This is a genomic window from Sanguibacter inulinus, assembly GCF_013415325.1.
In the GTDB taxonomy this organism is placed as follows: Bacteria; Actinomycetota; Actinomycetes; order Actinomycetales; family Cellulomonadaceae; genus Sanguibacter; species Sanguibacter inulinus.
Map to the genome: position 1 here is coordinate 1 of NZ_JACBYE010000030.1, position 50,591 is coordinate 50,591.

41 protein-coding genes and 1 tRNA gene are annotated in these 50,591 nt (G+C 71.6%); 18 read left to right on the forward strand and 24 right to left on the reverse strand.

Features of this window, described 5'->3' with window-relative positions; translation table 11 throughout:
• Positions 1-71: 71 nt before the first annotated feature.
• From HZZ10_RS12180 to HZZ10_RS12195, 4 genes are all read left to right on the forward strand, one after another.
• A complete protein-coding gene (locus HZZ10_RS12180; RefSeq protein WP_179913719.1) occupies positions 72-2,741 on the forward strand; it encodes a helicase-associated domain-containing protein in 2,670 nt (889 codons plus the stop codon).
• A 100-nt stretch (positions 2,742-2,841) separates the two neighbouring features.
• The gene (locus tag HZZ10_RS12185) at positions 2,842-4,521 is read left to right on the forward strand and encodes a DNA repair helicase XPB (protein WP_056128201.1); all 1,680 of its coding nucleotides are present in this window, start codon (positions 2,842-2,844) and stop codon (positions 4,519-4,521) included.
• A gap of 166 nt (positions 4,522-4,687) precedes the next feature.
• Positions 4,688-6,745, forward strand: coding sequence for a TPM domain-containing protein (locus HZZ10_RS12190; protein ID WP_179913720.1), 2,058 nt, complete (start codon positions 4,688-4,690; stop codon positions 6,743-6,745).
• A 177-nt stretch (positions 6,746-6,922) separates the two neighbouring features.
• Positions 6,923-7,693, forward strand: a complete 771-nt coding sequence (locus HZZ10_RS12195) for a PspA/IM30 family protein (RefSeq protein ID WP_056128196.1) — start codon at positions 6,923-6,925, stop codon at positions 7,691-7,693.
• Between the two features lie 123 nt (positions 7,694-7,816).
• On the opposite strand, the gene HZZ10_RS12200 is transcribed toward HZZ10_RS12195, so the two are convergent.
• Positions 7,817-8,563, reverse strand: coding sequence for a type 1 glutamine amidotransferase (locus tag HZZ10_RS12200; protein WP_056128192.1), 747 nt, complete (start codon positions 8,561-8,563; stop codon positions 7,817-7,819).
• A gap of 339 nt (positions 8,564-8,902) precedes the next feature.
• Between HZZ10_RS12200 and HZZ10_RS12205 the strand changes: the two genes are divergently transcribed.
• From HZZ10_RS12205 to HZZ10_RS12220, 4 genes are all read left to right on the forward strand, one after another.
• Positions 8,903-9,481: an NYN domain-containing protein gene (locus tag HZZ10_RS12205; RefSeq protein WP_056128190.1), complete on the forward strand. Its 579-nt coding sequence runs from the start codon at positions 8,903-8,905 to the stop codon at positions 9,479-9,481.
• Between the two features lie 49 nt (positions 9,482-9,530).
• Positions 9,531-10,250, forward strand: coding sequence for a response regulator transcription factor (locus HZZ10_RS12210; protein WP_056128188.1), 720 nt, complete (start codon positions 9,531-9,533; stop codon positions 10,248-10,250).
• A 3-nt stretch (positions 10,251-10,253) separates the two neighbouring features.
• A complete protein-coding gene (locus tag HZZ10_RS12215) occupies positions 10,254-11,900 on the forward strand; it encodes a sensor histidine kinase (RefSeq protein ID WP_308507570.1) in 1,647 nt (548 codons plus the stop codon).
• A gap of 174 nt (positions 11,901-12,074) precedes the next feature.
• Positions 12,075-12,806: an HD domain-containing protein gene (locus tag HZZ10_RS12220; RefSeq protein WP_228087512.1), complete on the forward strand. Its 732-nt coding sequence runs from the start codon at positions 12,075-12,077 to the stop codon at positions 12,804-12,806.
• Here the strand turns inward: HZZ10_RS12220 and HZZ10_RS12225 are convergent.
• Genes HZZ10_RS12225 through HZZ10_RS12245 form a run of 5 tightly spaced genes read right to left on the reverse strand, consistent with a single transcriptional unit; the run spans position 12,803 to position 20,161 of the window.
• On the reverse strand, positions 12,803-14,626 hold the full coding sequence (locus HZZ10_RS12225; protein WP_179913721.1) for an alpha-glucosidase: 1,824 nt from the start codon (positions 14,624-14,626) through the stop codon (positions 12,803-12,805). The two genes, HZZ10_RS12220 and HZZ10_RS12225, sit on opposite strands and share 4 nt — an antisense overlap.
• The gene (locus HZZ10_RS12230; RefSeq protein ID WP_056128179.1) at positions 14,623-15,540 is read right to left on the reverse strand and encodes a carbohydrate ABC transporter permease; all 918 of its coding nucleotides are present in this window, start codon (positions 15,538-15,540) and stop codon (positions 14,623-14,625) included. The genes HZZ10_RS12225 and HZZ10_RS12230 overlap by 4 nt, the downstream gene beginning before the upstream one ends.
• Complete coding sequence (locus HZZ10_RS12235) at positions 15,540-16,481, reverse strand: carbohydrate ABC transporter permease (protein ID WP_179913722.1); 942 nt, start codon at positions 16,479-16,481, stop codon at positions 15,540-15,542. The genes HZZ10_RS12230 and HZZ10_RS12235 overlap by 1 nt, the downstream gene beginning before the upstream one ends.
• A gap of 10 nt (positions 16,482-16,491) precedes the next feature.
• Complete coding sequence (locus HZZ10_RS12240) at positions 16,492-17,991, reverse strand: ABC transporter substrate-binding protein (RefSeq protein WP_228087513.1); 1,500 nt, start codon at positions 17,989-17,991, stop codon at positions 16,492-16,494.
• A gap of 43 nt (positions 17,992-18,034) precedes the next feature.
• Entirely contained in the window at positions 18,035-20,161 is a 2,127-nt protein-coding gene (locus HZZ10_RS12245; protein ID WP_179913723.1) for an alpha-galactosidase, read from the reverse strand.
• 367 nt (positions 20,162-20,528) lie between these two features.
• Here HZZ10_RS12245 and HZZ10_RS12250 point away from each other — a divergent pair, with 367 nt between their 5' ends.
• Complete coding sequence (locus HZZ10_RS12250; protein WP_056128167.1) at positions 20,529-21,671, forward strand: ROK family transcriptional regulator; 1,143 nt, start codon at positions 20,529-20,531, stop codon at positions 21,669-21,671.
• 110 nt (positions 21,672-21,781) lie between these two features.
• Here HZZ10_RS12250 and groL read toward each other — a convergent pair whose 3' ends face one another.
• On the reverse strand, positions 21,782-23,416 hold the full coding sequence (gene groL / locus HZZ10_RS12255) for a chaperonin GroEL (protein WP_056128164.1): 1,635 nt from the start codon (positions 23,414-23,416) through the stop codon (positions 21,782-21,784).
• 292 nt (positions 23,417-23,708) lie between these two features.
• On the opposite strand from groL, the gene HZZ10_RS12260 reads away from it, so the two are divergent.
• A complete protein-coding gene (locus HZZ10_RS12260; RefSeq protein ID WP_179913724.1) occupies positions 23,709-25,100 on the forward strand; it encodes a glycoside hydrolase family 15 protein in 1,392 nt (463 codons plus the stop codon).
• 199 nt (positions 25,101-25,299) lie between these two features.
• Here HZZ10_RS12260 and HZZ10_RS12265 read toward each other — a convergent pair whose 3' ends face one another.
• Genes HZZ10_RS12265 through HZZ10_RS12275 form a run of 3 tightly spaced genes read right to left on the reverse strand, consistent with a single transcriptional unit; the run spans position 25,300 to position 27,767 of the window.
• A complete protein-coding gene (locus HZZ10_RS12265) occupies positions 25,300-26,787 on the reverse strand; it encodes a phytoene desaturase family protein (RefSeq protein ID WP_179913725.1) in 1,488 nt (495 codons plus the stop codon).
• 4 nt (positions 26,788-26,791) lie between these two features.
• On the reverse strand, positions 26,792-27,397 hold the full coding sequence (locus tag HZZ10_RS12270) for a LytR C-terminal domain-containing protein (RefSeq protein WP_179913726.1): 606 nt from the start codon (positions 27,395-27,397) through the stop codon (positions 26,792-26,794).
• 58 nt (positions 27,398-27,455) lie between these two features.
• The gene (locus HZZ10_RS12275; RefSeq protein ID WP_179913727.1) at positions 27,456-27,767 is read right to left on the reverse strand and encodes a DUF3263 domain-containing protein; all 312 of its coding nucleotides are present in this window, start codon (positions 27,765-27,767) and stop codon (positions 27,456-27,458) included.
• A gap of 227 nt (positions 27,768-27,994) precedes the next feature.
• Between HZZ10_RS12275 and HZZ10_RS12280 the strand changes: the two genes are divergently transcribed.
• Together HZZ10_RS12280 and HZZ10_RS12285 are read left to right on the forward strand one after the other, a co-directional pair.
• Entirely contained in the window at positions 27,995-28,720 is a 726-nt protein-coding gene (locus HZZ10_RS12280; protein ID WP_179913728.1) for a uracil-DNA glycosylase, read from the forward strand.
• 57 nt (positions 28,721-28,777) lie between these two features.
• Positions 28,778-29,638 (forward strand): SGNH/GDSL hydrolase family protein, encoded by an 861-nt coding sequence (locus tag HZZ10_RS12285; RefSeq protein WP_082543734.1) that lies wholly within the window; start codon positions 28,778-28,780, stop codon positions 29,636-29,638.
• 68 nt (positions 29,639-29,706) lie between these two features.
• On the opposite strand, the gene HZZ10_RS12290 is transcribed toward HZZ10_RS12285, so the two are convergent.
• From HZZ10_RS12290 to HZZ10_RS12305, 4 genes are all read right to left on the reverse strand, one after another.
• On the reverse strand, positions 29,707-30,537 hold the full coding sequence (locus HZZ10_RS12290; RefSeq protein ID WP_179913729.1) for a DsbA family protein: 831 nt from the start codon (positions 30,535-30,537) through the stop codon (positions 29,707-29,709).
• A 191-nt stretch (positions 30,538-30,728) separates the two neighbouring features.
• A tRNA-Thr gene (locus HZZ10_RS12295) sits at positions 30,729-30,801 on the reverse strand.
• Positions 30,802-30,910: 109 nt separating this feature from the next.
• Complete coding sequence (locus tag HZZ10_RS12300) at positions 30,911-31,744, reverse strand: DsbA family protein (protein WP_179913730.1); 834 nt, start codon at positions 31,742-31,744, stop codon at positions 30,911-30,913.
• Positions 31,745-31,808: 64 nt separating this feature from the next.
• Positions 31,809-33,680, reverse strand: a complete 1,872-nt coding sequence (locus HZZ10_RS12305) for a serine/threonine-protein kinase (protein ID WP_056128140.1) — start codon at positions 33,678-33,680, stop codon at positions 31,809-31,811.
• A 153-nt stretch (positions 33,681-33,833) separates the two neighbouring features.
• Here HZZ10_RS12305 and HZZ10_RS12310 point away from each other — a divergent pair, with 153 nt between their 5' ends.
• From HZZ10_RS12310 to HZZ10_RS12325, 4 genes are all read left to right on the forward strand, one after another.
• Entirely contained in the window at positions 33,834-35,279 is a 1,446-nt protein-coding gene (locus HZZ10_RS12310; protein WP_218928728.1) for an alpha,alpha-trehalose-phosphate synthase (UDP-forming), read from the forward strand.
• Between the two features lie 2 nt (positions 35,280-35,281).
• Positions 35,282-36,112, forward strand: a complete 831-nt coding sequence (otsB, locus tag HZZ10_RS12315; protein ID WP_179913732.1) for a trehalose-phosphatase — start codon at positions 35,282-35,284, stop codon at positions 36,110-36,112.
• A 201-nt stretch (positions 36,113-36,313) separates the two neighbouring features.
• On the forward strand, positions 36,314-37,444 hold the full coding sequence (locus HZZ10_RS12320) for an ABC transporter ATP-binding protein (RefSeq protein WP_179913733.1): 1,131 nt from the start codon (positions 36,314-36,316) through the stop codon (positions 37,442-37,444).
• A gap of 201 nt (positions 37,445-37,645) precedes the next feature.
• Positions 37,646-38,887: a DUF4032 domain-containing protein gene (locus HZZ10_RS12325; protein ID WP_056128123.1), complete on the forward strand. Its 1,242-nt coding sequence runs from the start codon at positions 37,646-37,648 to the stop codon at positions 38,885-38,887.
• A gap of 243 nt (positions 38,888-39,130) precedes the next feature.
• Here the strand turns inward: HZZ10_RS12325 and rlmB are convergent, their stop codons facing one another.
• The 4 genes from rlmB to HZZ10_RS12345 all read right to left on the reverse strand — a co-directional run bounded on the left by rlmB (position 39,131) and on the right by HZZ10_RS12345 (position 43,490).
• The gene (gene rlmB / locus HZZ10_RS12330) at positions 39,131-40,147 is read right to left on the reverse strand and encodes a 23S rRNA (guanosine(2251)-2'-O)-methyltransferase RlmB (RefSeq protein ID WP_056128118.1); all 1,017 of its coding nucleotides are present in this window, start codon (positions 40,145-40,147) and stop codon (positions 39,131-39,133) included.
• Positions 40,147-41,580, reverse strand: coding sequence for a cysteine--tRNA ligase (cysS, locus tag HZZ10_RS12335; protein ID WP_179913734.1), 1,434 nt, complete (start codon positions 41,578-41,580; stop codon positions 40,147-40,149). Before cysS ends, rlmB begins: the two co-directional genes overlap by 1 nt.
• A 102-nt stretch (positions 41,581-41,682) precedes the next feature.
• Complete coding sequence (locus HZZ10_RS12340; RefSeq protein ID WP_179913741.1) at positions 41,683-42,888, reverse strand: alanine racemase; 1,206 nt, start codon at positions 42,886-42,888, stop codon at positions 41,683-41,685.
• Positions 42,885-43,490 carry a TetR/AcrR family transcriptional regulator gene (locus HZZ10_RS12345; RefSeq protein WP_179913735.1) on the reverse strand — a complete coding sequence of 202 codons (606 nt, stop codon included), beginning with the start codon at positions 43,488-43,490 and terminating at the stop codon, positions 42,885-42,887. The genes HZZ10_RS12340 and HZZ10_RS12345 overlap by 4 nt, the downstream gene beginning before the upstream one ends.
• 129 nt (positions 43,491-43,619) lie before the next feature.
• Here HZZ10_RS12345 and HZZ10_RS12350 point away from each other — a divergent pair, with 129 nt between their 5' ends.
• Positions 43,620-45,092 carry a D-arabinono-1,4-lactone oxidase gene (locus tag HZZ10_RS12350; protein WP_218928726.1) on the forward strand — a complete coding sequence of 491 codons (1,473 nt, stop codon included), beginning with the start codon at positions 43,620-43,622 and terminating at the stop codon, positions 45,090-45,092.
• A gap of 103 nt (positions 45,093-45,195) precedes the next feature.
• Here HZZ10_RS12350 and HZZ10_RS12355 read toward each other — a convergent pair whose 3' ends face one another.
• The 4 genes from HZZ10_RS12355 to HZZ10_RS12370 all read right to left on the reverse strand — a co-directional run bounded on the left by HZZ10_RS12355 (position 45,196) and on the right by HZZ10_RS12370 (position 47,647).
• On the reverse strand, positions 45,196-45,669 hold the full coding sequence (locus HZZ10_RS12355) for a VOC family protein (protein WP_056128109.1): 474 nt from the start codon (positions 45,667-45,669) through the stop codon (positions 45,196-45,198).
• Between the two features lie 81 nt (positions 45,670-45,750).
• Entirely contained in the window at positions 45,751-46,254 is a 504-nt protein-coding gene (gene ispF / locus HZZ10_RS12360; protein ID WP_179913737.1) for a 2-C-methyl-D-erythritol 2,4-cyclodiphosphate synthase, read from the reverse strand.
• A 32-nt stretch (positions 46,255-46,286) separates the two neighbouring features.
• Complete coding sequence (gene ispD / locus HZZ10_RS12365; protein ID WP_179913738.1) at positions 46,287-47,132, reverse strand: 2-C-methyl-D-erythritol 4-phosphate cytidylyltransferase; 846 nt, start codon at positions 47,130-47,132, stop codon at positions 46,287-46,289.
• A 32-nt stretch (positions 47,133-47,164) separates the two neighbouring features.
• Positions 47,165-47,647 (reverse strand): CarD family transcriptional regulator, encoded by a 483-nt coding sequence (locus HZZ10_RS12370; RefSeq protein WP_012868146.1) that lies wholly within the window; start codon positions 47,645-47,647, stop codon positions 47,165-47,167.
• Between the two features lie 369 nt (positions 47,648-48,016).
• Here HZZ10_RS12370 and HZZ10_RS12375 point away from each other — a divergent pair, with 369 nt between their 5' ends.
• Complete coding sequence (locus tag HZZ10_RS12375) at positions 48,017-48,505, forward strand: hypothetical protein (protein WP_056128105.1); 489 nt, start codon at positions 48,017-48,019, stop codon at positions 48,503-48,505.
• A 186-nt stretch (positions 48,506-48,691) separates the two neighbouring features.
• Here HZZ10_RS12375 and pstB read toward each other — a convergent pair whose 3' ends face one another.
• Both pstB and pstA read right to left on the reverse strand, forming a co-directional pair.
• Positions 48,692-49,471, reverse strand: a complete 780-nt coding sequence (pstB, locus tag HZZ10_RS12380) for a phosphate ABC transporter ATP-binding protein PstB (RefSeq protein WP_056128102.1) — start codon at positions 49,469-49,471, stop codon at positions 48,692-48,694.
• A 37-nt stretch (positions 49,472-49,508) separates the two neighbouring features.
• Positions 49,509-50,588, reverse strand: a complete 1,080-nt coding sequence (gene pstA / locus HZZ10_RS12385) for a phosphate ABC transporter permease PstA (protein ID WP_179913742.1) — start codon at positions 50,586-50,588, stop codon at positions 49,509-49,511.
• Positions 50,589-50,591: the final 3 nt, after the last annotated feature.

Genomic DNA, 50,591 nt, shown 5'->3' on the forward strand with positions numbered 1-50,591 from the left:
GGGCTGGCGGGAGGACCGGGCGGGGTGGGCTGTGCGGACAGCGTGCGGGACTGGCGCGTAAAGTCGTGCGGATGGTCACCTTCAGCGACTCGGTGCGGGCGAGAGACGACGCCCGGCTCGTCGCGCTGCTGTCTCGGCGGCCCGACCTCGCGTCCCCCTCCCCCTCGACGCTGCTCTCGCTCGCCGCCCGTGCGATGAGCCGCGCGAGCGTCCACCGCGCCGTGGTGAGCCTGGACGTCGCGCACCTCGAGGTCCTCGAGGCTGTCCACGTGCTCGAGACGATCGGTGACGAGGCGACCGACGAGCGCATCCTCTCGGCAGTCCTCGGCAGCTCGCCCGAGCCTGACGACGCGGCGCGCCTCGCGCAGATCCTCGCCGACCTCGACGAGTCGGCGCTGCTCTGGCGCCCGACCCCGACGACGTACCGCGTGGCTCCGGGCGTCGACGAGGTGCAGGACACCTTTCCCGCCGGGCTCGGACCGTCGGCATCCGGTGCCCTGACAGCCTCCGGCAGCAGCTCCACCTCAGGCAGCAGCTCAGGCACCAGCACCAGCTCCGGCCGCGGCACCACCGCAGCCGCCGCCGCGAGCGCCAGCACCACCTCGAGCACCAGCCCAGGCCCCGCAGCGCAGACCGACTGGTCCCTCGCCGTCACCCCGGAGATGCACGAGGCCCTCGCCTCGGCGCCCGCCGGTGCCCGATCGATCCTCGCAGCCCTCACCTGGGGTCCGCCTGTGGGCCGGATGCCGAGCACAGCCGACGGCCCGACCGCCGCCCCGACCCGCTGGCTGCTCGAGCACGGCTTCGTCCGCAAGGCCGACGCGCACCACGTCCTGCTGCCGCGCGAGGTCGCCCTCGCCCTGCGCGAGGGACGCACTCACCGTGGTCTGAGCACACCTCCCCAGCTGCCGCCGGCCACCCTCGACCCGGCGACCGTCGAGGCCGAGTCGGCCCGCGCGGCGCAGGAGATCACACGCCTCGTCGCCGACCTCGTGGCCCTCTGGCAGGAGACACCCGCGGCGAGGCTGCGCTCGGGTGGTCTCGGCGTCCGCGACCTGCGCCGTCTCGGGCTGCGTCTCGAGGTCGACGAGCGCACGGCGGCCTTCGTGGTCGAGCTCGCCGCCATGGCCGGGCTCGTGGTCGACGACGGCGACGACCCCGCCTCCTACGCCCCGACCCTCGACGCCGACGACTGGCTCGCCGACGACCTCCCCCGCCGCTGGACCACCCTCGTGACGGCCTGGCACTCCTCGGCCCGCACCCCCTGGCTGGTCGGCAGCCGCGACGAGCGGGGAGCGTTGCGCAGCGCGCTCGAGCCCGAGCTCCACAGGGCGTGGGTCCCCAGGCTGCGCAGCGAGGTCCTCGGCGTCCTGCACGCCGCCCCGGGCACGCCGGTGACCGCCGACCAGATCACCTCCGTCCTGCGGTGGCGCGCCCCCCGCGCCGTGCCACCCCACGAGGCCGTCGACGCGCTCCTCGCCGAGTCCGCGCTGCTCGGCGTGACAGGTGCCGGGGCGCTCTCCGCAGCGGGCGCCGTCCTCGCCGGCGTCCCTGTCCTCACCGTCGCCGACGACGCGGCCCGCGCCGCGCTCGCCTCGGCGATGGGCGCGGCGCTGCCCGAGGCCGTCGACGACCTGCTGCTCCAGGGCGACCAGACGGGCATCGTCCCCGGTCGCCCGTCACCCGCCCTCGAGGCGCTGCTCGCCGACTCTGCCGTGGTGGAGTCGCGCGGCTCGGCGATCACCGTGCGCTTCACCCCCGAGTCGGTCACCCGGGCCCTCGACGCGGGCCGCACGGGCGAAGAGCTGCTCGCCGAGCTCGCCGTGCACTCCCGCTCAGGTGTTCCCCAGCCTCTCGAGTACCTCGTGCGGGACGCCGCCCGGCGGCACGGCCAGCTGCGGCTCGGGGCCGCGTCGGCCTACGTCAGGGTCGAAGACCCCGTGCTGCTCGCCGGGCTGGTCGAAGATCCCCGCCTGCGCGGCCTCGGGCTGTTCCGCATCGCGCCGACTGTCCTCGCCTCGTCGGCCGCGCCCTCCCAGCTGCTCGCGGCGCTGCGCGAGCGCGGTCTCGCCCCGGCGATGGAGGGCCCCGACGGCCAGGTCGTGCACGCCGACAGGCGCGCCCCTCGTGTCCGACTCGCCGGTCGGCGCGGCCGACGCCGGGCGCCCGGCGTTGACGGCTCGGTCCGCGCCGTGGCACCGGACCGTCCGGACCGCCTGCAGGCTCTCGTCGCCGTGCTGCGCCGCGGCGAGGAGCAGGCCCGCGCTGCGCAGGCCGCTGGGACCGCTGGGACCGCTGGGACCGCCCAGCCGAACCCGACAGCACCAGGCGCGGCGTCGGGAGGACGCGCGGCGACCACCTCGGCTCCAGGCCGGACCGCGAGCCCCGGCCGGACTGCTGGCGGCGGCGTCTCCGCAGGTCGCGGCCGCAGCGCTGACGGCTCGGCTGCCCCGTCTTCCGCGAGCGCGAGCACCGGCACCTCCTCGACCGCCGCGGGCCAGCCCGGTGAGGGAACAACAGAACCTGTCGTCGCGTTGGCACTGCTGCGTGAGGCGGCGGCCGACGGTCGTGAGGTGCTCGTCGACATCGTCGGCCCTTCAGGGGACCTGACCCGTCGTCGGCTCCGCCCGACGCGTCTGGACGCCGGTCGCCTGCGGGCTGTCGACGTCGCTCGCGAGTCCGAGCTCACCGTCGCCGTGCACCGCATCGCGAACGTCGAGCCCATCCCCGGCGCACCATGAGCCGTTCCTGACCCTCCGACTCCCCCGCACCTCGCCTCCGGGCGACCGGCGCGGGCACGCACCTCGCTCGACAGACCACCCACCCCAGGGAGAACGCTGCATGCCTGACGGCCCACTCATCGTCCAGAGCGACAAGTCCCTGCTGCTCGAGGTCGACCACCCGCAGTCCGACGCGGCGCGCCGCGCGATCGCGCCCTTCGCCGAGCTCGAGCGCGCCCCGGAGCACGTGCACACCTACCGCCTGACGCCGCTCGGGCTGTGGAACGCGCGCGCCGCGGGTCACGACGCCGAGCAGGTCGTCAACGTGCTGCTGGCCTTCAGCCGGTACGCGGTCCCGCACGCGCTGCTGGTCGACGTCGCGGAGACGATGTCGCGGTACGGGCGGCTCACGCTGTCCAAGCACCCGGTCCACGGCCTGGTGCTCGAGACCACGGACCGTGCCGTGCTCGCCGAGGTGATGAAGTCGAAGCGGACCGCCGGGCTGTTCGGCGACCGCATCGACGACGACACCGTGTCGGTCCACGCCTCTGAGCGCGGCCACCTCAAGCAGGTGCTGCTCAAGCTCGGCTGGCCCGCCGAGGACCTCGCGGGGTACGTCGACGGCGAGAAGCACCCGATCGACCTCAGCCCGACCGACCCCGGCCACGGCGACAAGCCCTGGGAGATGCGCCCCTACCAGCAGCAGGCCGTCGACGGGTTCTGGCACGGTGGCAGCGGTGTCGTGGTGCTGCCCTGCGGTGCGGGCAAGACGATCGTCGGCGCCGGAGCGATGGCCAGGTCCGGCACGACGACGCTCATCCTCGTGACCAACACCGTCTCGGCCCGGCAGTGGCGCGACGAGCTCGTGCGCCGCACGACGCTCACCGAGGACGAGATCGGCGAGTACTCAGGTGCCCGCAAGGAGATCCGCCCCGTCACCATCGCGACCTACCAGGTGCTGACGACCAAGCGGAAGGGCGTGTACACGCACCTCGAGCTGCTGGACGCCCGCGACTGGGGACTCGTGGTCTACGACGAGGTGCACCTGCTGCCGGCGCCGATCTTCCGCATGACGGCCGACCTCCAGGCCCGCCGCCGGCTCGGTCTGACGGCGACGCTCGTCCGTGAGGACGGCCGTGAGGACGAGGTCTTCTCGCTCATCGGCCCCAAGCGCTACGACGCCCCGTGGAAGGACATCGAGGCGCAGGGCTACATCGCCCCGGCCGACTGCGTCGAGGTGCGTCTGACGCTCCCCGAGCGCGACAGGATGCTCTACGCGACGGCCGAGCCCGAGGACAAGTACAGGCTCGCGGCCTGTGCACCGGGCAAGAACGCGATCGTGGAGAGGCTGGTCAAGCTGCACGAGGGCGACCCGACGCTCGTCATCGGCCAGTACATCGACCAGCTCGAAGAGCTCGGCGAGCACCTCGACGCACCTGTCATCACGGGGGCGACGTCGGTCAAGGAGCGTCAGCGGCTCTTCGACGCCTTCAGGACAGGTGAGATCACCAAGCTCGTGGTGAGCAAGGTCGCGAACTTCTCGATCGACCTGCCCGAGGCCTCGGTCGCGATCCAGGTGTCGGGGTCCTTCGGCTCCCGCCAGGAGGAGGCCCAGCGCCTCGGCCGGGTCATGCGCCCGAAGGCCGACGGGCGCACAGCGCACTTCTACGCGGTGGTCGCCCGCGACACCGTCGACCAGGAGTTCGCCGCGCACCGGCAGCGGTTCCTGGCCGAGCAGGGCTACGCGTACAGGATCGTGGACGCCGACGACATCGAGCAGGTCACGGACGAGCGCGCCTGACCCAGCAGGCAGGCCTGCCGCCCGCTCGACCGGCCAGGCTCGCCAGGCGCGTGCACCGCTCCCGCCGGTTCGGCTGCACGGTCCCCAGCACCGCCGGGGCCGTCGACGGGGTCGTCCCGTCGACGGCCCCGTTGCGGTCTTCTCGCAGGTAGCGCAGGATCGCAGGGTGGACCTTGCGCGTGCGTACCCGACTGTCCGGCACCCTGCTGCGCCCATGACCCACCTCGCCAGACCGGCGCTCGAGATCCGTGCCGCCCTCGCAGCGCTGCTCGCGGTCCTGGCCCTCGTGCTCCTCGCGCCGTCTGCCCGCGCGGACGAGCCGCTGAACCTGCCGACCGACGTCACCGACACCGCTGGCGTCCTCGACGAGGGTGCGGTCCGCTCGGCCCTCGACGCGCTCCGCGACGACACGGACCAGCAGCTGTTCGTCGCCTACGTCCCCACCTTCGACGGTGCCGACGGCCCGGCGTGGGCCGAGGAGACCTTCGCGCTGTCGGGCATGGGGACGAACGACGTGCTCCTCGCCGTCGCCGTGGACGACCGCCGGTACGCGCTCTACGTCGGTCCGGGCAACCCCCTCACCGACGACCAGCTCGACGCCGTCGAGGTCGCCGTCGAAGACCGTCTCGCGCAGGACGACTGGACAGGCGGGGCCGTCGCCGCCGCCGACACCCTGCGCTCAGAGCTCACCGGAGGCTCGGGACCAAGCGCGTTCACGGTCCTGCTGGTCGGAGGTCTCGTGGTGATCGCCCTGATCGCCCTCGTGGCCTGGGCCGCCGCGCGACGTCGCCGCAGCGCGGGCAACCCCGCCGAGGGTGGCCTCTCGACCCTGCCGACCGACGAGCTCGAGCGGCGCGCGAGCACCGCCCTCGTCGCCGTCGACGACGACCTCAAGACAGCCGAGCAAGAGCTCGGCTTCGCCCAGGCCCAGTTCGGCCCCGAGGCGACAGCCTCCTACGAGGCTGCGCTGGCCGCCGCCAAGGGCGCGGTCACCCGCGCCTTCACCCTGCGCCAGCAGCTCGACGACTCGACCCCCGAGACCGAGCCCCAGAAGCGGGTCATGCTCGCCGAGATCATCGGGCTGTGCGACCAGGTCACGGAGTCCCTCGACGCCGAGGGCGCCCAGCTGACCGAGCTCCGCAACCTGCAGGCCACGGTCCCCGAGGTGCTCGCCGAGACCCGTGAGCGGATCACGACGGCTCGCGCGCGGGTCGAGCCGGCCCGCGGGGCCCTCGCCTCCCTGGCCGTCACCTACCCGGCCTCGGCCCTCACCTCGGTGTCCGCCAACCCAGACCAGGCGGTCCGCCTCCTCGACGCCGCCGCCGACTCGGTGACCGCGGGTGAGGCGGCCGTGACGGGCGGCGACAGGGCGACGGCTGTCGGCCACTCCCGCGCCGCGTCGCAGGCCGTCGGTCAGGCCCTCGTGCTCCTCGACGCCGTGGACTCGGCCGGTGCAGACCTGGCGAGCGCCGGTCCGCGCCTCGACGCCGCCCTCACGTCGATCGCCTCCGACCTCGCCGACGCCGACAGGCTGGGTGCGGGTGACCCGGCTGTCTCGGCTGCGGCCGACCGCGCACGCAGCGTCGTCGCGCAGGCTCAGGCCGCGCGGTCCGGCGGCGACCCGCTCGCCGCGATCCGCGACGTCACCGAGGCCGAGGCCGCGCTCGACACGGCCCTCGCACCCCGACGCGAGGCCGACGAGCAGCGTGCCAGGGCTGCGGCTCTGCTCGCGGAGACCCTCGGCCGGGTCAGGTCGCAGATCACCGCGGTGTCCGACTTCATCACCACCCGCAAGGGGGCCGTCGGCCCGGAGGCCCGCACCCGGCTCTCGGAGGCCACCCGGCTCTTCGACGAGGCCCGGGCACTGGCGCCCTCCGACCCCGTGACGGCGCTCGACACCATCCGTCGGTGCGAGCAGCTCGTGCAGTCGGCGCAGCAGCTGGCGCAGGCCGACGTGCAGTCCTGGGAGAACCGTCAGGGGCCGGGCAGCGGCGGGTCGAACGTCGGGGGCATGATCCTCGGCGGCATCCTCATCGACTCGATCTTGCGCGGCGGCTCCGGCAGCCGCGGAGGCTACGGCGGCGGAGGAGGTTTCGGCGGAGGCGGCTTCGGTGGTGGCTTCGGGGGCGGCGGACGCAGCCGTGGCGGTGGCTTCGGGGGCGGCGGCGGCCGGAGCGGAGGCAGCCGCGGAGGCGGCGGTCGCAGCAGGGGCGGTCGCTTCTAGCCGGCCGCCGCGACGCAGGTCCGCCGCAGACGGGAGCACGTCAGACCACGCCGGCCCACGAGCAGAGCACGGCACGCGCCGTGCGCACCACACGTCCGGGCGGCGCAGCCCACCGCCGGGCACGCACCTCACACAGCACGTATCTCACACAGCACGCACGAGAGAGAAGGCACGCACATGGCACAGAAGCAGAGCATCTTCGGACGGGTCGCGCAGCTGGCGAAGGCCAACATCAACGCCCTCCTCGACGGCGCGGAGGACCCCCAGAAGATGCTGGACCAGCTGGTCCGCGACTACACGAACAACATCGCGGAGGCCGAGCAGGCCGTCGCCCTGACCATCGGCAACCTGCGTCTCGCCGAGCAGGACTACAACGAGGACGTCGCTGCCGTCCAGGAGTGGGGCAGCAAGGCCGTCGCCGCGTCGCAGCGCGCCGACCAGTACCGCGCGGCGGGCAACACCGCCGACGCGGACAAGTTCGACAACCTCGCCAAGATCGCCCTGCAGAAGCAGATCTCGTCCGAGACCGAGGTTCGGCAAGCCGAGCCGTCGATCACCGCGCAGCGCGAGACCGTCGAGAAGCTCAAGACCGGCCTCACGCAGATGAAGTCCAAGCTGGCCGACCTCAAGTCCCGTCGGGACTCGCTCGTCGCGCGGCAGAAGACGGCCGAGGCCCAGCAGACCGTGCAGGGAGCGCTCAGCTCGATCAACGTGCTCGACCCCACGAGCGAGATCTCGCGCTTCGAGGAGAAGGTCCGCCGCGAGGAGGCCAAGGCCATCGGTCAGGCCGAGGTCGCGGCGTCCTCGCTCGACGCGCAGTTCGAAGAGCTGGAGGCCTCGGGCGCGCAGATCGAGATCGAGGCACGGCTCGCCGCCCTCAAGTCGGGCAGCACGGCCGGCGCCCCGCAGATCAGCAGCACGCCGGTCACCCCGTCGATCGAGGGGTGACACCGGTCGAGGGCTGACACCGGTCGAGGGCTGACAGCCACGTCCGAGGGCCGGCGCGCACGGCCCGCTGCTCACCGCGCAGGAGCGCCGAGCAGCGGGCCGTCGCGCTGCCTCGCTGTCGGCTCAGACGAGCACGGACTCCGTGCTGGTCGTGAGGACCTGCTCGACGAAGGCCCGAGCGAGCTCCGCGCCGTTCGTCTCGGCCCGCTCGGCCGCCTGGGCGAGGCTCTCGAGGGCCTCGGCACGCTCGGCCGGCTCGGCGTCGGCGAGCCACTGCTCGAGCATCGCCGCGTCGGCCTCCGGGTGGAACTGGACCGCGAGGGCCGAACCGAGCCTGAAGGCCTGGAAGGGGTACATGTTCGACGAGGCGAGCCAGACGGCGTCGCGGGGCAGCTCGCTCACGGCGTCGGCGTGGTCGGTCGGGTAGACGCTCGCACGTCCACCCACCTCGGCCGCAGCGCGGGCCGTCGCGCCGACGACAGCATCGGTGCGCGCCTCGGGACGCCAGAAGATCCTGACCGCTCCGGACTCGCGCCCGGGAGGGGCTGCGACGGTCACCTGGCCGCCGCCGGCGACGGCGAGCAGCTGGGCACCCAGGCAGACGGCGAGCGTCGGGACGCCCGAGGTCGCGGCGTCGAGCAGGAGCGTGCGCAGACCCGGCAGCCACGGGGTCCGCTCGTCGTCGTAGGCAGTGCCGTCGCCGCCGAGCACCACGAGTCCGGCGCCGAGGTCGGCGAGGGCCGGGAGCGCCTCGCCCGCGTGCGGGCGGACAGTCCTCACGGTGAGTCCCGCCGCGGTCAGGTGCTGCTCGAAGGAGCCGAGCGGGGCGTCGGGGGCGTTCTCGATCACGGTCACGTGTGCTGCAGTCATCAGAATCATCCTCAGGGCTGGTGCACCACCGGGGCGGTGGCAGGAAGAGACGACGGTCAGCAGCGCTGGTGACCGCACTCGCTGGGGGCGAGCATCTGCCCACGGTACGGCTGCCCGCGGCGCCCTCCCAAACGCCGAGGTCAGATCGTTACCATCTCGCAGCCGATCCCGCACCCGGAAGGTTCGCGACGGGCCCTCCGACCGGGCCCGGACGGTGCTGACGCAGGGTCGGCGGGACGTGCGTGCGGGGGCTCGAAGACCTGCCCGACCCGCGTCCTGACGCCGTCCGCACCTGTGGACGATGCCGCTCGGAGCGGCCCTGCGACCTATAGTCGTCTCATGTCCGGCATCGAAACGCGCAGCGCGCGTCCCACGTACCTGCTCGTCGACGGCGAGAACATCGACGCCACCCTCGGCATGAACGTCCTGGGGCACCGCCCCGCCCCCGAGGAGCGCCCGCGCTGGGACCGCATCTCGGAGTTCGCGCTGTCCCTGTGGGGCCAGCCGGTCACCCCCCTGTTCTTCCTCAACGCCTCCTCCGGCCAGATGCCGATGCCCTTCGTGCAGGCGCTGCTCGCGATGGGCTACCGCCCGATCCCGCTGGCCGGCGCGAGCCACGAGAAGGTCGTGGACATGGGTATCCAGCGCACCCTCGAGGCCATCAAGGACGTCGACGGCGACGTCCTGCTCGCCAGCCACGACGGTGACTTCCTGCCGCAGGTCGAGGCCCTCCTCGACGGCGAGCGCCGTGTCGGGCTCATGTGCTTCCGCGAGTTCGTCAACGGCCGCCTCAACGAGCTGAGCGCCCGCGGGCTGCAGTTCTTCGACCTCGAAGAGACCGTCGGTGCCTTCACGACCCCGCTGCCGCGCGTGCGCATCATCCCGATCGAGGAGTTCGACCCGCTCCGCTACATCTGACCCAGGTGCCTCTCAGGCACCTCTCAGCGAACAGTCGCACACTGGTGGCATGACCGAACCCGAGGCACGTCTCGTCGTGGTCGACGACGAGCCGAACATCAGAGAGCTGCTCGCGACCTCGCTGCGCTTCGCAGGCTTCGAGGTCTTCGCGGCCGAGGACGGCATGAGCGCGCTCAAGCTCGTCCGCGACACCGAGCCCGACCTCGTCGTGCTCGACGTGATGCTGCCCGACATGGACGGCTTCACAGTCACCCGTCGCATGCGCGAGAAGGGCCAGCACATGCCCGTGCTGTTCCTCACCGCGCGCGACGACACCCAGGACAAGATCACCGGGCTGACGGTCGGCGGCGACGACTACGTCACCAAGCCCTTCAGCCTCGAAGAGGTCGTGGCGCGCATCCGTGCCGTGCTGCGACGCACCCACGCGACCCCCGTCGACGACGCCGTGCTGCGCTTCGCAGACCTCGAGCTCGACGACGACTCGCACGAGGTGCGCCGCGGCGGCCGCGTGATCGACCTCTCGCCGACAGAGTTCAAGCTGCTGCGCTACCTCATGCTCAACCCGGGCCGGGTGCTGTCCAAGGCGCAGATCTTGGACCACGTGTGGCAGTACGACTGGGGCGGCGACGCGAACATCGTCGAGTCGTACATCTCGTACCTGCGGCGCAAGATCGACAACGCCCCGCTGCCGGACGGCTCGATGCCGGAGCCGCTCATCGCGACCAAGCGCGGCGTCGGCTACCTGCTCCGCCAGCCGCCCAAGAGGTAGCGCGTGGCGCAGCACCACGAGCCGCCGGTCCCGCCGCCCCCGCCTGCCGACCAGCAGGCGGGTGGCGGCGCTGCCGTCGACCCCGCGCGCGGCTCCGGTGCCCCGGCCGACGAGACCCCCGCAGCGCCTGCGGGCCTGCAGGGCGAAGGCGAGTACGTCGGACCTGTCACGGCCTTCTGGGCCCGCACCCCGCTGCGCGCCCGGCTCATCGCGATCGTCACTGCGATGCTGCTCGCCGGTCTCGGCATCTCCGTGGCCCTCACCTCGACAGTGCTGTCCCGCTACCTCACGGACCAGCTCGACACGCAGCTCCAGGTGACGGCGAGCCAGGTGGTCCCCCAGGCGGTCTACGCCTACCGCGAGACGGGCCAGGCCTACCTGCCGAACGACTACTACATCCTCGCGTTCTTCCCCGAGCTCGGCAGCCGTCCGCTCGTCAGCGGGACCACGACGGAGAAGTACGGGATCCCGGCGATCACCGCGTACACCTTCGCCCAGGGCAGCATGCCCTCGGGCGTCTTCACCGTGGACGGGGTCCAGGACGGCAGCGGCGGGACGAGCGAGTGGCGCGCCCAGTCCTTCTCGTTCTCCTTCCAGGACGGCAGCCAGATCACCGGCTATGTCGCCCTCCCCCTAGCCCCCGTCCAGCAGACCGTCGCGCAGATCCAGCGCATCCTCATCGTCACGACGCTCGCGCTCACGGTCCTCGGCGCCACCATCGGCTACGTCGCGATCCGCAGGTCCCTGCGCCCGCTGCACACCATCGAGCGCACAGCCGCGCGCATCGCCGACGGCGACCTCAGCCAACGCGTCCCGCAGGCCCCTGTCACGACGGAGGTCGGCAGCCTCGCGCGCTCGCTCAACACGATGCTCGCCCAGATCGAGCAGTCCTTCGACGCCCAGGAGGCCTCCGAGGCCCGCATGCGCCGCTTCGTCTCGGACGCGAGCCACGAGCTGCGCACCCCGCTCGCGACGGTCCGCGGCTACGGCGAGCTGTACAGGATGGGCGCGCTGACCACCCCTGACGCGATGGACGACACCATGCGGCGGATCGAGGACTCGGCCACCCGCATGGGCACGCTGGTCAACGACCTGCTCGCGCTCGCCCGCCTCGACGAGGGCCGACCGATCCGGTCGGACCCCGTGGACCTCGTGACGCTCGCCCGCGACTCCGTCGACGACCTGCACGCCCTCGACCCGAGCCGGACCGTGCGCCTCACAGCGCTCGACGGCGTCTCACCGCCAGCCCCGGTCACGGTGACCGGCGACGAAGACCGGCTGCGCCAGGTGCTCACCAACCTCATCGGCAACGTCGCCCAGCACACCCCGGCGGGCACGGCCGCCGAGATCGCTGTCGGCCCGGGCGACGAGCCGGCGCAGGTGGTGCTCGAGGTCCGCGACCACGGCCCGGGCGTCCCGGCGGACCAGGCCGGCCGGGTCTTCGAGCGCTTCTACAGGGCCGACTCCTCGCGCAACCGCTCCTCGGGCGGCTCGGGGCTCGGCATGGCGATCGTCGCCGCGATCGTCGCCGCGCACCGCGGGACGGTCTCGGTCCACGAGACCGACGGCGGCGGGCTCACCGTCCGTGCCGTGCTGCCGGCCCAGAGCCGCTCCGACGACCTGCAGGAGCCTGGCGCACCGACCGCCTGAGGATCGGTCCCGGCCAGGCCGTCAGGCCAGCACCGGTCGGTCTCGGCGCTCCCCGCAGCGCCCGTGACCTGCGCCGGTGCGCCGTCGCGCCAGAACAGGGCTAGCATTGCCGGTCGTCCCGACATCAGCGTCTGGGACACCCGTGAAGACCGATACTCGTCGAAGGTTTGGTTCATGCTTCCTGGAAGCGTCGATGCACCGCAGTGGCTCATGTCGTCCTGGATCCGCAGCTGTCAGGCCGCCGGGGCGTCCGTCCCCGAGGCAGACCTCCGAGCGACAGGTCAGGCCCTGCTCGACCGCTGGAGCGAGCCGACGCGGTTCTACCACACGGTCAAGCACCTCGCCGACGTGCTCTCCCGCGTCGACGAGCTCGCCGAGGAGACCCACGAGCCCGACCTCGTCAGGCTCGCCGCCTGGTACCACGGCGCGATCTTCAACGCCGAGACCCGGGTCGCCTACGCCACGCAGGGCGGAGAGGACGAGGTCGCGAGCGCGGCCCTCGCCCGCACCGAGCTGGTCGGCATGGGGATCCGCGAGCAGTCGGCCGAGAGGGTATCGCAGCTCGTCACGGCGCTCGCCCGCCACAAGCCGGCCCCCGGCGACTTCGACTGCGCGGTGCTCTGCGACGCCGACATGGCGATCCTCGCGGCCGAGCCGCAGCGCTACACCTGCTACGTCCGTGACATCCGCAAGGAGTACGAGCACATCCCGGTCCGCGACTACCTGGCCGCGCGGCACCGCATCCTCACCAAGCTCGTCAACCGCAAGTCGCTGTTCTCGAGCCCGGTGGCCGCGTCCTGGGAGGATGCCGCACGCCAGAACCTGGCGGGCGAGCTCGCCCGGGTCGAGAAGGAGATCTCGAAGCTCCCGGCCGAGCCCGTCCCGTCAGACGTCGAGGCCGTCTAGGCCTGTCGCGCCCGGAGCACCCTGACCTCCCACGGCGCGAGGACCTGCCCCGCGGCGGCAGCGCGCTCAGGGTAGTTGGCGACGACCACCTCGGCCTCCGCCCACCCGCCCAGCAGCGGCACCTCGAGGTCGTCACCGGACACGTTGCCCACGACGAGCAGCTGGTCGTCGTCTCCGTCGCGGGTGAAGGCGTAGAGACGCTCGTGGTCGGGCTCGAGCATCGTGAAGCGCCCGAGCGCGACGGTGCTGTCCGTGTGCCGCAGCTCGATCAGCCGCTGGTAGAACGCGAAGACCGAGCGCTCCGACGCCCTGTCTGCCTCGACATTGACCTCGACAGCGTGCGGGCTCACAGGGATCCACGGGGTCCCTGTCGTGAAGCCGGCCGTGGGGGTGGCGTCCCACTGCACGGGTGTCCGGGCGTTGTCCCGGCTCATCGCCCGCAGACCGGCGAGCACCTCGTCGGCCGGTCGTCCGCCCTCGACGACAGCCTCCCGGTAGTAGTTCACCGACTCGATGTCACGGAAGTCGTCGGGCCTTGCGAAGGGCACGTTGGTCATGCCGATCTCTTCGCCCTGGTAGACGTACGGCGTGCCCCGGTGCAGGTGCAGGATCGCCGCCCAGAGCGTCGCGGACTCGTAGCGGTAGGTGCCGTCGTCGCCGAACCTCGAGACGTGCCGCGGCTGGTCGTGGTTGCCGAGGTACAGGCTGTTCCACCCGACGTCGGCGAGCCCCTCCTGCCACCGCCCCATCGAGCGCTTGAGCGCGACGAGGTCGAGCGGGCGCGGGTCGAACTTGTCGGTGCCCTGGTCGAGCGACACGTGCTCGAACTGGAAGACCATGTCGAGCTCGCGGCGCGACGGGTCGGTGAACAGGCGTGCGTCGTCGACGGTCACGCCCGGCATCTCGCCGACGGTGATGAGGTCTGCCTCGCGCCCCGCGAAGACAGCCTCGTGCATCTCCTGCAGGAACTCGTGCAGACGGGGTCCCATCTGGAAGCCGATCCCTGAGGCCTGCGCTCCCCCGTCCACCTGCTCGAGGTTCTTCGAGATGAGGTTGATGACGTCCATGCGGAAGCCGTCGACCCCGCGGTCGAGCCAGCGGTTCATCATCGCGTAGACCGCGGCGCGGACCTCGGGGTTCTCCCAGTTGAGGTCGGGCTGCTGCGGGGCGAAGAGATGCAGGTAGAACTGCCCGGTCGTCTCGTCGAAGGTCCACGCGGGTCCGCTGAAGGCGGACCGCCAGTCGTTCGGCTCGACGGGTGCGACGGGCAGCTCCGCGGCTGTCGGGGCCTCCCGCGACGCTCCCTCTGCGGGCTCGACCGGCAGGTCCGACGCGGCGACGGCCCGCGGGTCGCGCCACCAGTACCAGTCGCGCTTGGCGTTGGTGAGCGACGAGCGGGACTCCTGGAACCACGGGTGCTCGTCGCTCGTGTGGTTGACCACGAGGTCCATGACGAGCTTCATCCCGCGTGCGTGCACGGCCTCGAGCAGCGCGTCGAAGTCGTCGAGCGTCCCGAAGAGCGGGTCGATGCCCTCGTAGTCGGAGATGTCGTAGCCGTTGTCGTGCTGGGGCGAGGGGTAGACCGGCGAGAGCCAGACGACGTCGACGCCGAGGTCGGCCAGGTGGTCGAGGCGCGAGAGGATCCCCCGGAGGTCGCCGACCCCGTCGCCGTCGGAGTCCGCAAAGCTCCGCGGGTAGACCTGGTAGACGACCGCCCGGGTCCACCAGGCGGGCGTGCCGGGAGTGCGCTCCTCGTCGTCTGGACCTGTCGTGCTCCGCACTGTCGCGGACCGGACGGGTGCTGACTCGTGGACTGTCATTTGATCGACCCTCTCATCACGCCGGAGATCACCCATCGCTGGGCGAAGAGATAGACGAGCAGCAACGGTGCCATCGCCATGAGGTACGACGCGAACGCCGCTGTGTAGTTCGTGTTGAACTGACCCTGGAACACGTAGTTGGCCAGCGGCAACGTCTGCGCCGCAGGGTCGGAGAGCACCACGAGCGGGAGCAGGAAGTCGTTCCAGGCCCACACGCAGGTGAGGATCCCGACAGTCGCGAGCATCGGGGAGAGCAGCGGGAAGACGATCTTGGTGAAGACCGTCCACGTCGACGCACCGTCGAGCAGGGCCGCCTCTTCGAGCTCGACCGGGATGGACCGGATGAAGGCCGTGAAGAACAGGGTGTTCGTCGAGAGCCCGAAGACTGTGTAGAGCAGGATCAGCCCGCCCTGGTTGTCGAGCCCGAGCAGCGACGTCTGCTTGACGACGGGCAGCATGATGATGGGGAACGGCACGAAGATCGCCGACACCAGGTAGAAGTAGATCCCCTTGAAGAGCCTGCGGTGCATGTTGCGTGCGATGGCGTAGGCGACCATCGCGTTGGTCGCGAGGGTGAGCAGCACCGCTCCGACGGTGATGAGCGCTGTGTTCATGAGCGCCCGAGGGAAGTTCGTGAGGTTCCACGCGTCCGCGAAGTTCTGCAGGTGGACCGAGGTGGGGAGCTCAAAACCGGAGCCACCGAGCTGGTCGGGGGTCTTGAGCGCTGTCACCACCGTGAAGTAGAGCGGGACGAGGACGGTGAGGGCGCACACCGCGAGCAGCGCGGTGAGCCACCAGTTGACCTGGCGCCCCTCCTCGTCGCGGCCACGGCGACGTCGCCGGACGGGGGTCGCCGGGACCGTGGCCGATCCAGGGGCAGTGGACGATGCTGGGGAAAGGGTTGGTGATGTCATCAGAACGACGCCTCCCGACGCTGGAGCACACGCAGCTGCAACACGGAGATGAGGACGATCACGACGAGGAAGATCACCGCGTTGGCGGTCTGGTAGGCGTACTCGCCGCCCTGGAACCCGCCTCTGTAGATGAGCAGGGACACCGACTGCGTCGACGTTCCCGGTCCGCCGGCCGTGAGGGCCATGATGTGGTCGAAGACCTGGAGGAAGTTCTTCAGCGAGAGCACCATGTTGATGGTGAAGAACGGCCCGATGAGCGGGAAGGTGATCGACGTGAACTTCCGCCACGTGCTCGCGCCGTCGAGGGACGCCCCCTCGTAGAGCTCGCCCGGGATCGTCTGGAGCCCGGCGAGGTAGATGATGATGTTGAAGGCCGCGGCCTGCCACACCGCGAGGATCACGATCCCCACCCACGCGAGGTCGGGGTTCGCCAGGATCGAGGTCGAGAGGGCGTCGATGCCCAGCCTCGAGGCGATCTCGGGGAGCGAGTTCGAGAACAGGTAGTTGAACACGTAGCCGATGACGAGGATCGACAAGATGTTCGGGATGAAGAAGATGCCGCGCAGGCCCGTCCGGAACTTGATGCGGGAGTTGAGGCCGATGGCGATCGCGAGGGCGATGACGTTGACGAGGACCGTCGAGACGAGCGCGAAGCCGAAGGTGAAGGCGTAGGCGTTGAGGACCTGGTCGTCCTTGAACAGGTTCACGTAGTTGGTGAACCAGGTAAAGTCCCACTCGCCGTAGCCGGCATAGTTCGTCATCGAGAAGAACACCCCGTTGAGCACGGGGATCGTGTGCAGCACGAAGAACAGCAGGACGGCCGGGAGCACCATCCAGTAGAAGGTCCGGGAGATCCGGCTCGTGCCGGGTCGGCGGCGTGCCGCGGCCCGGGAGGTCGTGGCACGCGGTGCACGCGCCGGGGCTGTCGAGGACGTGGTCATGGTCGGTGCCTCATCGCTGGTTGGAGCGGGCTGCGACCTTGCGCCACTCGCTGTCGAGGTGGGTGAGGAAGGTGTCGACGTCTCCGTCGATGATCAGCTGCTGGAGCATCGGCTGGAGCGGGACGGCCGCCGGGATCTGGTGGTCGACGTAGCCGATGATCCGGCCCTGCTCGACGTAGTCGTCCAGCCCCGCGAGGTACGGGTTGGTCGACGGGGCTGCGTCGACGAGCGGGGAGAAGGTCGACTGTGCTGCGCCGTAGGCGTCGACGTTCTCGGGCCGCATCATGTACTCGACGAACTTCTCGACCTCCGCGCGGTGCGGGGTGTCCCGGCCGATCGCGAGGACCACGTCGACGCCCGTGACGAGCACGGTGTCCTCGGGGTCGTCGGTCACCGGGTACGGGAAGGTGCCGAGGTCGAGGTCAGGGTTGTTCTCGAGGATGGGCGCGATCGCGTACGTGCCCTGGAGGTACATCGCGGACTCGCCGTCGGCGAAGGCCTTGTTCCCGGCGTTGTAGTCGCGGCTGTCCCGGTTCGGCTGGTTGTAGGAGAAGAGCGTGACGAGCTTCTCCGTCGCCTCCCTGTAGTCCGTCGAGAATGACGGCTCCGAACCTGGTCCCGCGTCGGTGCCGAGCGCCCGCAGGTCGTCGAAGAACCCGTCGGGCTGGAGCGCGCCGGCGAGGTTGTTGAAGGACGGCAGCACAGTCCACTGGTCCTTGAGCGTGCCGTAGAAGGGCGTGACGCCCGCGGCCTGGAAGGTGTCCGCGGCGGCGAGGAGCTCGTCCCAGGTCTGCGGCACCTCGACGTCGTGCTCGGCGAAGATCGTCTTGTTGTAGATGATGCTCGAGGCCGCGAGCGCGAAGGGCACACCGCTGATCTCGTCGTCGTGCTGGCCGAGGTCGGTGACGATCTTCACCGGGGCGTCGGCGACGGTGCTCATCACCGGCAGGTCCGTGACGTCCGCGAAGACCCCGGCGCGCGCGAGCTCACCGAAGGTCGCACCCGCGTTGAGGGTCATGACGTCGGGGATCTTGTCCTTGACCAGCGGGGTGCGCAGCGCCGTGTCCGCGTTCGGCACGTGGTTCTGCACCACCTCGATCCCCGGGTTCTCCGCCTCGAAGCCCTCGATGATCTCGTCGAACTGTGCGACGGCCTCAGGCTTGAACTGGAAGAAGTTGAGAGTCACGGTCCCGTCGTCGTCCGGGCCGCAGGCCGCGAGGGTCCCGACGGCGAGCGCCACGGCGACGAGGCTCGCGGCGGTCCGGGTCGCCCGTCCTGGCCTGGTGGCGGGGAGCGGTCGCCCGGACCGCGCGGGCCGGGTCCGGCTCCCGGCGGCGCTGGGACCAGAGCGCTGCTCTGTTCCAGACCCGGGTCCGGGTCCAGGTCCAGGCCCAGGCCCGGGGTCGAGCGGGTCCTCGTGCCCGGCTCCGGGCGAGCGACCGCTCCGGGCCCTCGGCACCCTGTGGGACTCGTCCCGGGTGCTGTGCGGTGTCACGTCGTCGTGCGTCATGCTGCGCCTCCTTGCGCGTGCGGCTGATGTGGGGGGGCTGACCTCAGCCGATGAGGATCGCCTCGAGGAGCACGAGCTCCTCGGGGAAGAGCACCGGGGCCTGGATCCCTGTCGTGGCGAGCGCGCGACCTGTCGTCCGGGTCCCGTCGAGCGCCCAGAGCAGCGGTGACTGCCCTGCTCCGCCGAGCGAGGTGGTCGGGGCGGCGAGCCGCACCCTGTAGCTGGCGTCGGGGTCGAGGCCGGGCAGGTGGACCCGGCCCGCGGGGTAGGTCGAGCTCGTCGCGGTCTGGGTGTAGGCGTAGAGCGCCCGTGACCTGTCCTGGGCGACGACGCCCCGCAGGTCCGCGGTCTCGTCGGGCAGGTCGGCGTTGACGACCCGGCCGGAGTGCAGCAGCTGGCGTGCCTGCTTGTGGGCCTCGACCCAGCGGGCGAGGGCCGCGAGCTGCTCGTCGTCGACAGTCGTGAGGTCCCACTCGATCCCGAGGTGGCCGAAGAACGCGACCCCGGCTCGCAGGTCGAGCTCGTGGCTGCGGTGGGTGGAGTGCGACCGCGGGCCGCCGACGTGCGCGCCCAGCAGCTCGGGCGGGACCAGCAGTCCCGTGTACCGCTGGTTGACCAGGCGCTCGAGCGGGTCGATGCAGTCGCTCGTCCAGATCCTGTCGGTCCGCTCGAGGATGCCGAGGTCGACCCGCGCGCCGCCCGAGGCGCAGGACTCGATCTCCAGGCCCGGGTGCCGGCTCCGCAGCTCGTCGAGCAGCCTGTACAGGGCGAGGGTGTGCTCGTGGACCGCTGCGTGCCCGGTCCGCGCGTCGCCTGCGCTCGACAGCTCACGGTTGTGGTCCCACTTGAGATAGCTGATCGGGTGCTCGACGAGCAGCGCGTCGAGGCTCGCGAGAATGTAGGCGTAGGCCCCGGGGTCCGCGAGGTTGAGCACGTGCTGCTGACGACCCTCGACGGGCAGACGTCCCCCGGGCTGGAGGACCCACTCCGGGTGGGCGCGCGCGAGGTCCGAGTCTGGGTTGACCATCTCCGGCTCGACCCACAGACCGAACTCCATGCCGAGACCACGGACGGCGTCCACGAGAGGCGCGAGACCCTGCGGCCAGACCACAGGGTCGACAGTCCAGTCGCCGAGCCCCGCGGTGTCGTCCCGGCGTCCGAGGAACCAGCCGTCGTCCAGCACGAAGCGCTCGACGCCGACAGCAGCAGCGCGCTCGGCCAACGCCAGGAGCGTCAGGAGGTCGTGGTCGAAGTAGACCGCCTCCCACGTGTTGAGCGTGACCGGGCGAGGTCGCGCAGGGTGCGTGGCCCGTGCCCGCAGCTCGGTGTGGAAGCGTGCGGCCAGGTCGTCGAGACCGTCCCCCCACGACCCGAGGACCCAGGGCGTGCTGTAGGTCGCGCCCGGGGCGAGGTCGATCTCCCCGGCCGCGAGGAGCTCGCTCCCCTGGAGCGACGCCTCTGCGGTGATCGTCCGTTCGGCCGCCAGCCTGTGGTTGCCGCTCCACGCCACGTGCACGGCGTGCACCCGACCGCGCTCGAAGCCGAACCCGCTCGTCCCCGCGGCGAGCAGGAGCGAGGCGTCTGCACCCGGGCGTCCCTTACGGCTCTCCCGCAGGTGCGTGCCGACGGTGAAGGCTCGACGCTGCGGTGTGCGCTCGCGGAGGTGGCGTCCAGTGGTGTCCAGGATCTCGGTGGCCTGCGCAGGGACGGGGAAGGTCGCGGCGAGGGACAGCACCGAGTAGTCGTCGTCGCCGGTGTTGGTGAGCGAGAGGCGCTGCCGGACGAGGCCGGCCCGGGTGACCTCGAGCTCGACCACGAGCCGCAGCCCGCCGTAGCCGTCCTCGGCGGTGATGGTGGCGGTCGTCTGGTCGGCGTCGATCCCGAGGAGCTCGAAGGACGGAGAGAAGACCCTGCCGTTGCGGTGCCCCTCGAGACCGGGTGTGCCCAGCCAGCCGTCAGCGTCGAGCGGGAGGAGGGTCAGGCGCGCCGGGACGTCGAGGCCGCCCGACACGCGCTGCGGGACGGCGGCGAGGGCGAGCCCGTCGAGGTCGGCCTGGTCGAGGTCCCCGAGGTCGTCGCCCCAGTGGACGATCGTCGGGAGACCCGGGGTGGTCGGGTCGACGACGAGGCTGGTGCCGCCGTCGCGGAGCTGGAAGATGCGTCGCTGCATGGGTTATTTTCTAGACGAAAGCAATTGGCCTGTCAAGGGCTGGCACGGTCCGATCAAATCCGCTGCACCTCCGACATACCTCTGAGATCTCGTCAACGAGCCGCGCCGGGTTGGTACGATGATGGAACTTATTCGTCGGCGGATCGCGATCCCCGCGACACGACAGGTAGGTTGACGGTCGGACCGGCGGAGCAGCACGTCTTCACGCAGAGCCCGGTCGGACCCTGCGCGGTCAGAGCCTCGGTCGGACGGCGCTCAGACTGACGGTGCCGATCAGGCCGAGGCAGCTCGGCCAGCGCGGGTCCACGGCTGCGCGCGCCGTCTCGCTCGACCCCGAAGACCGCCACGACGACGAGGAGGAGCACAGATGAGCGAGGCAGGACCGCCGCCCGCCCCCATCACCGACTCCGGGCGCGACCTCGCGCGCGAGGTGCTCGTCCACGGACCCATCAGCCGGACCGAGCTCTCCCGCAGGCTCGGCCTGTCCCCCGCGAGCCTGACCCGGCTCTCCAAGACCTTCCTCGACAGCGGGATCCTCGTCGAAGGCCCCGAGGTGTCCGACGGTGCTGTCGGCCGACCGGTCAAGCCGCTCGACGTCAAGGTCGACGCCCGCCGCTTCGTCGGGATCAAGCTGACAGGCGAGGACGCCCTCGGCGTGAGCACAGACCTTCGCGCGACCCAGACCGGGTCCGCCTCGTCGCGCCTCGCCTCGACCTCGCTCGACGACGTCCTCGACGCCGTCGATGCAGTCGTCCAGGCGCTCGGCGGACCGGCCGCCTTCGACGGCATCGGGATCAGCCTCGGCGGCAACGTCTCCGACGGCGTGGTCGACCGCGCGCCGTTCCTCGGGTGGCGCGGTGTCGACCTCCGCAGCGCTGTCTCCGAGCGCCTGGGGATCCCGTCGACCATCGAGAACGACGTCGTCGCCCTGACCGCCGCCGAGCACTGGTTCGGAGCCGGGCGAGGCTCGACAGACTTCGCGGTGCTCACCATCGGCGCCGGGGTCGGCTACGGGCTCGTCGTCAACGACCACGTGGTGCGCACAGCCGACGTGGGCTTCGGCCTGCTGGGGCACTTCCCCCTCGACCCGTCGGGACCGCTCTGCATGGACGGCCACCGCGGCTGCTCGACAGCCATGCTCACCACGGGGAGCATCTGCGCCCAGGTCTCGGTGGCCCTCGGACACGCCGTCACCTACGACGAGGTCCTCGAGATGGCCGCCGCGCACCACCCCGTGGCGCGGGCCGTGACCGAGTCCGCCGTGCGGTCGCTCGGCCGGCTGCTGGCCGCCATCACCAACATCGCGCTCGTGAGCACCGTCGTGCTGGCGGGCGAAGGAGTCGGCCTGGTCGAGAGCCTCGGCGCGGAGCTCGACGCCGCCATCGCTGCGGACCGCGACCCCGACGGCAGCCCCGTCAGCCTCGTCGTCGACGACAGCGGCTTCGTCCCCTGGGCCCGTGGCGCCGCAGCCGTCGCCATCCAGAGCAGCTTCGGCGTCCTCGGCACCTGACAGCCCGTGCACGGGGCGGGTACGCCGACGGGCGGACTCCTCCGGGACGTGTCCCGGTGGAGCCCGCCCGTCGGCGGTGCAGTGCTCGGGCTAGGCCCGGGCGGGCTGGATCAGAAGTCCATGCCGCCCATGCCGCCGTCGCCGCCCGGCATGGCCGGAGCCTTCTCGGGCTTGTCCGCGACGACTGCCTCGGTGGTGAGGAACAGCGCAGCGATCGAGGCGGCGTTCTGCAGAGCAGAGCGGGTCACCTTGACCGGGTCGTTCACACCAGCCGCGAGCAGGTCCTCGTACACGCCTGTCGCGGCGTTGAGGCCCTGGCCGGAGGGGAGGTTGCGGACCTTCTCGGCCACGACCCCACCCTCGAGCCCGGCGTTGATCGCGATCTGCTTGAGCGGAGCGTCGATCGAGGCGCGGACGATGTTCGCACCCGTCGCCTCGTCACCCTCGAGGTCGAGGAGACCGGCGGTCTCGAAGGCGACCTTGCCAGCCTGGATGAGAGCGACGCCACCACCGGCGACGATGCCCTCTTCGACGGCTGCCTTCGCGTTGCGGACGGCGTCCTCGATGCGGTGCTTGCGCTCCTTGAGCTCGACCTCCGTGGCGGCACCGGCCTTGATGACCGCGACACCTCCGGCGAGCTTCGCGAGGCGCTCCTGGAGCTTCTCGCGGTCGTAGTCGGAGTCCGACTTCTCGATCTCGGAACGGATCTGCTTGACGCGACCGGCGATCTGGTCGACGTCGCCGGAGCCCTCGACGATGGTCGTCTCGTCCTTGGTGACGACGACCTTGCGGGCCTGGCCGAGCAGGTCGAGCGTGGCGGTCTCGAGCTTGAGGCCGACAGTCTCGGAGATGACCTGACCACCGGTGAGGATCGCGATGTCCTGGAGGATGGCCTTGCGGCGGTCGCCGAAGCCCGGAGCCTTGACGGCGACGGACTTGAAGGTGCCACGGATCTTGTTGAGCACGAGGGTCGCAAGAGCCTCGCCCTCGACGTCCTCGGCGATGATGAGCAGCGAGCGACCGGCCTTCATGACCTGGTCGAGCAGCGGCAGCAGGTCCTTGACGTTCGAGATCTTCGACTCGACGATCAGGACGTACGGGTCTTCGAGGACAGCTTCCTGGCGCTCTGCGTCAGTCTCGAAGTAGCGGGCGAGGAAGCCCTTGTCGAAGCGCATGCCCTCGGTGAGCTCGAGCTCGAGGCCGAAGGTGTTCGACTCCTCGACGGTGATGACACCTTCCTTGCCGACCTTGTCGAGCGCCTCGGCGATGAGCTCGCCGATCGCGGGGTCGCCGGCCGAGATCGCAGCGGTGGCCGCGATCTCTTCCTTGGTCTCGATGTCCTTGGCGTCGACGAGCAGCTGCGCGATGACAGCCTCGACGGCCTTCTCGATGCCGCGCTTGAGAGCGATCGGGTTCGAGCCGGCAGCCACGTTGCGCAGGCCCTCGCGCACGAGCGCCTGGGCGAGCACGGTGGCGGTCGTGGTTCCGTCGCCGGCGACGTCGTCGGTCTTCTTGGCGACCTCCTTGACGAGCTCAGCACCGATGCGCTCGAACGGGTCCTCGAGGTCGATCTCCTTGGCGATGCTCACACCATCGTTCGTGATGGTGGGCGCGCCCCACTTCTTGTCGAGGACGACGTTGCGACCCTTGGGGCCGAGCGTGACCTTCACGGTGTCGGCGAGGACGTTGAGTCCACGCTCCATGCCGCGACGGGCCTCCTCGTTGAAGGCAATGATCTTTGCCATTGGGGTGTGATCCTCCGCTGGTGGCGTGTGGTGGTCGGACGATGCCCGCGACGGACGACCTCGGACCGCGGCGTTCATGTCACGCCGTAGCCTCGGGGCCTCATCGAGCGACCGATGCTTCTGTCACTCTCCTAGCGAGAGTGCTAATGCAATTATTGGCACTCTCGACCCGAGAGTGCAAGGGCGGCGGCGCGCCGCGGCGCCCAGGTCGGTACGCCGACGGCGGAACCCGCAGCCGGCACCACCGCGTCGGCACCCGAGCACGCCCAGACGTCCTCGTAGAGTGGACCCGATGCCAGCGACCGACGACGACGCCTCCGCGAGAACAGCGCACGTCCGTCGCCGGCCGCGCGCCGCGCTGCTCGCGCTCCTGCTCGTCGCAGCGGTCGTCGTCACCGGCACAGGACGGGCCCTCGAGGTCTGGCCCTTCTCCCCGCGGAACGCGACGGTCGCTCTCTCCTCTGTCGGCATCTCGGTGGCACCCGACGGCACCCGCACCCCGATCCCGCCGGGCTCGGACGTGCAGTTCCTGCCCGGCAGCCGCGTCGCCGTGGCGAGCCCCGGAGCAGCCACGCAGCCCCAGCTCGACGCGGCCCAGGAGTCCCGCGACTGGCTCGCCGCCGGCACCGTCCCGGGCGCCGGGACAGACTTCGAGGACATGGCCGTCGACGCGCTCCTCGACGTCAGGGCGCTGACCCTCGACGACGGGGCCGTCGTGGCCGGGTGGTCGCCGAACTGGCGCTACGCCTGGCCCCGCGACAACGCCTTCGTGGCTGTCGCGCTCGCCCGCACGGGGCACGTCGAGGACGCACTCACTGTCGTCATGTTCCTCCAGCAGGTGCAAGAGGCCGACGGCTCCTTCGAGGCCCGCTACCTGCCCGACGGCTCCGGCCCACCCGACGACCGCGGCATCCAGACCGACGCGACAGGGTGGGCCCTGTGGGCCGCGGCGACGGTGATCGCGGAGATCGAGTCGCCCCAGGACCGCACCAGCGCGGCTCGCGACCTCGAGCCGTTGCTCGAGCGCAGCCTCGCGCACATCCGCGACCTGACCGACGACGGCACCACGCTCCCCCCGCCGTCCCCCGACTACTGGGAGGTCGAGACGTCCAAGCAGACCCTCGGGACCAGCGCGCCGCTGCTCATGGCCCTCGCTGCGTCGCCGCCGGCCCTCGACGCCCTCGGGGACGCCCGAGCGGCACGGGAGGTCGCGACTGTCGCCGAGACCTTCGACGACGTCGTGCACGACGCGTTCGCGCCCGGCTACGGCCGCTACCTCGGAGGGTCGAGCGTCGACACGGCCGTCGCGTTCCTGCTGCCGCCGTTCTTGCCCGTGACGGCCGACGAGGTCCCCCGCGCTGTCCTGAGCGCCTGGGATGCCGCCCCCATCCGGATGGCCCGCCCCGGAGGCGGGCTCGCGCCCGGCACGAGCTGGAAGCGCGACGGGATCTCGTGGACACCCACGACGAGCGTCTTCGCCCTCGCCTCAGCAGGCTTGGGCGACCAGACCGGGGCCGTGCGCTGGCTGACGTGGCTCGACGACCACCGCACGACGCTCGGCTCGATCCCCGAGAAGGTGCTCTTCGACGGCTCCCCGGCCCAGCTCGCGCCGCTCGCGTGGAGCAGCGCGAACGTGCTGCTCACCCTCGTGCTGCTCGACGAGGCCGAGGCCGGTCGCGGCTGACACGACCAGCAGGGTCGTCGGACAGCCCGACGCAGCGCTGCCGGTCGCGGCTGACACGACCAGCAGGGTCGTCGGACAGCCCGATGCAGCGCGGCGACGACGACCCCACAGACCGCGGACCCGGAGACGGTCGGGACCCGCTCGAACAGGCCCGCGGGGCCTGCACGCGCTCAGGCGCCGGCCCGCACCACCGAGAGGTTCAGCCCCGCTCGGGCGCGAGGCTCGGCATGCCCCTGGTCCCGAACTCCCGGCGCAGCACCTGGCGCGCGGCGAAGTAGCCACCCAGCCCGTGCACCCCAGGGCCCGGCGGGGTCGACGCGGAGCACAGGTAGGCACCGGGCGCTCCTGTCGCCCACGGGTCGACGTGCGGGGTCGGCCGGGCGAACATCTGCCACATGGTCACAGACCCGGCCGCGATGTCCCCGCCGACGTAGTTCGCGTCATGCTCGGACATGCGCGACGCGGTGGTGGGGTGGGCAGAGACGACCACGTCACGGAACCCTGGCGCGAAGCGCTCGATCTGCGCGGTGACGGCCTCGGTCGGGTCGACGGTCGATCCTGCCGGCACGTGCGCATAGGTCCACAGGGGCCGCAGCCCGCCGACCTCCCGGCCGGGGTCGAGCACAGCAGGGTCGCTCACGAGCGTCACCGGGTGCTCAGCGTGCCGCCCCGCGGCGACAGCCCGCTCGGCCTCGACCAGCTGAGGTCGTGAACCCCCGAGGTGCACTGTCCCCGCCCGAGACACACCGTCGTTGGCCCACGGCACGGGACCGCTCAGCACGAAGTCGACCTTGGCGGCCGCGTTGCCGTACCTGAACCTGCGCAGCGCGCGCTCGGCCGTCCCCGGCAGCCGCGCGCCGAGGATGTCGGCGGCGGCCCGTGGGGTCGTGTCGAAGACGTAGGCCCGTGCGGACGGCAGGTCGGCCGTCGAGGCGACGCGGACGCCGGTCCGCAGCTCTCCGCCGTGGGCCAGGAGGTCTGCGACGAGCGCAGCGGTGATCGCGCCCGAACCGCCTCGAGGGAGCGGCCAGCCGTGCGAGTGCGCGAGGGTCGCGAGCATGAGCGCCGTCCCGGCAGCAGACAGGGTGGGCAGCGGCGCGATCGCGTGCGCAGCGACCCCCGTGAGCAGCGCCGGGGCGACCTCACCCCGGAACCGACGGCCCCACAACGGTGTGCCCTGCTCGAGGACGCCGAGGCCGAAGCGCGCCGTCGCGACGAAGCCTGCGACGCTCGAGAGCATCTCGCCCGGGATGCTCCGGCGGTCGCCGAGACCGGCCGAGACCACCGCGTCGGGGTGCTCGGAGAGCCGGCCGACAAGACCGAGCCACGCGTCGCGGTCGACCCCGAGGCCAGCAGCGGTCCGGGCGGCGTCACGGTAGGCCAGGCCGGCCTCGCCATGGTCCAGCGGGTGCGCGAACTGCACCTCGGGCTCGACGAGCTCGACCCCGCGTGCAGCGAGGTCGAACTCGCGGAAGAACGGCGACGCGAGCGCCATCGGGTGCACGGCCGAGCAGGTGTCGTGCAGCAGCCCTGTGCCCGACCCGGGCAGCGCCTGCGTGCGAACGCCACCCCCGGCCTCGGTCTCCGCCTCGAGGACGAGGACGCCGAGGCCGGCCCGGGCGAGCGTGACCGCGGCGGCGAGGCCGTTCGGCCCCGACCCCACCACGACGACGTCGTACGCGTCCACGGTGCTACCCGGCGAGGATCACGGACAGCGGTCCGCGCAGCTCGGGGACGAGGGTGACCTGGCTGGCCGGGATGCCCAGGAGGTCAGCGACAGCCTGCGCCTCGTCGGCGAGGTCTTCGCTCTGGTACCAGACGACCGAGGCGTTGAGCCTGTCGCCTGTGTAGTTGTCGGCCGAGACGTCGGACCAGCCGGCCCCGGACAGCGTGTCGGCTGCACCGGCGGCAGCGCCCGAGCGGCCCGTCGCGTTGAGCACCCGGACGGCGACGGACGTGTCGGCCACGGGCACCTCAGGCTCGGCGGGGGTCTCCGGGTCCGCCGCGGGGTCTTCAGCGGCAGGGTCCTCGGCCGCGGGGTCCTCCGCAGCCGGGTCTTCAGCAGCCGGGTCTTCGGCAGGCGCGCTCGCGCTCGGGCTCGCGCTGCTCTGGTCGAGCGGCGACCCGGGGGTGCGGGACAGCACGTAGACCGCTGCGACGGCGAGCGCCGCGCACAGCACGACGACGACGAGGAAGGGGGCGGTCTTGCTCCAGGCCGACCGCGGGGTCCTGTGGACGCCGGCGGGGAGGCCGAGCCCGTCGGTCCGGTCGAACTCGTCTTCGGGGTACTTGCTCACCGGGCAAGGCTAACGGGTCTGCGGCCCCGAGGCAGGCAGGCGGGTGTGCAGGTCCTGGTCAGACCTGGCTGCGACGCTGCGTGCGCTCGCGCTGACGGGTCGCGCGCATGCGGCGCAGACGCTTGACGAGCATGGGCTCTGCCTCGAGCGCGGCGGGCGAGTCGATGAGCGTGTTGAGCACCTGGTAGTACTGCGTCGCCGAGAGGTCGAACAGCTCTCGGACCGCCTGCTCCTTGGCCCCGGCGTACTTCCACCACTGCTTCTCGAAGTCGAGGACCGCGGCGTCCCGCTCGGAGAGGGCGGGCTCCGGCGAGGCGTCGTCGGAGGACGCCGGGGTGTCCTCGTAGATGCTCGGGACTGCTTCGATCATCGTCTGCTCCTCGGTCTCGTCTCGGCCGTGCCTGCTGTCGCGCCTGGGTGCACGCCGTGGATCACCGACGCGGTGCGGGCCGTGGCTCGCAGCACGGCGTCCCCCACGCGACGAGGGCTTCACCGCGTCCGATCGTACGCGCGAATGACACCCGTGTCATTCGTCCTGCGCAGGGCTCCGGCTGCTCCGGCGTGCGCCGACCCGGGCTTGTCTGCGAGGCTCTCCAGATGGCAGACGCACTCTTCGCCCACCCCTCGGCCGACCGCCGCCACCTGCTCGACGACGTCGCCCCGGACTGGGCCGAGGCGCTCGCACCCGTCGCCGAGACCATCGACCGTCTCGACGCCGAGCTCCTCGCCGACGCAGCGCCCGGCTCCGTGCTCCCGGCGCGCGACGACGTGCTGCGCGTCTTCCGAGACCCGCTCGCCACCGTCAAGGTCCTCGTCGTCGGGCAAGACCCGTACCCGACCCCCGGGCACCCGATGGGTCTGTCCTTCTCGGTCCAGCCCCACGTGCGCCCGCTCCCCCGGTCCCTCGCCAACATCGTCACCGAGCTCCGGGACGACGTGGGGGTCCCCACCCCCGCGAACGGCGACCTCTCGGCGTGGTCGGCGCAGGGCGTCATGCTCTGCAACAGGGTGCTCACCGTCGCCGCAGGCGAGGCGGGGTCTCACCGACGCGCCGGGTGGGAGCAGGTGACAGACCGCGCCATCGAGGCCCTCGTCGAGCGCGGCGGTCCGCTCGTCGCCGTCCTGTGGGGACGAGACGCCGCGACGCTGCGACCGGCCCTGCGCGACGTCCCGGTGGTCGAGTCCGCCCACCCGAGCCCGTTGTCGGCCCGGCGCGGGTTCTTCGGGTCGAAGCCCTTCTCCCGCGTCAACGAGCTGCTGGTGGCCCAGGGAGCCTCGCCTGTCGACTGGTCGCTGCCGTCGGCGGACGACGCACTCTTCTAGAGGCACGACCGGGACCTGGCGGATCCACCTGTCCGGGGCGAGGTACAGAATGGACAGGTGGACCATGACGACACCGCCCCAGCGACCGATGCACCGACCGACCCCTCCGAAGGGACCGTGCACCTGCCTGCGCCGGGTCCCTGGGCGCGCTATGTCGCCGTCGGGGACTCCTTCACCGAGGGCCTCTGGGACGCCGAGCCCGCCGACCCTGCGCAGTGCCGCGGCTGGGCCGACCTCCTGGCGAGGTCGCTCTCGCACAGGCGCATCGACTCTGGCCAGGACCCGTTGCTCTACGCGAACCTCGCGATCCGCGGCAAGCAGATCCGGTCGATCCTGGGCGACCAGCTGCCCGTCGCCCTCGAGATGAAGCCCGACCTGGTCAGCCTCATCGGGGGTGGCAACGACATCTTGCGGCCCTCGGTCGACGTCGACCAGGTCGCCCGCAGCATCGAGGAGGCCGTGGTCCGCATCCGCGAGACCGGGGCGGACGTGCTGCTCGGTACCGGCTTCGACGCCTCGGACAGCCCGCTCGTGGGCATGACCCGTGGCCGCACAGGCATCCTCAACGCGCACCTCTGGTCGATCGCCCAGCGCCACGGCGCGCACGTCCTCGACCTGTGGGGCATGCGGTCGCTCCACGACTGGCGCATGTGGGCCGACGACCGTATCCACCTCACGACCGACGGCCACCGCCGAGTTGCCGAGGCTGCCCTCGTCGGGCTCGGGCAGGCGCCCGACGACGCCGCGTGGGACGACCCGCTCACGCCGCTGCCGCCCGTCCCGCGCATCGAGTGGGTGCGGGAGAACGCGCACTGGCTCCGCGAGCACGTCGGCCCCTGGGCGTCGCGGCGTCTGCGCCGCCGCTCCTCGGGTGACAGCCGCACGGCGAAGTACCCGGAGCTCACACCCTTCGCCTGAGCACACGGACGAGGACCCCGACCGTGACGGTCGGGGTCCTCGTTGCTGTGCTGCGTGCGAGGGGGCGATCAGCCCTTGGCGGCCTGGATCTCGGTCGTGAGGTTGCCCGGGACCGTCCAGTTCGAGGTGACCTGCTCGCCGTTGATGAGGATGGTCGGTGTGCCGAAGCTGCCCTGGTCGTTCTTCAGCGCGGGGTCGCCGAGGGCGACCTGCGTCTTCGCGTCGACGAACTCCTTGAAGGTGAGGTCCGGGATCTTCGCCGCGATGTCGGCCGGGACACCCACGCTCTCCGCGATCGAGACGAGCTGCTCGTCCGAGAGACCCGCGGTGTTCTCGGCGGGCTGCTGGGCGAACAGCGCCTCGCTGAAGTCGAGGGCCTGCTCCGGCGCCTGGTCCGCGATGAAGGCGAAGGCCTGCGCGGAGCGGGTCGAGTACGCGGACCCCTGCGACACGCGGTCGAGGATCGAGATCGCGTGGACGGTCAGCGTGATGTCGCCGGCCTCACGGAGCTGGTCGAGGGCCTCGGAGTTGGTGTCCTCGAACTGACCGCAGATGGGGCACATGTAGTCGAGGTACACGTCCACGTTCACGGCGTCAGCGCCCGAGTTGGTCCCGGCGACGCCGTCGACGCCGAAGGTCACGCCGCCGTTCTCGGTCGCCGTCGCGGGACGCGCGACGTCGGCGGGGATCTCGCTCGCGCCCGTGAAGTCCGGGCCCGCGCTGCGCAGGATCAGCCAGACGATGAGCCCGACGACGACGAGCCCTGCCACGATCGACGACAAGATCGTGATGCGCGTGCGCTTCTCGCGGCGCAGCTGCTCCTGCTGGAGCTTGAGAGCCTGGGCGCGCGCAGCTTCACGGCGGTCTGCCTTGGGCGACTGCGGGGGCTTGGTGACCATGAGTTCGGAACCATTCGTCGGATGAGGGTCGGCGTGAGGAGAGTACGGCGCGATCCTGGACGGACGCTGGACGCGCAGCCTGCTCGGACAGACGCTACCGGACCGGCGCTGCCGTCAGGAGACGTCTGGAGGGGTGGGTCGGGTCGCGTCGTGCGAGGCGAGAGACGGGTCGGGGTCGCAGCGAGCGACGGAGCCGCCTGTCGGGTTCGAACCGACGACCTTCCGCTTACAAGGCGGATGCTCTACCAGCTGAGCTAAGGCGGCATGCACGGGTGGGTCCGTGCGGTGCGCCACTCTACCTGCTCGGCCCGTGGAGGGAAACCGAGGTCGGTCTGTGCCGGTCAGGGCCGGTCAGGGCCGGTCAGGGCCGGTGTCAGTCTGCGGCCGCGGCCTCGACAGCAGCCCGCAGCTCACCCGGTCTGCTCCAGTCGCCCTCGAACACCGTGCCGTCGACGAGGATCGTCGGCGTCGTGAACCGGCCCTGGTCGTCGAGGAGGTCCGGGTCGCCGAAGGCCACCTGGGTGAGCGCACCGACGAAGTCCCTGTAGCGCTCCCCGTCGATGCCCTCGGCGACGTCTGCAGGCACGCCCACCCGGACCGCGATGCCCTCGATCTGCTCGTCGCTGAGCGCCGCAGACCCCTCGGTCGGCTGGCTGTCGAAGAGCGCCGCCTGGAAGTCGTAGGCCTGGGCGGGGGCCTCGTCGGCGACGTAGGCGAAGGCTGCCGCGGCGCGGGTCGAATAGCTGCCGCCGTCGGACTTGGCGTCGAGGAAGCTGATGGCGTGGAGCACCACCGTCGCCGACCCCTCGGACCGCAGGCTCTCGAGGTCGGCGCCGTTGACGTCCTCGAGCTGGGCGCACGCCGGGCAGAGGAAGTCGACGTAGACGTCGACGCGCACGGCGTCCTCGCCCGAGGTCGACCCGGCCTCGCCGCTGGCCCCGAAGGAGATGCCACCGTGGGCGTCGGAGACCGAGGGCGCGTCGACGCCCTCAGGCAGCTCGCTGATCCCCTCGACCTGAGGGCCACCGCGTCCGAGCACGAACCACACGACGAGCGCGACGGTGAGGACGGCGAGCGCTGCGGCTGCCCCGAGGACGACGCGGGTACGACGGTCTCGCCGCGCCTGGTCGCGCGCGGCCTGGTCGGCGTTCGCCTGCGCCTGGGCGCGGCGGTCCGCCGTGGACCTCTGGGGGTGGGTGCTGAGCATGAAGGACTCTCGGGGCGAAGCGTGGGGGATGGGGGTGCGCCGGGGTCTGCGTCAGCCCCCGACACTACCGATCGAACCTGGGCGGCTCCTGGAGGGGCGCCCACTCGACAGCCCTCCCGTCGAGGACAGCACCGAGGAACAACCAGCTCACGAGCGCCGCGAGGAGCACGATCACGAGGGTGCCGATCCACCCGGGCGCCACGGTGCGCAGGACCACCCTGGCCCCGTGCCGGGCGAGCGAGGTCACGGGTCCGAACCACAGCAGGACAGCAGCGAGGAGCGCAGCGGCCCCGAGGAGCGTCGCGTACACCCAGGGCTCGTTGCCCCCGTCCGGGGCTGTGCCTCCGCCCGAGCCGTTCGACCCGATGACCAGCCTGTCCGTGGTGAGCAACCACCACACAGGTCCGCAGAGCACGACGACGGCGCTCGCCGCGACGAGCACGGACGGGATCGTCGCGAGGACTGCGCGCACCACGTGCCACGGGGCCCGCAGGACAGCCTGAGCGGTGTCAGAGGCCCGCACCCCACGCTGCTCGCGCCGCCCGTGCAGGCTCGAGTGGCTGATCCCCACGACGCGGCACACCAGGACGACGGCGAGGAGCGCGACGAGCGCCCGCCCGGGGAAGGTCGCGGCGGCGAGGACGAAGGGCACCGCGAGCGCGAACACGGCCAGCGGCCTGTGCGGCACGGGCGGCGGGACGTAGCCGCGCTCCGGTCCGCCCTGGTAGCCGGGGAGGACAGGGTCGAAGCCCTGCGGCGGCCCGGGCTGGCCCTGCGGCGGTCCGGCCTGGCCCTGATACCGGGACTGACCGTCACCGCCCGGGCCGTACGAGGGTGGCATCGGCTGGGACGGGTAGGGCTCCTTGTCGAAGGTGACGGGCATGATCGCTGTGCCCGTCCCCTCGCGCGCCGCCACCGACGCGACCTGGGTGCCGTCGTCGGGCCACGAGCCGTAGGCCTCGGTCCCGGAGGGCTGCGCGCCGGCCGGTCCACCGACCTGGCTGCCGAGCACCTCGGTCCCGTCGGGCTGCGGCCCCTGCACCTGGGTGGCACCGACGGCTGCTGCCGCACCCGGGGCGAGAGAGCCGTAGCCGCCGAGCCCAGACCACGTGGTCCCCGGGGTGTCGCCGCGGTCGGCGGCCACCCGGAGCGCCTCGACGACACGGTCGGCCGACCACCGGCGGGCCGGGTTCGCGTCGAGCGCACCGCGCAGCGCGGCTGTCGTGACGGGCCCGAGCCCTGCGGTGTCGGGGTCGCCCGAGTGGGCCCGGGCGATGACGGCGTCGAGGGGTCGCACACCGAAGGGCGCGCGTCCTGTCGCCGCGTAGACGAGCATCGCGGCCCAGCCCCACCAGTCGCTCGCGGGCGAGGGGTCGCCGCGGTCGATGAGCTCGGGCGCGAGGTAGCCGGGGGTGCCCATGACGAAGCCGACAGAGGTCATGCGGGCGTCCTCGAGCCCGTGGGCGATCCCGAAGTCGATGAGCACGGGCCCCTCCGGGCTGATGAGGACGTTGCTCGGCTTGAGGTCGCGGTGGATCACCCCGGCGGCGTGCACGGCGACGAGGGCGTCGGCGAGCTGGTCGGCCAGCTCGTAGAGGTCTGTCGGCCCGAGGGGGCCACCGTCGGCGATCTCCGCCTCGAGGGTCGGCCCGTCGACGAGCTCGGTCACGATGAACATGTCGGAGGCGTCAGGCTCGGCGTCGAGCAGGTGGGCCACGGCCGGGTGGTCCACGCGGCGCAGCGCCGCGATCTCACGACCGAGCCTGGCCCGCATGTCGGCGTCTGCTGCGACGTGCGCGTGGAGCACCTTGAAGGCCACGACGTTCCCGCCGCCGTCGACAGCGCGGTACACAGCCCCCATCGCGCCCGCCCCGAGGGGCGAGACGATCCTGTACCCGCCGACCTCGGTCCCGGGCTCTAGTCCGATCCGCTCCATCGGGCTACCGTACGCTGGAGAGCAGCCTCACACGGGCTCATTGAGCACCGTGCGCACAGTGTCTATACCCTTGGACCACATCCAAGGAGTTGATCACGCGTGGGTAAAGATGGCTTCAACCTTGTTGTGGTGGCGAACCGCCTCCCGGTCGACATGTCGGTCGACGACGACGGGACCGTCAGCTGGCAGAGATCTCCAGGAGGCCTGGTCACGGCGCTCGAGCCCGTGATGCAGAGCGCCGACGGCGCCTGGGTCGGCTGGGCCGGCTCCCCAGGCCTCGAGGCAGACCCCTTCGACGCCGACGACATGCGCCTGGTCCCGGTGACCCTGAGCGCTGGCGAGGTCGAGCGCTACTACGAGGGGTTCTCCAACGACACCCTCTGGCCGCTCTACCACGACGTGATCGCGCCCCCTGCCTTCCACAGGCAGTGGTGGGACACCTACCGCAAGGTGAACCAGCGCTTCGCCGAGGCCGCAGCCGAGCAGGCTGCCGACGGTGCCATGGTGTGGGTGCAGGACTACCAGCTGCAGCTCGTCCCGGGGATGCTCCGCAAGATCCGCCCGGACCTGCGGATCGGGTTCTTCGACCACATCCCCTTCCCCCCGCTCGAGATCTTCCAGCAGCTCCCCTGGCGCCGCCAGGTCGTCGAGGGGCTGCTCGGCGCCGACCTCATCGGCTTCCAGCGGGCCGGTGACGCCGCGAACTTCTCCCGTGCCGTGCGCCGCCTGACCGACCTCACCACGCGCGGCCAGATGATCCATGTCCCCGCGACCGACGGGGCCCCGGCCCGGACGGTGCGCGCGGCGCCCTTCCCGATCTCGATCGACTCGCGCCGCTTCGACGAGCTCGCCCGCTCCCCCGAGGTGCAGGCCCGCGCCCGCGAGATCCGTCACGACCTGGGCGACCCGAAGATCGTCATGCTCGGTGTCGACCGTCTCGACTACACCAAGGGCATCCGGCACCGCATCAAGGCCTATGGCGAGCTCCTGCAGGACGGCAGCCTCGACCCGGCCGACTGCACCCTCGTGCAGGTCGCGAGCCCGAGCCGCGAGAACGTCGGCGCGTACCAGGAGCTCCGCGAGCACGTGGAGGTCCTCGTCGGGCGCATCAACGGCGAGTACGGCGAGATCGGCCACAGCGCGATCCACTACCTGCACCACTCCTACCCTCCCGAGGAGATGGCGGCCCTGTACCTCGCGGCCGACGTCATGCTCGTCACCTCCCTGCGCGACGGCATGAACCTCGTCGCCAAGGAGTACGTCGCCGCGCGCTCGGACGACGCGGGCGTGCTCGTGCTGTCCGAGTTCACCGGGGCTGCCGACGAGCTCGCCGGGTCTGTCCTGGTGAACCCGCACGACATCGACGGCATGAAGGACGCGATCCTGCGCGCCGCCACGATGGACCCCAAGGAGCAGCGCAAGCGCATGCGCCGGCTGCGCCGCAGGGTCCTCACCGACGACGTCGCGAAGTGGTCGAGCCGGTTCCTCGACACCCTCGCGATCCCGCAGGACGGCGACCAGACCCACTCTGACGACGCCCGAGGCGACGCGACCGCAGCGGCGCACCGACGGGACCTCGCGTCCCACGACCGAGGATGACGATGACGCTCGAGCAGGACCTCACCTCGGCGCTCGCGACCTTCGTCGCAGCGCGTTCCGCCGGTCACCCCGTCCTGGTCGCGAGCGACTTCGACGGGGTGCTCGCACCGCTGCTCGACGACCCGTCGGCGTCCGCGCCCACGGCTGCCGCTGCTGCGGCGCTCGAGAGGCTCGCCGCTCTCCCCCCGGCAGACGTCCGCCTCGCGCTCGTCTCGGGACGCGACCTCGCGACGCTGGCGCAGCTGTCGGGTGCTCCCGTCGGCACATCGCTCGTCGGCAGCCACGGGGCCGAGCAGGGCCACGTGGTCGCCGCGTCAGCCGACGCCGAGACCTCCGACGTAGAGGGCACGTCGTCGGTCGAGCGGCACCCCTTCGCCCTCACGCCCGACGAGCGCGCGACCCTCGACGGCGTGCGCGCCGGGCTCGAGGCCGTCGCCGCCGAGGCCGAGGGTGCCTGGGTCGAGGACAAGCCCTCGGCCGCCGTGCTGCACACCCGCCGGGCCGGGCCCGGCGCGGCCGAGCGCGCCGGGGACGCCGCCCGCGCCGTCGGCGCCCGCTACGGCGCTCACACGATGACCGGCAAGGACGTCGTCGAGATCGCCGTGCTCGACACCTCCAAGGGGCTCGCGCTCACCCGGCTGCGCGACGAGCTCGGCGCGGCAGCCGTCCTGTACATGGGGGACGACGTGACCGACGAACGGGCCTTCGAGGTGCTCGCACCGACCGACGTCACCGTCAAGGTCGGCGCGGGCGAGACCGCTGCGCGGTTCCGGGTGGCCTCGGTCGACGAAGCCGCGCAGGTCCTCGCGACGGTGGCGGACCTGCTCTCCTGACACCTCCGGACGGGTCCCGGCCCCAAGCGCACGAGCACCTCGTGAGACCGAGACCCGTCCGAGACACCACCCCCCAGATTCTGTGGCAGGATGAGTCCTGGCTCACACCGTCGCAGGTGTGGGTGTGTCAGCGAAGACGCTTCTGACACCTTTCACAACGGATCGTCCGGCACGTACCTGCCGGTGAAGGGATGTATCGCCATGGCTACGGTCACGTACGACCACGCAAGCCGCATCTACCCCGGGACCGAGCGTCCTGCGGTGGACCAGCTCAACCTCCACGTCGAAGACGGCGAGTTCCTCGTCCTCGTCGGCCCCTCGGGTTGTGGAAAGTCCACCTCGCTGCGCATGCTCGCAGGCCTCGAGGACGTCAACGCGGGCCGCATCCTCATCGGTGACCGTGACGTCACCGACGTGCAGCCCAAGGACCGCGACATCGCGATGGTGTTCCAGAACTACGCGCTGTACCCCCACATGTCGGTCGCCGACAACATGGGCTTCGCGCTCAAGATCGCCGGCAAGCCGAAGGCGGAGATCCGCAGCCGTGTCGAAGAGGCCGCGAAGATCCTCGACCTCACCGAGTACCTCGACCGCAAGCCGAAGGCCCTCTCGGGTGGTCAGCGTCAGCGTGTCGCCATGGGTCGTGCCATCGTGCGCCAGCCGCAGGTGTTCCTCATGGACGAGCCGCTCTCGAACCTCGACGCCAAGCTCCGTGTCCAGACCCGTACGCAGATCGCGTCGCTCCAGCGCCGCCTCGGCGTCACGACCGTCTACGTCACGCACGACCAGACCGAGGCGCTGACCATGGGTGACCGCATCGCGGTCCTCAAGGACGGTCTCCTCCAGCAGGTCGGCACGCCGCGCGAGATGTACGACTCCCCCAAGAACGTGTTCGTCGCAGGCTTCATCGGCTCCCCGGCCATGAACCTCGGCACCTTCACGGTCTCGAACGGCGTCGCGGAGATCGGCAAGGCTCGCATCCCGCTGTCCCGCGAGGCTGCTGCTGGTCTCACGGCCGAGGACAAGGGCAAGGTCACCCTCGGGTTCCGTCCCGAGGCCCTCGACATCGTCAGCGAGACCGACCCGGCCGCCCTCGAGGTCCAGGTCAACATCGTCGAGGAGCTCGGCTCCGACGCGTTCGTCTACGGCACCCTCAAGGGTGACCTCGGCGGCGCCGACCTCTCGTCGGCCGGTGCCGGCGACCACGAGGTCATCGTCCGCATCAACCCGCGAACCGCACCCGCCAAGGGCGAGCGCATCTACGTCTCGATCCGCCAGGGCCAGGAGCACGTCTTCTCGCCCAGCACGGGTCTGCGTCTCTCCAGCCAGTGACGTGACAGCGAGGGCGGGTACGGACCAGCTGGTCGGTACCCGCCCTTTGCTGTGCTCCTCGTCTCGTCCCGTCGCTTTCCGTGCCGGGCCACGCATGTGGTCCACTGACAGCTGACACTCTTGCGCGCCGGTCGACGGCGCACCGCGACCCCACGGTCGGAGCGCCCGCGTGCGGCTCCCACCACGGAAAGGACCGCACCCGTGGCGCACAACCTCCAGATCACCGCTGCCTCGCCCGACCCGGCGCTCCTCGACCTCCCGTGGGACGTCCCGCTCGAGCAGTGGCCCTCGTCCGTCCTCGCGGCGCTCCCCCGCGGTATCTCGCGGCACATCGTGCGCTTCGTCAAGATGTCCGGTGGCGTGATCGCCGTCAAGGAGATCGGCGAGTCTGTCGCCTACCGCGAGTACGAGCTGCTGCGCCAGCTGAGCCGCATCAGCGTGCCCAGCGTCGAGCCGGTCGGGGTCATCACCGGTCGGCAGGACGCGAACGGTGAGCGGCTCGAGGCCGTGCTCATCACCAAGCACCTGCAGTTCTCGCTGCCCTACCGCTCGCTGTTCAGCCAGACCCTGCGCCCCGACACCGCGACGCGTCTCATCGACGCCCTCGCCGTGCTCCTCGTGCGTCTGCACCTCATCGGCTTCTACTGGGGTGACGTGTCGCTGTCCAACACGCTGTTCCGCCGCGACGCCGAGACCTTCGCCGCGTACCTCGTGGACGCCGAGACCGGCGACCTGCACCCCCAGCTGACCGACGGCCAGCGCAACTACGACGTCGACCTCGCCCGGACGAACATCATCGGCGAGCTCATGGACCTCGCTGCCGGCGACTTCCTCGACGAGGACGTCGACACCATCGCGATCGGCGACGCCCTGGTCGACCGCTACAACGAGCTGTGGAGCGCGCTCACCGACGAAGAGTCCTTCGACTCCGAGGACCGCTGGCGCGTGGCCGCCCGCATCGAGCGCCTCAACCACCTGGGCTTCGACGTCGGCGAGCTCGAGATCACGACAGACATCGACGGCACGAGCGTGCAGATCCAGCCGAAGGTGGTCGACGCCGGTCACCACTCACGGCGTCTGCTGCGCCTCACGGGGCTCGACGTCCAGGAGAACCAGGCCCGGCGCCTGCTCAACGACCTCGACTCCTACAGGGCCGCGACCGACCGCCAGAACGACGAAGAAGAGTTCGTCGCGCACGACTGGCTGTCCGGGGTCTTCGAGCCGACGGTCCGCGCCGTCCCGCGCGACCAGCGCCGCAAGCTCGAGCCCGCCCAGCTGTTCCACGAGGTCCTCGACCACCGCTGGTTCATCTCCGAGAAGCAGGGCCGGGACGTCCCGCTCTCCGAGGCCGTGGCCAGCTACGTGGACAACGTCCTGCGCGACCGCCCCGACGAGATGGCGATCCTCGGCCTCCCCCCAGAGTCCGCAGACCAGCAGGAGTAGCAGGGGCTCCTCCCCTTCCGCTCCTCCCCCCGAAGTCGCACCGACAACCACGAGGTCGTACAGACACGCCAAGAACGTCTCTAGACGGGTCCGTTCTGGCGTGTCTGTACGACCTCGTGCTCGGTTGGGCGACCTCGGGGGGAGCTGGGCGAGCTCCTGGATGCACGACGACCCCGAGACCGTGAGGCCTCGGGGTCGTGGTGAGCGTCGGCCGGAGCCGACGCCTCGTGCTGTCTGTGGTCGTCAGGCCTCGGCGCGGACCTTCGCGACCTCGTAGAGGGCGATGCCCGCCGCGACACCGGCGTTGAGGGACTCGACAGCCGAGGCGATCGGGATCGACGCGATCGCGTCGCAGGTCTCGCGGACCAGGCGCGAGAGGCCCTTGCCCTCGGAGCCGACGACCAGGACGATCGGGTCGACCGAGAAGGCGAGGTCTCCGACCGACACCTCGCCGCCCCCGTCGAGACCGACGATGAAGCAGCCCGCCGACTTGTACTCGAGCAGCGTGCGCGTGAGGTTCGTGGCACGGGCCACGGGGACGCGGGCCGCGGCACCGGCCGAGACCTTCCACGCCGAGGCCGTGACACCGGCGGAGCGACGCTCGGGCACCAGCACGCCGTGGGCGCCGAAGGCACCCGCCGAGCGCAGCACGGCGCCGAGGTTGCGGGGGTCCGTGACACCGTCGAGGGCGACGATCAGCGCAGGCTGGTCGGCCTCTGCCGCGGCGTCGAGGAGGTCCTCGGGGTCGCGGTACTCGTAGGGCGGGACCTGGATGGCGACACCCTGGTGCACGGAGTCGTCGGTCAGCCTGTCGAGCTCGGGCTTGGTCACCTCGAGGAGGTTGTAGCCGCGGCCCGAGGCGATCTGCAGGATCTCGCGGGTGCGGTCGTCAGCCTCGAGGCGCGTGCCGATGTAGACCGTCGTGACGGGGATGCGCGCGCGGAGCGCCTCGAGGACGGCGTTGCGCCCCGAGACCATCTCGTGGGTGGCCGAACCCGACTTCTTCGGGCCCTTGCCACGTCCTGTCGGACGGCTGCCGCCGCTCGGACGGCCGTTGGAGCGCGGAGCCGTGCCCGTCGCCCCGGCGCGCTCGGCACCAGCCTTGCGCTTCGCCGCCACGTGGTAGGGACGCTCTTCGGCCTTGGGGGTCGGGCCGCGGCCCTCGAGGGCCTGCCGTCCCCATCCGCCCGAACCTGTCTTCGCGCCCTTCTTCGAACCGGGCTTGCGCACCGCTCCGCGGCGCTGTGAGTTGCCTGCCATCAGTCCTGGTCCTCCGTAGTCGTGGCCGCGAGTGTCCATCGCGCGCCGAGAGTCGAGTCCTCGACGACGATCCCGGCCCGCGCGAGGCGGTCCCGGATGGCGTCCGAGGTGGCGAAGTCTTTGGCCGCGCGCGCCTGCGCACGTGCCTCGAGCTCGCAGGTGACGAGCGCGTCGAGCGCCGTCGCTGAGCTGTTCGTGGTCGACGAGGTCGCCCACGCGGCCGGGTCGAGACCGAGCACGTCGAGCATCGACCGCACGAGCACCAGCTCGGTACGGGCTGCCGTGTCGTCGCCCCCGGCGAGCGCTGTGTTGCCGGCCTTGAGGTGCTCGTGCACGACCGCGAGGGCCGCAGAGACGTTGAGGTCGTCGTCCATCGCCGTGACGAAGGCCGACGGCAGCTCTGCTGCCACGACCTCGTCGACGGTCACCGTACCGACCCGCTCGGTCGCCCTGTCGACAAATCCCACGAAGCGGTCCCACGTGGTGTCGGCGTCGGCGACGGTCTCCGCCGTCCACTCGAGCATCGACCTGTAGTGCACGCCCGCGAGCGCGAAGCGCAGCACGGCCGCGCGGGTCCGGCCGAGCACCTCGGTGACGAGCAGCCCGTTGCCGAGCGACTTGCTCATCTTCGCCCCGCCCTGGGTGACCCAGGCCGAGTGCATCCACAGCCGTGCGAAGTCGTACCCTGCCGCGCGCGACTGGGCCTGCTCGTTCTCGTGGTGCGGGAAGCGCAGGTCGAGGCCGCCCCCGTGGATGTCGAAGGTGTCACCCAGGTAGCGCTGCGCCATGGCCGAGCACTCGAGGTGCCACCCGGGGCGCCCACGGCCGAAGGGCGTGGGCCACGACGCCGTCGTGGGCTCACCGGGCTTCGCAGCCTTCCACAGCGCGAAGTCGCGCGGGTCCTTCTTGACCCCCGCGTCGACCTCTTCGGTCGCCGGGGTGAGGTCTTCGAGGCGCTGGTTGGTCAGGGAGCCGTAGGGCTCCCAGGAGCGGACGTCGAAGTACACGTCGCCCTCGCCCGCCTGGTAGGCGTGCCCGGCGGCGACGAGTCGCTCCATGAGCGCGACCATGTCGGTCACGTGGCCGGTGGCCCGCGGCTCGTAGGTCGGCGGGAGGTTGCCGAGAGCGTCGTAGGCGTGCGTGAAGGCGCGCTCGTGCGTCGCGGCCCACGCCCACCAGGGCTCGCCGGCCGCGGCGGACTTGGCGAGGATCTTGTCGTCGATGTCGGTGACGTTGCGGACCAGGGTCACCCGGTGGCCCGTGCGCCCGAGCCAGCGGGCGAGCACGTCGAAGGCGACGGCCGAGCGCATGTGCCCGATGTGCGGCATCCCCTGGACCGTCGCCCCGCAGACGTACACGCCGACCTCACCCTCGACGAGGGGGACGAAGTCGCGCACGTCACGCGTAGCGGTGTCATACAGGCGGAGGCTCACAGGCCCCAGGCTACCGGGGCGGGAACGCTAGCGTGGCATCGCCGCACCTGGACGGCGGTGTCCACCCTCCAAGACGCCGGCCCGGGGCGGTCGGCGGCGGGCTCAGCCGTGGTTCCGGCCCTCGCCGCGGTACGTCGGCACGGTCTCGACGACGGCGCTGCCGCGGACGAGGTGCACCTGGTCGAAGCGTTCGAGAGCCTCCCCGGCCTTGGCGTGCCGCAACCACACGCGGTCACCGATCGCGGGGACCCGGACCCCGCGGGAGACCTCGAGGGGGGTCTGCACCTCGCCCGCCCCCTCTCGCGCGGTGAGCCTGATCCCGCGCCCGACAGGTCGCGGCTGGCGGACGGCCGACGGAGGCCCGGAGGCGACGTACCCGCCGCCGTAGGCCGTGACGACACGCGGCGAGGGATGGCGTACGACGTCGAGACCGAAGAAGGCGGAGGGCTGGACGCCGAGCGCCCTGTACCCGTCGAACAGGCCTGGCGCGTAGAGCCCCGAGCCTGCAGCCACCTCGGTGACGACAGGGTCCGCCGCGGAGGTCTCGATCGACCCCGTACCCCCGGAGTTCACCAGAGTGAGCGTCCCGACGTGCCGCTCGACCGCCGCGAGGACGGCGGGCCTGCGCCTGTCGAGGTCGCGCACCGAGAGCCGCTTCACCAGCCGGACGGCTGGGCTCGTGTCCGGCAGACCGGCGACCTGCGCCTCGTAGAACATCAGCCCGACCAGCCGGACGCCTGACGTCGCCGCGACCCGCGCGGCGAAGGCCGCGGCCTCCTCGGGGGTGTGCACGGGCGAGCGCCGGACCCCGAGGTGCACCTGCGCCCAGCGCCTGGGCCCGACCCTCAACGAGGCGTCGACGTCGAGGCACAGCCGGACCGGTGCGTCCGGGCCCTCTGCGGCGCGCCTGGCCGCGACGACACGGTCGAGGTGCGCCGGGTCGTCGACCACCAGCGTGATGCGTGCGAGCGCCTCGGGTGACCTGCAGAGCTCGGTGAGGGCGACCGGGTCGACGCAGGGGTAGGCGACGAGCACGTCGGTCGCCGCGCCGGGCATGGTCTCGACGAGCCACAGCGCCTCACGGAGCGAGTAGGCCATGAGCCCTGCGAAGCCCGGGACCGCGAGCGCGCGCTCGACCAGGGCACGGACACGGACGGACTTGGTGGCCAGGCGCACCGGGGTCCCGGCCGCCCTGGCGACCAGCGCGGCGGCGTTGCGGTCGAAGGTGTCGAGGTCGACGACGGCGAGGGGAGCGGGCAGACCGGCGGTCGCGGCGTCGAGCCGCGCGACGAGCTGCCCGCCGGTCAGGACGGGTCCTCGACGAAGAGCGCCAATGACCGCACGAGCAGCTCGAGCTGGGCTGCGGCCGCGTCGTCGTCGCCGTCGATCATCCACGAGGTCGTGAGGCCGTCGAGGAAGGTCGCCACGAAGCGCGCGACCTCGGCGACAGGACGGTCCCACGTGACGCCGTCTCTCTCGGCGAACTCGGTGAGGACCTGCGCGGCGAGGTCCCGCTGGTCCTCCTGCTGGCCGGCGGCGAGCGGACGCAGCGCCGTGCGCCGCAGCGCGAGGACCAAGATCTCGAAGCTCACCAGCTGGAGCTCCCGGTCGGAGGTCAGCTGGTCCCAGAACCCGTGCGCGACCGCGAGTGCCCGGTCCTCGAAGCTCTCGCCCTCGGGGACCGCCGTGAGGTCGACGTCGTCGACGGGGACGTTGAGCCGGGTCACCGCTGTGCTCACGGCACGCAGCAGGTCGGCGTGGTCGTCGAAGCTCTCGCGGGCGGTGTCCCACGACATCCCGGCGACGTCCGCCGCAGCGCGCAGCGTGAGGTGCTCGATCCCGCGGTCGGTGGCGAGCTGGACGGCGGCGTCGACGATGCGCCCGCGTCGTTCCTCGAGTGACCAACCCATCGCGCCGCGCTCCTCTTCTGCTGGTCCGTCGTGCGTCGTCCTCGGCGCTCTCGCCGTGAGACGTCAGACCATCATGGTGCACCATCTGGATGCTTGACCATGGTCTGCACGGGCTCCATAGTGCTCAGCATGAGGATCCCGCCTGGCAGGCGTCCCGCTGTCTGGACCACGTGGGGCGGCACTGCGCAGTGCCGGCCGCGGGCCGTCGTCGAGCCACGCTCGACCGACGAGCTCCGCGAGGCCCTCGCCGGCGCCGCCGAGCACGGCGAGGGGCTCCGGGTCGTGGGCAGCGGCCACTCCTTCACAGGTGCCGCGACCACGTCGGGGACGATGGTCGACCTCGCCCGGCTCGACCGACGGTCGGTCCGGGCGGCCGACGGGCACGACCACGAGCAGGTCGAGCGGGTGCTCCCGCTCGGGGACGGTCGAGCGCTCGTCACCGTGCGCGCCGGCATGCGGCTGGGCGCGCTCAACCTGGCCCTCGCCCGGCGGGGCCTGGCCCTCGAGAACCTCGGGGACATCGACCGGCAGACCGTCGCGGGCGCCCTCGGGACCGGGACGCACGGCACAGGCGTCAGGTTCACCGGGCTGGCGGCACGGGTCCGGGGCGTGCGCGTCATGACGGCGGCAGGTGAGGTCCTCGAGACGAGCCCTGAGTCCTCCCCCGACCTCTTCGAGGCCGCGCGCCTCGGCCTCGGCGCGGTCGGGGTGGTGCTGGCCGTGACGATCCTGGCTGTCCCGGCCTTCTGGCTGGTCGCCCGCGAAGAACCCTGCCCCCTCGACGAGGTGCTCGAGCGCCTCGACGGGCCAGGCAACCTCGTCGACGCGCACGACCACATGGAGATGTACTGGTTCCCGCACACCCGCAGGGCTCTGACCAAGCGCAACGACAGGCTGGCCGGGCCTGCAGGGATGGGCACCGATCTCCCGTGGGAGGGCGTCCCGGGCGTCCGTCCGCCGTCGTCAGCAGCTCACGGCGTGACCGGGCAGATCGCCCGGCGGACCCTGGACGCGTGGGCCTCGGGGCGGCGGTGGGTCGACGACGAGCTGCTCTCCAACGGGGTGTTCTGGCTGACGAACGAGATCGCCACGGCGGCGCCACGGCTCACGCCGCAGATCAACGCGGTCGCCTCACGGGCGCTCGCTCCCCGCACCTACGCGGCGGCCTCGCACGAGGTCTTCGTGTCACGGCGTCGGGTGCGCTTCGCGGAGATGGAGTACGCCCTCCCGAGGGCCGACGTGGTCGAGGTGCTCCGGGAGGTCGACAGGTGGATCACGGTCTCGGGCGTGCACGTGCCGTTCCCGGTCGAGGTGAGGTTCACCGCGGCCGACGACGTCTGGCTGTCGACGGCCTACGGTCGCGAGTCGGCCTACGTCGCTGTGCACCAGTACGCCCGGATGCCGCGGGACAGGTACTTCGAGGGCGTCGAGCAGATCTTCCGCGCCGCAGGGGGACGCCCGCACTGGGGCAAGCTGCACTCCCTGCGCCGGGACGACCTCGTCGGGCTCTACCCGCGCCTCGAGGACTTCTGCGCGGTGCGCGACGCCTACGACCCCGGTCGGCTCTTCGCCAACGCCTACACGACACGTCTCTTCGGCTGAGCTCGCGGCGGCTGGCGGCGGCTCGCGGCTGGGCGCGACGGCTGGCGGCGGCTCGCGGCGGTATCGAGCGTCCGGCTGACCTCAGCCGCACGTCCGGCTGACCTCAGCCGCGCGCAGCAGCCTCGAGGTCTGGCAGCGAGATCTTGTCCATCGCCATGAGCGCCTCCATGACCCTCATCGCCGCGGCGGGGTCGGGCTGCTGCATGACCTCGCCGAGCCGCTCGGGCACGATCTGCCAGGAGAAGCCGAACTTGTCCTTGAGCCAGCCGCAGCGGCCCGGGGCGCCGCCGTCTGCGGTGAGCGCCTCCCAGAGCCTGTCGACCTCGTCCTGCGTCTCGGCCTGCACGACCAGGGACGTCGCGTCAGAGAAGGGGATGTCCTGACCGCCGTTGAGGGCACGGACCACCGAGCCGTCGATCTCGACGGTGACGACGAGCGCTGTGCCCTCGGGCAGGGGCGCTCCGGGTCCGTAGCGCGACACCTCGAGGATGCTGGAGCGCTCGAACACGGAGACGTAGAACTCGGCGGCCTGCTCTGCCTGGTCGCCGAACCACAGGCACGGGAAGATCTTCTGCACGGCTGGCTCCTGGTGCGCGTCGTCGGGCGGGTGCCACTCAGCGTAGACCTGGCGCTGCGCGCAGGACAGACCCCGGGGCGGTCAGCCCTCGTGGACGACGAGGGCTGTCGCGAGCGCCGCGACGCCCTCTCCGCGGCCGGTGAGCCCGAGGCCGTCGGTCGTCGTGGCGGTGACCGTCACGGGCGCTCCGGCGGCCTCGCTGAGCACCCGCTCGGCCTCCGCACGGCGGGCACCGAGGCGGGGCCGGTTCCCGACGAGCTGGACCGCGACGTTCCCGATCCGGAACCCCGCGGCACGAGCACGCCCTGCGGCCTCGGCGAGGAGGGCTGCGCCGCTCGCCCCGGCCCACTCGGGGGCGCTCGTGCCGAAGTTGGACCCGAGGTCGCCGAGGCCTGTCGCGGAGAAGATCGCGTCGGCCGCCGCGTGGGCGACCACGTCCGCGTCGGAGTGCCCGGCGAGCCCGTTCTCCCCAGGCCAGTGCAGACCGGCGACCCACAGCTCGCGCCCGTCGGCGGGGTCGGCGAAGGCGTGCACGTCGGTGCCCGTGCCGATGCGCGGGAGGGGGACGGGCTGGTCGCTGGTCATCGGTCTGCTGCTCCGGTCGTCGGACGGGATGGTCACGCGCCGGTCGTCGGCACGGCGGTCTTGGGCACGCCGGTCGTCGGCACGGCGGTCGTGGGCTGGCTCGTGACCGGACTGCCGGTGTCAGCCGCGTCCGTGCCGGCCACAGCCTCCGCGAGCAGCAGCCCGGCGACGGCGAGGTCGTAGGTGGTCGTGATCTTCAACGCTGCGGCCTCGCCCGGCACCACGTGGACGGCCTCGCCGAGAGCCTCGACGAGCGAGGAGTCGTCGGTCGCGGCCGTCGACTCGTCCTGCGCGCGGTCAGCGCCGGCCGCGTGGGCCCGCAGCAGCAGGTCCCACGCGAAGCCCTGGGGGGTCTGGACGGCCCGGAGCACCGACCTGTCCACGGTCCCGGTGACGCGTTCAGGACCGTCGGCCGACACCGCGACCGACTTGATCGTGTCGGTCACGGGCAGTCCAGGCACCACAGCACCGGCACCTTCGCGGACGGCTGCGACGACCCGCGAGACGAGAGCGGCTGAGGCGAGCGGGCGCGCTGCGTCGTGCACGAGCACCACGTCGTAGGGGGCGCCCGCGTCCATGGTGCGGGCGAGCTCGGCGAGGCCGGCGGCGACCGAGGCCTGCCTGCTCGGTCCGCCCTCGACCACCCGCCACGGGACGGTGACGCCCGGGGTGGCGGAGAGCGCCTCGCTCACAGCGCCGTGGTGCTCCGCAGGCGCTGTCACGACGATCTGGGTGATCTCGCCGGAAGCAGACAGACGACTGGCGGCGTGCCCCACGAGGGTGCACGCCGCCAGCTCTGCCAGCGCCTTGGGGTACCCGAGACCGAGACGGGCGCCGGAGCCGGCCGCGGTGAGGACCGCGACGGCCGACGGAGTCATGGGACGGGTTCCAGGGTGGTCGACGCGGTCCGTCAGGACGCGAGGACCTCGTCGAGGATGGCCTCGGCCTTCTCCTCTTCGGTGTGCTCGGCGAGAGCGAGCTCCGACACGAGGATCTGGCGGGCGCGGGCCAGCATGCGCTTCTCGCCTGCGGAGAGGCCACGGTCGGCGTCACGACGGGAGAGGTCGCGGACGACCTCGGCCACCTTGATGACGTCGCCCGAGGCGATCTTCTCGACGTTGGCCTTGTACCGGCGAGACCAGTTCGTGGGCTCTTCGGTGTACGGGGCACGGAGGACCTCGAACACGCGGTCGAGACCTTCCTGGCCCACCACGTCACGGACGCCGACGAGGTCGACGTTCTCAGCGGGGACCTCGATGGTCAGGTCCCCCTGCGCTACCTTGAGCTTCAGGTAGAGCTTGTCCTCGCCGCGGATGGTGCGAGTCTTGATCTCTTCAATCAGAGCGGCACCGTGGTGCGGGTAGACAACGGTCTCCCCAACTGTGAACGTCATCTGTGGCAGTCCCCTTTCGCGGATATCCATCTTACCACGGCAGAACGTTGAAATTCCGCGCCCGTCGCGACGTCCCCTGAACGCGGAGCCGGTCCTCGACCGGGGCAGCGGTCCGCACGAGCACCCCACGCAGCCCGGTCGCCGCGTGGTCGCCGCGTGGTCACCGCGCGGTCGCCGCACGCCACCGGCTGCGCGCCAGGAGGCACCGGTCAGCCCGCGAGACGACGTCGCAGCGCGAGACGTCAGATCTGTGGCACGGACCATAGGCCCTTGACTTCCTGGGGATCGGCAGACGAACTAGGCTTGCGGCAGACTGCCGGCGTGCTCGCGCGCCAGGCGCGCTGTCCGCACACCGACACAGGAGTACGAGTGATCCGTCAGACCAAGAAGTCCCGCGCAGCACTGGCCGCCGGCGTCGTCGGCCTCGGGCTCGTGCTGTCCGCGTGCTCCCCCGTGACCACGGACAAGCCGTACGCCGCCTCGGACGGCGTCCGGGCCGTCGCCGGGACCATGACTGTCGAGAACCTCATGCTCGTGACCGAGGGTGAGGGCGAGCCGGGCCGGCTGCTGGGCGGCGCCACGAACTCGAGCGCCGAGCCGGGCGAGCTGCTCCTCGCGACCGCCGACGGCACGGCGTCCCTCGGCGTGCCGATCGACGGCCGCGACACCGTGAACTTCTTCGCCGACGGCACCGCGACCTTCTTCGAGGCCGTCCCCGTCGCCCCGGGCTCGAACCTGCCCATGACCATCACGGACCCGAGCGGTGTCATGACCTCGGTCGCCGTCCCCGTCCTCGACGGCACGCTGCCGGAGTACCGCGACGTGATCTCCTCGATCCCCTCGCCCCAGATGCCCTGAGGTCTCCTCAGCAGCAGCAGACAGCAGCACGGTCGCTCCCAGAGGCGGCTCACAGCACGCTGCCCGCCCTGCACGAGGCACGGACCACGTCGGGGTCCCGTGCGGCTCACGCAGGACGCGAGCCTGGCCCCGCCGCCCTGCGCTCTCCCCCCGAAGAGCGCCTGGCAGCGGGACCAGGAGCGACGATCACCCGAAGCGGCCCGAGATGTAGTCCTCGGTGGCCTGCTGCGACGGCGACGAGAACATCGTCGAGGTGTCGTCCATCTCGATGAGCTTGCCGGGCTTGCCCGTGCCGGCGATGTTGAAGAACGCCGTCCGGTCGCTCACGCGCGCGGCCTGCTGCATGTTGTGGGTGACCACGACGATCGTGTAGTCGTCCTTGAGCTCGGCCATGAGGTCTTCGATGGCGAGCGTCGAGATCGGGTCGAGGGCCGAGCAGGGCTCGTCCATGAGCAGGACGTCAGGCTTGACCGCGATCGCCCGGGCGATGCAGAGACGCTGCTGCTGACCACCGGAGAGAGAGGAGCCCGGGCGGGCGAGACGGTCCTTGACCTCTTTCCAGAGGTTCGCCTTGCTCAACGACTGCTCGACGAGGTCCTCGGCGTCGGACTTCGAGATCCGCTTGTTGTTGAGCTTGACGCCGGCCAGCACGTTCTCGGCGATCGACATCGTCGGGAAGGGGTTCGGGCGCTGGAAGACCATGCCCACCTGGCGCCGGACCTCGACGGGGTCGACGTCCGCGGCGTAGAGGTTCTGCCCGTCCATGACGGCCTTGCCCTTGACGCGCGCCCCCGGGATCACCTCGTGCATGCGGTTGAGCGTCCGCAGGAAGGTCGACTTGCCACAGCCTGAGGGGCCGATGAGCGCCGTGACCGACCTGGCCTCGATCGTCATCGACACGTCCTCGACCGCGAGGAAGTCCCCGTAGTAGACGTTGAGGTCGTTGACCTCGATGCGCTTGGACATGTGGTGCCTTTCTGTGCGGACTCCCGGATGGGCAGTCTCAGCGAGAAGCCTTCGGGGAGAAGAAGCGGCTGATCAGGCGTGCGAGCACGTTGAGCAGCATGACGATGAGGATCAGGGTGAGCGCTGCGGCCCAGGCGCGGTCGACCCCGACGCCGCCCTGCGAGTACTGGTTGTACGCGAAGACGGGGAGCGTGGTCATGCGACCGTCGAACAGGTCCCAGTTCACCTGGGTGATGATGCCGACAGTGAGCAGCAGGGGCGCCGTCTCACCGATGACGCGTGCCACAGCCAGCATGACACCCGTGACGATCCCGGCGATAGCCGTGCGGAGCACGACCTTGACGATGGTCAGCCACTTGGGCACACCGAGGGCGTAGGACGCCTCGCGCAGCTCGTTCGGGACCAGGCGCAGCATCTCCTCGACCGAGCGGATCACCACGGGGGTCATGAGCAGCGAGAGCGCCGCAGCACCCATGATCCCGGCGCGGTAGGCCGGGCCGAAGACCTGCGTGAACAGCGCGAAGGCGAAGAGGCCCGCGACGATCGACGGGATGCCCGTCATGACGTCGACGAGGAAGGTGATGCCCTTGGCGAGCGGCCCGCGCCCGTACTCGACGAGGTAGACCGCCGTGAGGATGCCGACCGGGACGGAGATCACCGCGGCCGCCGTCGTGATGAGCACGGTGCCCACGATCGCGTGGTAGACACCGCCCTCGGTCATGTCTCCGAAGACGCCGAGCATGTTCGTGTTGAGGAAGGTGAAGGAGAAGAGCGTCGAGCCCTTCTGCAGCACGGTCCACAGCAGCGACACCAGCGGGATGAGCGCGATGCCGAAGGCGAAGGTCACCAGGGTGGTCGCGACACGGTCGGCAGCCCAGCGCGGGCCCTCGACGATGCGGGAGACGACGCTGATCGACACCGCGTAGAGCACCGCGGCGAGGGCGACGACCGAGGCGACGGTCGGGGTCCCCAGGACGAGCACCACGAGGAAGGACACGACGACTGAGCCGCCGGCGACGGCCCACGGGACCCAGGACGCGAGGCGGGAGCGTCGACGTCCGGCGTCGAGGGCTCCGGGCCGCGGGCCCTCGGGCAGCGGGGCGGGGGTCGAGATCAGGGG

Excerpts from the sequence above, each read along its gene's own strand:
- HZZ10_RS12180 (WP_179913719.1), top strand. The coding sequence starts at position 72 with ATGGTCACCTTCAGCGACTCGGTGCGGGCGAGAGACGACGCCCGGCTC.
- HZZ10_RS12185 (WP_056128201.1), top strand. The coding sequence starts at position 2,842 with ATGCCTGACGGCCCACTCATCGTCCAGAGCGACAAGTCCCTGCTGCTC.
- HZZ10_RS12195 (WP_056128196.1), top strand. The coding sequence starts at position 6,923 with ATGGCACAGAAGCAGAGCATCTTCGGACGGGTCGCGCAGCTGGCGAAG.
- HZZ10_RS12200 (WP_056128192.1), bottom strand. The coding sequence starts at position 8,563 with ATGACTGCAGCACACGTGACCGTGATCGAGAACGCCCCCGACGCCCCG.
- HZZ10_RS12205 (WP_056128190.1), top strand. The coding sequence starts at position 8,903 with ATGTCCGGCATCGAAACGCGCAGCGCGCGTCCCACGTACCTGCTCGTC.
- HZZ10_RS12210 (WP_056128188.1), top strand. The coding sequence starts at position 9,531 with ATGACCGAACCCGAGGCACGTCTCGTCGTGGTCGACGACGAGCCGAAC.
- HZZ10_RS12220 (WP_228087512.1), top strand. The coding sequence starts at position 12,075 with ATGCTTCCTGGAAGCGTCGATGCACCGCAGTGGCTCATGTCGTCCTGG.
- HZZ10_RS12225 (WP_179913721.1), bottom strand. The coding sequence starts at position 14,626 with ATGACAGTCCACGAGTCAGCACCCGTCCGGTCCGCGACAGTGCGGAGC.
- HZZ10_RS12230 (WP_056128179.1), bottom strand. The coding sequence starts at position 15,540 with ATGACATCACCAACCCTTTCCCCAGCATCGTCCACTGCCCCTGGATCG.
- HZZ10_RS12235 (WP_179913722.1), bottom strand. The coding sequence starts at position 16,481 with ATGACCACGTCCTCGACAGCCCCGGCGCGTGCACCGCGTGCCACGACC.
- HZZ10_RS12240 (WP_228087513.1), bottom strand. The coding sequence starts at position 17,991 with ATGACGCACGACGACGTGACACCGCACAGCACCCGGGACGAGTCCCAC.
- HZZ10_RS12245 (WP_179913723.1), bottom strand. The coding sequence starts at position 20,161 with ATGCAGCGACGCATCTTCCAGCTCCGCGACGGCGGCACCAGCCTCGTC.
- HZZ10_RS12250 (WP_056128167.1), top strand. The coding sequence starts at position 20,529 with ATGAGCGAGGCAGGACCGCCGCCCGCCCCCATCACCGACTCCGGGCGC.
- groL (WP_056128164.1), bottom strand. The coding sequence starts at position 23,416 with ATGGCAAAGATCATTGCCTTCAACGAGGAGGCCCGTCGCGGCATGGAG.
- HZZ10_RS12260 (WP_179913724.1), top strand. The coding sequence starts at position 23,709 with ATGCCAGCGACCGACGACGACGCCTCCGCGAGAACAGCGCACGTCCGT.
- HZZ10_RS12275 (WP_179913727.1), bottom strand. The coding sequence starts at position 27,767 with ATGATCGAAGCAGTCCCGAGCATCTACGAGGACACCCCGGCGTCCTCC.
- HZZ10_RS12280 (WP_179913728.1), top strand. The coding sequence starts at position 27,995 with ATGGCAGACGCACTCTTCGCCCACCCCTCGGCCGACCGCCGCCACCTG.
- HZZ10_RS12290 (WP_179913729.1), bottom strand. The coding sequence starts at position 30,537 with ATGGTCACCAAGCCCCCGCAGTCGCCCAAGGCAGACCGCCGTGAAGCT.
- HZZ10_RS12300 (WP_179913730.1), bottom strand. The coding sequence starts at position 31,744 with ATGCTCAGCACCCACCCCCAGAGGTCCACGGCGGACCGCCGCGCCCAG.
- HZZ10_RS12305 (WP_056128140.1), bottom strand. The coding sequence starts at position 33,680 with ATGGAGCGGATCGGACTAGAGCCCGGGACCGAGGTCGGCGGGTACAGG.
- HZZ10_RS12310 (WP_218928728.1), top strand. The coding sequence starts at position 33,834 with ATGTCGGTCGACGACGACGGGACCGTCAGCTGGCAGAGATCTCCAGGA.
- otsB (WP_179913732.1), top strand. The coding sequence starts at position 35,282 with ATGACGCTCGAGCAGGACCTCACCTCGGCGCTCGCGACCTTCGTCGCA.
- HZZ10_RS12320 (WP_179913733.1), top strand. The coding sequence starts at position 36,314 with ATGGCTACGGTCACGTACGACCACGCAAGCCGCATCTACCCCGGGACC.
- rlmB (WP_056128118.1), bottom strand. The coding sequence starts at position 40,147 with ATGGCAGGCAACTCACAGCGCCGCGGAGCGGTGCGCAAGCCCGGTTCG.
- HZZ10_RS12345 (WP_179913735.1), bottom strand. The coding sequence starts at position 43,490 with ATGGGTTGGTCACTCGAGGAACGACGCGGGCGCATCGTCGACGCCGCC.
- HZZ10_RS12350 (WP_218928726.1), top strand. The coding sequence starts at position 43,620 with ATGAGGATCCCGCCTGGCAGGCGTCCCGCTGTCTGGACCACGTGGGGC.
- ispF (WP_179913737.1), bottom strand. The coding sequence starts at position 46,254 with ATGACCAGCGACCAGCCCGTCCCCCTCCCGCGCATCGGCACGGGCACC.
- ispD (WP_179913738.1), bottom strand. The coding sequence starts at position 47,132 with ATGACTCCGTCGGCCGTCGCGGTCCTCACCGCGGCCGGCTCCGGCGCC.
- HZZ10_RS12370 (WP_012868146.1), bottom strand. The coding sequence starts at position 47,647 with ATGACGTTCACAGTTGGGGAGACCGTTGTCTACCCGCACCACGGTGCC.
- pstB (WP_056128102.1), bottom strand. The coding sequence starts at position 49,471 with ATGTCCAAGCGCATCGAGGTCAACGACCTCAACGTCTACTACGGGGAC.